Source organism: Psychrobacter sp. bablab_jr014, from assembly GCF_016464015.1.
Classification (GTDB): Bacteria; Pseudomonadota; Gammaproteobacteria; order Pseudomonadales; family Moraxellaceae; genus Psychrobacter.
The window spans coordinates 115,343-158,620 of record NZ_JACDXT010000001.1 but is presented as its reverse complement, the minus strand read 5'-3'; the positions used below and the strand labels follow the sequence as shown (position 1 = coordinate 158,620).

The window sequence follows — 43,278 nt, the reverse complement described above, 5'->3', positions numbered from 1 at the left end:
CTTTGCTGACGACAATAGCACGATGGAACCACCTGATCCCTTCCCGAACTCAGAAGTGAAACATCGTAGCGCCAATGGTAGTGTGGTTCGCCCATGTGAGAGTAGGTCATCGTCAGCTCCTTTTTCCTAAAAAGCCCCCAATCAAACGATTGGGGGCTTTTTTTTGCCTATAACTTTCTGTAAAATCCCCCTCCCTCTATATTCCTCTATATTTCTACTTTATTCAAAGTTTTACAGAAGCGAGCACATGAAAAAAATAAATGTAATTGGCACCAGTGGTAGTGGTAAGTCCACTTTTAGCCGTCTTTTGGCAAATAAATTAGGCTATCCTTATTTGGAAATGGATGCTATATTTTGGAAACCGAATTGGCAAGAATCTACTGATGACGAGTTTTTCTTAAAGCTGAAACGTTCTCTAGCGCAAGAAACTTGGGTGCTTGATGGCAATTATAGCAGGACGACTGAAATAAAGTGGTCAAATGTTGACCATGTGATTTGGATAGATTATTCGTTCTCTCGTACGATGTATCAAGCGATAAAGCGTGCCTTCATACGCTCGGCTACTAAAACCGAGCTGTGGGGTACAGGCAATACTGAGACGTTTGCTAAGTCATTTTTTAGTCGTGATTCAATTATCTTATGGACATTAAAAACGTATAAACGCAAGCGTGTTCGCTACTCGAAGATGCTTCATGATCCTAGATATCGTCATATAAAATTTATCAGACTCACAAGTCCGAAAATGGCAAAGAAATTTATAGAAGAGTTAAACCGATAGCAGTAAGTCCACTCGAACTCATCTCATATTTCATTCTACGGTTACTGCTTTTCATGTCAGTTTAATTTATTCGAAAAGGCGCTGCATGACCTCTAATTTCAAAGGATTAAATAATGCAAGGTGAATACCTTTGTGGCAACGTAAAATTTGAAATCAAAGAAGAGATACGCAATTTCTATCAATGTCACTGTTCTTTATGTCGCAAAGTGACGGGCTCTTCATCGAACACCGCAACTTTCGTCAATGCCAGCGCGTTTCGCTGGATTTCTGGTGAAAGTAATATCCGCTCTTACAATAAGCCTAGTGGCTATCAGAGTGACTTTTGTTCGGTGTGTGGAAGCTTGGTTCCCAATAGTTTAAGAGAAAGCGGAATAATGTGAATTCCTGCTGGTTCGCTTAACGAACCGCTCACTTCCAAAATATCGGTTCATTTGCATACCAAATCTGCTGCCACTTGGGAAAAGGATTCTGCTGAGTGTGTTCGATTGAGTGGTGGACCTGAGAGCTTAGAGTGGCTTAATAATCTGTTGTAGTTCGTTTAACCTAGTAGAAAGTAAGTGGGAAGAGGGATAGAAGCAGTTGAAGGGGATTAGGTAAAAAAATGGTGGTATTTACTATTAAATAACTGAGGTAAAGAAAATAAGTGAAAGCTAAATTCGCGGGTATTCAGTATCTAGGTGACAGCGGTGTCACATAAGCTTGCAAAGAGGCAGTCATAAAGCTTGTACATGCTGGTGAAGAAATAAATGACGTGAAAATACTTACTTTTGAAGAAACTCACTCAAGTGCTCATGCGCTATTGCTTACTCTCAGATATGATATTCAGGCGATCATAAAGGGTGGTTTTGCTTCTGGTTACAATGGAGAAGCCCCAAGAGGATATGCATTCGTCTTAAACTTATTACGTAACTATACAGACAGTATTAACGAATACATTATTTCAAAATCGATTTTTGAACGTATCTCCAATTCAAGTTTAACTATGAAAGATTTGGACTATATCAATAGTATCAATCCAGTGCGTCCTGCTAGATGGTATGAGTCTGTTTATCTTTATAAAGAGCGTGAGCGTAGTGTTTTTAGTGAGTTTCCACTTACTATTCCTATGGCATTGCTTGACCCTCGCTTGATAGAGCTAGCCTTGGATTTTGATAAGAATCCAGATAGTGCAATAATGGGTGCATACCGAAAGCTGGAATCTATCGTCAAAGCGCGTACAGACTTGAATAATGAAAGTGGCGTTAAGCTGTTTGCAAAAGCATTCCAAGGTGATGATTCAATCTTATATTGGGAAAACTTAGATTCAGGTGAATCTAAAGGTAGAGCATCGCTATTTACGAGTGTCTATATGGCTTATCGCAACAAGCGAGCACATCAAGAACCTCGTCATGATCTAGGTGATGATATTCGAGAGTTTATGTTAATTAATCAATTGTTTGTTTTAGAGAGTGGAACAATTGTAAGACAGTAGCAATTAAAGGATATCTTTAATATCCATACTATGTGGTAGGTAGTTCCCTAATGTTTAAAGTAGATAGTCTGATGTATATCAGCAGCTGATAGAGTGGAGTAAAAGCTTGAAAGTTCAATGGAAGAAAAATAAAAATTTGAAGCCTAGCGTTATTCTAAAAAAGATTGATAACGAAAAAAAATTAGAAAATGGCAGAGTTAGCTTCTCTGGGTTTGAGTTTCAAGACGCTATAGTTGCTATAGAAAGCATGATAAATTTCCCAATTATAGCCAATGATTTGGATAAACATACTCTTATACAAAAAACAGTTTGGCAGGCCGCTAAGAATACTAAAATTGAACCTGACAAATTTCTTAGCATACTCAAAGATAATATTAGCATAGAGCTTAATAAGAGAAATAATACTTACTATTTATTGACTTCTTTGTCTATGAGACTATCACATACAAGGAAAATAAGTTTTGAAAATTTTAATTTTAGATTTTATAAAGATAATTTCCCTAAGAAATTTAGAGGTCGAAAAAATCTAATAAGTGAAAATAGAGATAATATAGAGACTGAATCAGATGGTTATACTAAAGTTGTAGTAGAATTGGAAGCTAAATCTGAAACTATTGCTGCTAATAAAGCAGTGAAAGCGCTTGATATTTTACGTGGATTTTTTTGCATACAATGTAATAGTTTTTCAGAGATTATTGGTAACGAGTCTGAGTCAATTAATAAGATTCGTTTAGGAGAATTCCATACACTACACAATGCATCAGGGGAAGTTTTTGAACAATCATTTTGGTATGATCCTAGCTATTCTAAAGCCAAAGTATATCTGTTCAGAGATGAAAAAAATGTTGTTAAAAATATTAGAAGTATAATTAATATTTTTTCTAAATTTAATAAAAATTATAGAAACATCATGTCTGATAGCATATTAAGATTTGTACGCGCTTTCGATGAAAAAAATCAAAATATTGCTATTTTGAGAGCTTGGGGAGCATTGGAGGCTCTCGCAGCACCAAATGAGAGTAATTTTGATTCTGTAACTACTCGATGTGCATTTATTTTTGAAGATTATGAATATCATAGACAAATACTTGAGCACTTAAGAGAGTATCGAAATAGAAATGTCCATGCTGGACAGGAAAGTGCAATAGCTAAAACTTACAGCTTTCAAGTTCAAAGATATTTTAGAGAATTATTTTTATTTCATATTAGAAGACAAGGTGATTTTGAATCTATAGAAGAAGCGAATAGATTTTTAGATTTACCTGCAGATAAGGATAAGATTTTTTATTTAAAAAGCATGGTGGAAAAGTCTATTAGCTTTAGAGGATATACATAGGCTTATTTTATTTATAACAAGGGTAGGGACTTAGCAACCATTGGCATTAATAGAAGTTTAATCTCTATAACGTATGAACTCTCAAAATTCTCTTGATATATCCAGTACACCTACTATATCTTAATAAATAAAACCATAAAAAAGAGAACCCCCATGACCACATCAAAAGTAAGATACGAAGGGCAGTTGCGTACTGCCGCGGTACATGTCCAATCAGACAACCGCATCATCACCGACGCACCGACCGACAATCACGGCAAGGGCGAGGCGTTTTCGCCGACCGATTTGCTGGCGACCAGTTTGGCAAGTTGTATGCTGACCATCATGGGCATCAAAGCCGAGCAGATGGGCATTGACATCACAGGTACGAGCGCTGAAGTGACCAAGATTATGGCGGCTGACCCGCGCCGTGTGAGCGAAGTGCATGTAATTGTGACCTTCCCGCAGCCGCTAGATGACAAGACGCAGACTATTTTTTATAACACCGCATTGACGTGCCCTGTGGCAAAGAGCCTGGATCCAGACATCACGCAAAATGTGACCTTCCGTACCGCACATCATGACAGCTGAGTACAAAAAAGTATTGCTGATGGTGATTCATGCGCCATCAGCGAACACCAAGCGCTTGCAGCACGCTGCGTATCAAGTCGTAACCGATGCGGACATTGATATTGAGCTGGTGCTGAAATCACCGCAAGACACCCAGCCTGAAGACGTGTTGGCGGCAGATGGACTGCTACTCGGCACGACAGAAAATCTTGCCTATATGTCGGGGCTGACCAAAGATTTTTTTGACCGTTGTTACTATCCCATTTTAGAGCATACCCAAGGTTTGCCATGTGCGGTATATATCCGTGCGGGACACGATGGCACAGGTACGAAAAATGCTTTAATGACCATCGCAACAGGGCTGCGCTGGCAATGGGTGCAAGCGCCTTTGATATTGCGCGGTGAGTGGCAAGAAGGCTTTACTGATGAGGTAAGCGAGCTGTCATTGACCTTGGCGGCGGGACTGGAGGCAGGCATTTATTAGTGCTACCTGTCGTTTTTGACTGAAGAATAATAACTTATAAAAAATAAGGAGCGCCCATGTCTGATATGCCAAATGCTGCACGCGGTAACACAATCTCGACGCGTGCCGCACTGCCATTTTCGCAAGCGTGTGAAAACAACCGCGAGCCGATTTTAAGCGCTCTTCGTGAGTTATTGACGGACAGCAAATGCGTCTTAGAGATTGGCTCGGGGACGGGGCAGCACAGTGTCTATTTTGCCCCGCGTTTGCCGCATTTATCTTGGCAGACCAGCGATATACCCGCGAATCACGCCGCCATACACGCGTGGCAACAGCAGTATCCTGCGGACAATGTGCAGCCGCCTTTGGCGTTAGACTTAACCTCGCTTGATGATATTCGTGCGGTGACCGCGCAGCCTTATGATGCCGTATTTACAGCAAATACCTTGCACATTGTTTCGTGGGATTTGGTACTGCGGTTGCTGGGCGTGGCAGGCTCGGTGTTGCCTGCGGGTGGGTTATTTATTGCTTATGGTCCATTTAACGAACATGGCGACTACACCAGCGCGAGTAATCGCCAGTTTGATGCGGCGTTGCAAGCGCGAGGTGTGGGCAGCGCCATTCGGGATATTGAAGCGGTGACGGCAGCGGCGGAACAGATACAGCTTTATTTAATCGACCGCTACGCCATGCCCGCCAATAACCAACTGTTGGTGTTTCAGAAGCAGCCTGATACGCTGTAATTTACGTCTTAAACTCCTTCCTTTTTTCTTTGCTTTTATCTACCCGTATGCTTTGTCTTTCTTAAATTTTTTAAACATTAAGGCATTAGCATCATGTTGTTTGGATATTTTTCATCCAAAAATGCCATATAGCGCGCCCAAGAGCGTTTGTCAGCGCGGGCGTCATAACGCTCGCTACCCATGACACTAAAGGCGTGCGGTGCGCCGCTGTAAGTAATCATCTCGTGGGGGACATTGGCAGTCTCTAGCGTCTTGCCTAGATTGGCAAAATCATCCATCGATACCGATTCGTCTGCTGAGCCGTGAAGTACAAGGATTTTGCCTTGGGTTTTGCTATAGTCTTGACGCGGCGGGGTGTCTAAGCCGCCATGAAAGGAGACAAACGCGGTCTGCGGAAAACCTGCGCGTGCCAGCTCTAGCGCGACCGTACCGCCGAAGCAATAGCCCATGGTCACGCCTTGACGCACATCATTGCCTTCCTCACGTCCTGCATTTAGCGCTCCTGTCAGTAGGCGGCGCATCTTGTTGCGGTCATCATACAATGCGCCTGTCAGGCGTTTTTTATCGTCAGTGGTGGTCGGGCGCACACCTTTACCAAACATATCAGCAGCAAAAACATTGTAGCCACGCTCGGCGAGCATGTCGGCGCGCATACGCTCATAATCGGTCAGGCCGTCCCAATCATGAATCAATAGGATAAACGGCGCGTTTGGTTTGTCGGCCTTGGCATAGTAGCCTTCAAAAGTTTGGTTATCGACTTGGTAGTCGACGCTTTGAGTGGTGATGGCAGCGGCAGATTGGCTGAAAGTAAGCAGACCTGCAGTGGCAAGCGCACTAAGTGCAGGAGTAGTAATGCGAGCAGATGGCAACATAAAGACCTCATAAATAAAATGGCAAAAAGGGGAAAGGTTAGGTTTGATAAATGTCAGGCACATCCTGGATACTAGCATGTACGCTTGTACAGACACATAAATGCTACGCCTTGGATGCAAACTTTAACCAAAGGCGAACAAGGTTTGTCATAAAGGTGTCGCTGTTTAGGGCTAGTATGGGGAGTTGATATAAAAATGTTTAAATCGGTAAAATCTGTACGACTATCAGTCTGTTATACAAACGATGCGAGCAATAGGTTATCAGATAAGTAAGAACCGAAAATAACAGCCGTAAGATGGACACGATAACAAACGACTGAGATAACGATAAATAACCATAAGCTAGGAACTATTATGAACAAAAATATTGATCATACCGACCCCGCTAAAGATATGAACTCAAGCCGCGGTAATGGTGGCGAAACGCACCAACGCGTAGAAAGTGATGGTAAGATATTGACCACACAGCAAGGCGTGCCTATTGGTGACAATCAAAATTCACTCAAAGCAGGCCGCCGTGGCCCTACGCTATTAGAAGACTTTGTGCTGCGTGAAAAAATCAATCATTTTGACCATGAGCGTATTCCTGAGCGTATTGTTCACGCTCGCGGTAGCGCGGCGCATGGCTATTTTGAATTGACCGAGTCTTTAGAGGAATATACCACCGCAAAAATCTTAACAGAAACAGGCAAGCAAACGCCTTTATTTACCCGTTTCTCAACTGTGGCAGGTAGCAAGGGTTCAAAAGACACACCACGTGACGTGCGCGGCTTTGCGGTAAAAATCTATACTGAAGAGGGCAACTGGGACATCGTCGGCAATAATATGCCGATTTTCTTTATTCAGGATGCTATTAAATTCCCAGATTTAATCCATGCTGTAAAACCTGAGCCAGATCGCGGCTTTCCTCAAGCAGCATCGGCGCACGATACCTTTTGGGACTTTGTATCTTTAAGCCCTGAAACCATGCATAACTTGATTTGGCTGATGAGTGACCGTGCTTTGCCGCGCAGCTTGCGTATGATGGAAGGCTTTGGTATTCACAGCTATCGTTTATTAAACAAAGAGGGCAAGAGCACCTTTGTACGTTTCCATTGGAAGCCTGTGCTCGGCGTACAGTCCACCACGTGGGATGAAGCAGTAAAAATCTCAGGTGCAGATCCTGATTATCATCGCCGTGATTTGTTTGAAGCGATTAACAACGGCATGTACCCTGAGTGGGAATTTGGTGTGCAGCTATTTACTGAAGAAGAAGCGGCAGAATTTCCGTTTGATCACCTTGACGCGACCAAACTCATTCCAGAAGAGTTGGTGCCTGTAAAAACAGTCGGTAAGATGGTACTCAACCGTTATCCTGATAATTTCTTTGCCGAAACTGAGCAGGTTGCATTCTGTCCATCGCACGTGGTACCTGGTATCGACTACAGCAATGACCCATTGCTCCAAGGTCGTTTGTTCAGTTATCTAGATACCCAGCTGTCACGCTTAGGCTCGCCAAACTTTGCACAGATTCCAATCAATGCGCCAAAATGTCCGTTTGCCAACATGCAGCGTGATGGTCATATGCAAATGCAAGTGCCAAAAGGTCGTGTTGCCTATGAGCCGCAAAGTTTAGACCCTGATATGCCACGTGAAGGCGGCAAACAAGGCTATCAGTCATTTAACGAACAACTTGATGATGATGTCAAAGGTCGCATCCGCGCCGAGAGCTTTGCTGATCATTACAGCCAGCCACGTCTGTTCTATCGTAGCCAAACGCCGATTGAGCAAGCGCATATTGCTGCGGCTTACGCCTTTGAATTAGGTAAAGTCGACACCGCGCATGTACGCACTCGTGTTCTTAGCCATTTGCGTCACATCGATGAAGACTTGGCAAAAAATGTGGCAGATACCTTGGGTATGACATTACCAGAGCCAGCGGAAGCGGCTGCGCCTGTGCAGGATCTGGGTACATCAAAAGCCGTACAAACCATTGGCGTGACACCAGAGAGTCTGGAAGGGCGCTTGGTCGGTATCTTGGTGGCAGAAGGCTCAAACCACGAGCAGCTGGAGAAGTTTGAAGCCGCCGCAAAAGAGGCAGGTGCCAGTGTTAAAATTGTCGCGCCTACTAAGGAAGTGACGCTAGACAATGGTGAGCGTATTCAAACAGATGAGCGCTTGGCTGGCGCGCCTTCGGTCTTCTTTGATGCGGTTGTTAGTATCATCATGCCACCGCAAGCCAAAAAACTGGCGATGGACAGTGGCGCACTAAGCTGGTTTATTGATGCCTACGCGCATTGCAAAGCTATCGCCTATTGCGGCGCGACCGATGAATTTATCTTAAGCAAACTGCCGATTGAGAAAGACAGCTTCGTCACGCCTTTAGAAGACACCGAAGCCTTTATCAATAATGCGAAAACGCGCCTATGGGAGCGTGAAAAAAAGGCCGCTGATATATCATAAAAATAGGTCACAAACCTTTGATTAATAAAAGCTCCAACCACTGTGTTGGAGCTTTTTTGTTTTTTAGCGCAAGAACACCACATAACCTTGAAAGTGTGGATTGTCTTCTAAAAATGCAGCCCCTTGCCATTGACCACCTTCAATGATGCCCACTTTAAAATCAAAGGGCAGGTCTTTTAGCCGTATGAGGTGCTGCGCATAATTAGTCAAAGTGGTCGTGCCCTGGTAGGTTTGTACCACCAGCTCGTCAATGGCGTCACTGAGCTGAATAAACTGAGAGTCTTCGGCTTGGTTTGACCAGTCCAGCAGTCCTGTCACACTGAGTTGATACTGCGCGGGCAGCTGCTGACGAATCTGCTTAAGCAGAGCGGCGTATTCGCCCAATCGGTAGGTTGGCGCATCATAGTCTATCTGAATACCCATAACGTGATTGCCTGCGCGTTGCCATTGCTCTAAGCGCTTTATAAGCTGTGGCATGACGTTCTCAGACCACGTCTGACTGGTCGCACGGTAGACCAGCCACATTTTTTTACCGCGTAAAAGTCGCACACCTAGCCCCTGCGTTATCAATGTCGCTGGTAATGCCTGAGCATTATTGTCATGGGTATCGGGGCGATAGTAGGGCATATTGGGCGCACGTATCTCACCTTGTAATAGATACAACGTATGCGCTTGGCTGAGCTTGGTACTGTCTTTGGGCGCTGTCCACAGCCAAAACTGCTGGTAATCATTGGCTTGGATATTGGTAGTGTTCGTGGGCATGGTAATAGAGCCAATTTTACTGGCATCACTATCCTGTGATGGTATCTGCGTTATCTGCTTAGCTGGCGCAGATGAAAAACGGCTTGCACCTTGATAGTAAACCAAAGCGGCAAACATAATAATACTCAGACCCAGCAAGCCTAACAGCCATCGCTTAAACGTAAATCGCTGATACTTTTGTAGATGATTACTCAAACCAGTAGCCCGTCATATTTACCAGTAGTATTTTTGGTTTTTTGCCCAAGTGGTTTGGCTAAAGTCAGATTTTAGACGTTTAAACCATGCTTTGCGCACGGACAAATCAACCTGATCGCCGCCACACTGGTTGTTACCCGAGCTGGCAAAACAACCTATGGCACGATGCAGCGCGTAGGCGGACAGCTCGTCATCTTGACTGTCTGTAAATATGGCGCGGTAGATATCGAGTCTGTTGAGCGTTTGACCTGCGAAGCGACTGGGGACGTCACCTAAGTACGGATAGGGCTCGCTTGGATCATCGTCAACAATATAGCGAAACTCTTTGTCGTAGTCATCGAGGTAACTGGTCAAATCGGTATCATACATAAACTCGGTCAGACACAAGGTTTGTAGTCTGTCGTTAGGGCGTTTACTGAGGCGCGTCACCGTGGTTGTCAAGTTTTGACACTTGATATGAGGGCTGATGTGTTTACCTTGCCAGTTAAATTGACTAAAAGTAGGGAGGTGCTTTAAGGTCTTATCCTTACTGCTATAGCCCTGATATTTTTGGGCGTCCTTTGGCAAATAACGCTGTTGGTAGGTTAAATAATCATCGTAGCGTCCATGTATCAGGGATTTGGCGAGCAGCGCGTAACGCGCCTCAGCACCCAGTGCGCTTGTATTTGCATGGTTGTCTGCAATTTGCTTTAGCAAGGTAGGGTCGGCTGAATATTTGATGACGCGCATCTTTAAGGCTTGTGACTGTATGCTGGTATCAGTAAACAATAAACGGTAATCATTGGTCTTGTCAGCATGCAGTGCTAATGCCAGTTCAGTAACAGTGTTTTGAAACGGCTGCTTGGGCAAGGTATGTAGCTGCTGCCATAGGGTATTGGCTTCATCGGTGCGTCCGAGTTGCTGTAATGCTTTTGCTTTTAAAGCGTATTGGCTAAATTGAGTATAAGATAGCTTACCCGTGGGCGCAGCGGTGGGCAAATAGCTTAGGGCGCGTTTTGGATTATTTTCTTGCACAAAATAATAGGTCGCGATCAGATACTGATACAAGTCCATACTGCCTTTAAACTTGGGCTTTAGACGCTCAAGCGCTGCCAATGTTATGGGTTTGGTGTTCATGAAGTTGCTGGCAGGTCGTAGACGATATAAGGCAAAACTGGTCAGCAATATGGGGTCATTAAGCACATTGATATCGACTTGTTTATTCATATATGGAAAAAACAGCCTTTTTTCAATCTCTTCTGGCAAGCGGCGACTGTCTAGGTTAAAGGCCAATGATTTTGTATGCGCAATTTGCCATTCTATTTCATCAACCAATTGTTCTTGCTGCCCTGACAGCCAATAGAGTCGGCGCTGTAATCCGCGAGCGGATGCCGTATACTGCCCTTTTTTAAAGCGGCTGAGATAAGTATTGATGGCGCTTTGCGTGCTGGCAAACAGTCTTGGGTCAACCATTTTATGGTCATAAACATAATCTTGCGCGCCTTGCTGATAAATACGATTGATACCTGTGCGAATCAGCATATAGTTGACCGTATCGAGCAGCCAAGCGCGTCCTGCATTATCCCCCGCATCAAGCGTGGTCAACGCGCTATATAGGTTATGCGCGCTATCAAAGTCTGATTTTTTGCCCAAATAAAACAGTTGTGTCGCCATGATGTAGTCCGCGTAGGGTTGTGCGTGGACAGACCACTTTAACGGAAAAGTAGCAGCATCCTTGTCCACGACAGTCTCATCATTAAATGAATCGGCACACTCACTGCGAATGGCGTCACGAAATTGCATCAGTTGTGCGCGCTCTTTTGGGGTTAATGCCTGATCTAGTGTTAGCGCGTTTTCTAGCGCTGTTTTACCTGTATAAAAGCTATTACAGTACTCCGCATAATTGCTGGTTTCAGAAGGCTCTAAAAAAGACTGATTAGGATTTTGTACTTGATTTACTGCCGCGTGCTTTAATGTGCGTAAGTTAAGCGGAAAGTCATAATAATAACCGCTGGTATGTAGCGTGTCAGGCTCATCAAAGGTGATTAAGCCCTTATCGGCAAGTAATAAATACAAATTGGTTTGGGTGTCATTGCCAGTATCTAAGGTGGGAAAGTTAATCTGACAGGCATTGTAGTAGCGATTGTCTAACGAAAAGTTAGAGCCACAGTATTCGCCACCACCTGCTTGTGCAGATATACCAACGCTCATCAGACTGGCTGTCAACAAGCCTAAAATCAAACTTTTGGGAACAGAGTTTAAAAAAGCTGAGGGGTGTCGTTTTGTATTGTCTGCGGTAGATTTCATAGCCAACTCGTGAGCGCGTACTGGATTGGAGTCTGTAATCATAACAGAGTTTTATTTTATCAATGTGATTTTTTCCCCACAAAAATCAGTTTATATACCACAACGTGTCATCAACTAGTCCTAAGTCTGATACCTAAAATTTTAGCAAAACGCCTAAATGACGAATTGCAACGAGCAAACGGAGTACAAGCGTTCATTGAAAGTCGAGTCGTACATAAGCTCCTGTACTACAATCAAAACAAGGGGTGTCATCAGGTGCGTTTAAAGCGTCCATTGAGACAAGAAACCTCAAACTATCAAAACTTAGCAATAAGCAAACACTCAAGGATGACTTATGCGCTTAGATAAGATTGTGCGATTGGACGGTTATATTCAAAGTATTTATTTGGCGGTATATGCTAATAAGTTGCTGCTGCTTGACGGCTGCTGCCGTGCTGATGTGCCGATGGTACTGGCGTACATCACAGACACACTACAGCGCCCGATAAGCCAGCTCAAGGTAGTCATGGTGACACACATGCATCCTGATCACGCAGGCGGTGCAAATGCGCTTAAAAAAGCCACAGGCTGCCGTATCGTCTCAGCAGAAAAGTCACGGCAATGGTATGCAGGCATCGGCGGGCAAATGATGCATCTGGTTGATACAGGGCTGGCGTATTATGTGGCGCATCGCCAAAACCGCCCGCTAAAAAACCTATGGTATCCTGCGCACCTGCATCCTGATGTGACGGTCAGTGAGGGGGATAAAATTCCTCACTTTAGCGATTGGTTGGTACTTGAGACACCTGGGCATACCGACCGTGATTTGTCGTTATTTCATCTGCCCAGCCGCCAAGTATATACCGCTGACTTAATCATCAAACTGCGGCATAAATTTGTTGCGCCATTTCCGATTTACAGTCCGCCTGCGTATACTGCATCGCTACAAAAGATCAAAGACATGCAGCCGAGCAATGTGATGATGGCACATGGGCGTGAGCTGGCGATTGACGCGCCGACCTTTGATATGCTGATTGCCAATGCGCCCACAGAACGGCGCACCATAAAAGACACGCTAATACACAAGCTGCTATGGCGGGCAGGCAAGCGCCCGATATTTGGTTAAATGCTCTATAGCAGAATCTCAATACAATGGAAATCGCATGAAACACACGCTCGATGAAAGACTATGTTTCTTGCTTGCTGTGCCGTCGTCTTTTGACGCTGCAAAAAGTAGTCTTTAATCTCGCCATACCATGTTTGAATTCACTTGATTATATGACAGAGGTAGATAGCGCAAGAATCAGAAAAAAGAATAGACGAAAAAAAAGCCCAATCATTAATATGACTGGGCTTTCTTAAATATGGTGGGCCGACCGCGACTCGAACGCGGGACCAATTGATTAAAAGTCAACTGCTCTACCAACTGAGCTATCGGCCCTAAAAGGGTGTGAAAGAAAAAGTGGTGGGCCGACCGCGACTCGAACGCGGGACCAATTGATTAAAAGTCAACTGCTCTACCAACTGAGCTATCGGCCCTAACTTTTCTCTCTCGTTTAAGAAGTTCTGTATCCCTAAACGTGAGAGCATAGTATATAGATAATTTTGAGTAATGCAACCCTTAATTTAAGAAAAATGCCTTTTCTTGCAAAAAACTGCTTTTTTTCTTAGTTTACCGTGATTTTGAACATATTTACGTCCAATATTGCTTTAATCGCGCGACAAGGCATCGACAGGGTCGAGCTTGGCGGCGTTGCGCGCAGGTAAAAATCCAAAAACCACACCAATCAGGGTCGAGCAAATAAAGGCAGCAATAATAGAGGCGGATGAATAGATAACCTGAAAGCTGTCACCGCCCACACGATTAATCACCTCACCAATGGCAAAGGCCAGTCCGATACCCAGCAAGCCCCCCAATACGCATACCAAAATGGCCTCAATCAAAAACTGCTGCATAATGTCGCTTTGACGCGCGCCGACAGCCATACGCACCCCAATCTCATTGGTGCGCTCGGTGACAGATACCAGCATGATGTTCATGACGCCGATACCACCAACAATCAATGAAATGATAGCAATTGATGAAATCAATAGCGTCATGGTCGAGGTCGTGGACTCAATAGTCTGGCGAATAGAGTCAGAATTGCGGGTACGAAAATCGTCTGCGCCGTGCCGCTCTTCAATCAGCTGCGAGATGGCTGACTCTGCCGCTGACGATGAGATGCTTTCATCCACCAAGGCCACGAAATTCTCAATATAGGCACTGCCTTCAATACGCGACATGACAGTCGTGTAGGGCATGTAGATGGTCGGAGTATCAGAGCTTGGGCCAAAGCCACTGTCTTTGGGTTCAAGGACACCTATCACGCGCCCTGGTACTGCGCCAATTAGTAGAACCTCACCAATAGGGTTGTCATTATCCGCGAAAAAAGTATTTTTGGCATTGTCATCTAAGATGACGTCTTGTGTACGCCGCAAAATACTTTGTTCATCAAAGGCTTGTCCTTGTGCCAGCGTCTCGCCTGTGACATCCAGATAGTCTTTGCCCACACCACTGACGGTTGCTGATTCTTGGATACTGCGATAGCGAACGGTAGCGCTGCCATCTAACTGAGGACTGACGCTGACCACATAAGGCTGCGCAGCAACGGCATTGGCGTCATCAGGGGTTAAGTTGTCATCGTTGTAACTGCGCCTTGGATCCCCCCATGGATAGCCATCGGTGACAGTGATGGTATTGGTGCCAAGCGAGCTGATGTTGGTCAAAATTTGCTGCTGTGAGCCTTTACCCAAGCCCACGACTGAGACGACTGAAGCAATACCAATAATAATGCCCAGCATGGTCAGCAACGTGCGCATTTTGTGCGCGCGCATGGCCAGCAGCGACATTTTAAAGGCCTCAAGCAGGCGGTCAATAAAGCTACCGATGCGGCTTTTTTTGTGCTGTTCTAAGATGGCCTCAGGCTGCTGTGTGCTATGCTCATAATGGTCATTGTGATAGTCATCAATAATATAGCCGTCTTTGATTTCAATGACACGCTCAGCTTGCGCGGCGATGTTGGGGTCGTGCGTCACCATAATGATGGTGTGCCCTTGCTCGTTTAACGACTGCAAGATTTGCATCACGTCTTTGCCCGATTGACTATCGAGCGCGCCTGTCGGCTCATCGGCAAGGATAATCTCGCCCCCATTCATCAAGGCGCGTGCAATAGAGACACGCTGCTGCTGACCGCCTGATAGCTGACTGGGACGGTTGCCAACCTTGTCTGCCAGACCCAAATCACCGAGCAGGTGTGCGGCGCGTTCGCTACGTGCTTCTTTGTCCATACCTGCATAGACGGCAGGCACGGCAACATTGTCACGTGCGTTAATGTCGCCAAGCAAATGATAGCGCTGAAAAATAAAGCCAAAATGTTCACGGCGTAGGGTCGCCAGCTCATCGGCCTCAAGCTGGTTGACTGACTTGCCATAAATCTTATAGTCGCCTGCGCTGGCTTTGTCCAAGCAGCCCAGGATATTCATCAAGGTTGACTTGCCTGAGCCTGATTGCCCGATAATGGCGACCATCTCACCTTGATAGATGGTCAAGTCAATATCATGCAGTACCCGCATTATCTGTTCGCCTGCGCGAAACTCCCTAATGACGCCTGTCAGCTGCATTAATGGTGGCGCATCAGCCGTTTCAGCGTGCATTTTTTGGGTATTCATAACCAGCATCTACCTTTATCATCTCTTTTTAGTACGTCTTCATTGTTGACCTGTGTTGCCGTTAAAATGGTGGGCGACCACCGCCAGATTGGTTGCCTTTACTGCTACTATTGTCTTCGCTTAAGATGATATCGTCACCTGCTTTTAAGCCGCTAAGAATTTGCGCATTGACGCGGTTATTAATCCCAACCGTAACAGGCTGTTCTTTAACCGTGCCGTCTGCTTGTAGTACGCGTACGGTCGCCGTGGTCTTACCGCTAGTATCGGTCTTGCTGTTTTTAAGGGCGGTAGAGGGTATCAATAGGGCATCTTTGGCTTGGTCAATGACCACGTACACCTGCGCAGTCATATCAATACGAAAGCGGCGCTCAGGGTTGGGCACTTCTAAATAACCGATGTAGTAGATAGCGGTGTCAGTTGAGCTGGTATCGCTAATCTCTTCAGGAGCAGGTTCAATAGCTTTGAGCGTGGCATCAAATTTCTGCTCAGGATTACCAATGATGTTAAAGTACACTGGCATGCCTGCTTGTACATTAATCACATCTGCTTCGGAGATTTGCGCGTTAATACGCACGGTGGATAAGTCGGCTAAGGTAACGATGGTCGGTGCGGTTTGATTGGCATTAACGGTGCTGCCTTGCTCGGTAGTGATGGATACGACCGTACCCGAAATTGGCGCGCGGATGGTGGTATAGCCCAAATCTTGCTCGGCGGTATTGACGTTGGTTTGTGATTTTCTAAGCTCGGCTTGTTGGCTACTGATATCGGCATTGGCAGTCACGATAGCGGCCTTGGCAGTGTCAATCGCCGCGCGTGCATTGTCCACTGCCGCTTTAGCCGTTTGAACCGCTGTGGCTTGAGTGTCGTATTCTTGCTGACTGATGGCGTCAATTTCTACTAAAGACTTTAAGCGGGCAAAGTCAGATTGTGCCTGTTTAAGTTCAGATTGTTTGCTTGCCAAATCGGCATAAGCGCTTTTTAAGTTGGCACGTTTACTTAATACATCTGCCTGAGCGCTTTGTAGTGCTGCTGCGCTTTGCTCTAGTGTGGCTTGTTGATTGTCTAAGGCATTTCGTTGCGTGACTTGGTCAATCTGAGCAATCAAATCACCTTGCTGGACTTGGTCGCCAATATCGACATACAGCTTTTTGACTTCACCAGAAACCTGCGCGCCAACCTCAACCGTATTTAGCGCTTTGACCTTACCTGATGACATGACATTGTTTTCAATATCGCCGATTTCGGCTTTAGCGGTCAGATAATTGGGTTCAGCGGCTTTTGGTTTTAACTGTTGATACGCAAAAATCCCAAGTAACAGCACAACGATTGCGGCAACCCCCCATTTTATTGCCGTTTTTTTACTTACCTTTTGCATCACACTTGCCCCGTAACCTTGAATCAAATGCAGTTATAGTAAAGGGTTGCTTGTCAAAAGGGAATGAGAATTAGTTTGCGAAACGTTAAGCGCTGAGAGAAAGGCGTGACAATAACGCCAACGCGAAAAATACAATGCAGCGATGTGCTTAATTAGGGGTAGGGAACAAGGACACACCTGTCAGCGCCAAAGCTGCTTGTAACAATAGCTCCCACGCAGGTTGACGCAAGACGCCTTTGATAGCGGCGTCACAACAATAAATCAATGTCGACCATTCGGCGGTACTGGCTGGCGAGTGGCGGCGCATAGCATTCATATACAGCCCTTGCTTACTGCGCCAAATACCCAGCGCTTGTGGGTCTTTGCCGTCCTGTAGCGCCATAATATGACGCATGTCTTTGCTAATCGCCCACAGTATCAGCGTCGGCGGCTCATCAATGGATTTTAATTGCAAAAATATTTTGACCACTTGTTTGGCATCGCCTGCGAGCATGGCATCGGACAAATCAAAAACACTAAACTGCGCGTCACTGACCAAGGCAGCTTGCAAATCATCAATATCTAAAGGTACAACTGTCGAATGCGTGTCATGTGCGTGTGCCTCACCTGCGGCTTGTCTTTCTGCCAGTTTAGGGGCAAACAAATAAGACAGCCGCCAAAGGGTTTGATAGGCACTCAGCAAATTTTGCTCAGTATGTGACATTAGCAGTTGCCACGCGTCTTGCGATAAGCGCAGTCCAAAGCGCTCGGCTTGTAGCTGCAAAATCTGCTGGCGCGCTCGCTCGTCATAGACTTGGCAATCAATCACTTGACCATATTGAGTAAAGGGCGCAAACCAAGCGGCGCTTTGGGCGCGGCGGTCTAGCTTGGGCAGTAGCCACAGTAAGCTGTGACTTTGCTCACCGCTAGCGGCCGCTTGCGCAAAACGTACCAGCTCGGCCGTCGTTGTCTTATCAGGCTTATGATTGCCTGTGACAATCAGAGCGCTGGCATCGTCAAACAAAGATAAGCTACCAAGCTCAGCGAGCACATCCTGCCAGCTTTTGGGGGAGGTCAGCTCAATACGCGTAATACTGTAGTTTTGCTGCTGCCAATGCTGGCGTAGTGCGGCGATAAGCCACTGTTGCAATAACGGCTCATCGCCATGCGCCAGCCACAGCCCTGCAACCTGCACACCAGATTGTAGGAGCTTTGGATAACTATTAATAAAGGTCTGTGCCATAAAAAGACAGGGCTACACTTATGGCTTGGGCGCAACCACCACAGGGGCAGTCGTCGTCGAGGAGATGGCAGGCTGTGGCTGCTGTACCGAGGGCAGACCGATAGCGACATACTGATCAGTAATACGCTGTGCTAAGCTGTCATAGAGCCAGTCGCGAATCTGTTCGCCTTGTTGGTCTTCAGTACTGACTGAAGCCTCATTATACTGATAGCTGCGCGTGACTTGAATGGGGTTGGTTAAGGTTACAGGCTCGCCGTTTTGGATGGTGTTATAGGTTACATCCGCCGAGAGGACCAAGCGAATCTCAGTCAATACACCAACCAGCTCGTAACGCTTAAAACGTACATTTTTTACCGTAATGGTAGCGATGTCCTGATTGCTCAGTAGGCGCGTGGTGTCATTAGTGGAGACCCCGCTTTCAATAAGCGCTAAGCTATCGACCACGTCTACCCCTAAAGATTCAAGGCGACGAGTGAGTGGGCGCTTTAGCGGGAAGGAAGTGCGGTCGTCATCAATGACAATCGCCGTCTTAGCGGCTTCAAAGTACATCGGCGTTTGATAGCCTTGTAAATGAAAGCCGCAAGCGCTCAAGCTGCCCGCACCAACCACAACGGCGGTTAAGGGCAGGGCACTATAGAGCATCGCGCCGAGCAGACGCAGCACTGAGCGCGGCTGCGTGTGGGTGTGTTGTGACATACTCGCCTTCCTTTTATTGTTTTCGCGCAAGCCCTAGCCTGCGACCACGATATTCACCAGCTTATTGGGCACAACGATTTCTTTTTTGATATCGCCTGTGATGAATTTTGCCACACTCTCCAAACTGCGTGCCTGAACCTTGATGCTCTCGCTGTCACTATCAGGCGCGACTTCCATTTTGCCACGCATTTTGCCATTGACCTGTACGACCATGGTGATAGTGTCTTGTACCAAGGCGCTATCGTCAAGGGTAGGGTAGCTTAGGGCTTTGGTATCGAGTCCCAAGCGCTCAAGCAAATGCTCGCCCACGTGCGGCGCATAAGCGGTCAACATGGTCAACAGTGCGATAAGGGCTTCGTGCTGGACGTGTAGATCCTGCGGGCTTTGCTGCTTAAAGCCGCTAAGCTCGTTTGCCAATTCCATGAGGCTCGATACAGGCGTGTTCAGTGCCAAGCGCTCGCCTAAATCATTGTCAATCTTCGCAATGGTTTCGTGCGTTTTGCGGCGCAAGTCTTTAGCCGCTTTGCTCAGACCGTCCACACTAGGGGTCGCTGCGTTCAGACTGCTCACAGCCGCGCCTGCATTATCCAGCGCTGCCAAATGGTCGGTTGCGATACGCCAGACTTTTTTCACAAAGTTGTATGGCCCTTTTAGCGCGTCATCTGACCATTCTAGCGTTTGGTCAGCAGGGGCAGTAAATAGGGTGTACAGACGCACGGTGTCCGCGCCATATTGGTCAATGGTGGTTTGTGGATCGACGCCATTGTTCTTTGACTTTGACATTTTTTCGATTTTGCCGATGGTCACAGGCTGACCGTCGGCCTTTAGCGTGGCGTTAATCGGTTGCCCGCGTTCGCTATATTCGATGTCCACGTCATTGGCAAAGTAATAGGTGGTGCTGCCATCGTCATTACGGCGGTAGAACGTGCCCGCCAAGACCATGCCTTGGGTCAATAGATTGGCAAAGGGCTCATCGCCTGATACCAAGTTTTCATCGCGCATTAATTTGTGGAAGAAGCGCGCATAGAGCAAGTGCATGACCGCGTGCTCGACGCCGCCGACGTATTGGTCGACAGGCAGCCATTTGTTGGCGGCAGACTTGTTGACCATGTGCTCGGTATCGTTCGGGCTGGCAAAGCGCGCATAGTACCAGCTTGACTCGACAAAGGTATCAAAGGTATCGGTCTCGCGCTCAGCAGCGTTGCCACATTTTGGACAGGTGGTATCGACAAAGTCAGCGCGATTTTTTAGGGGGTTACCGCGTCCATCAGGCACGACGTCGGTCGGTAAGACGACAGGCAAGTCTTTTTCATCGACAGGCACGGTGCCGCAATGCTCACAGTTGACCATCGGAATAGGGCAGCCCCAATAACGCTGACGCGATACGCCCCAATCACGTAGACGGAACTGGATTTTTTTGCTGGCAAGATTTTGTGGCTCAAGTTTACCCAGCATCGCATCAAAGGCTTGATCAAAGTCCATGCCGTCAAAGTCGCCAGAGTTAACCAAAGTATTGCGCTCGGTGTAGGCTTTTGACGCGTCTTCGTCTGCATCGTCAAAGTAGCCATCAGGAATCTCGATGACTTGTTTGATGGGCAAGTTGTATTTGGTCGCAAACTCGTAGTCGCGCTCATCGTGCGCAGGCACTGCCATGACCGCGCCTGAGCCGTAGCTCATCAGCACATAGTTGGCAACCCACACAGGTACGGTTTCGCCCGTCAATGGATGTGTGACCGTCAAGCCTGTGTCCATACCGATTTTTTCGGCTTTGGCAAGATCAGCTTCGGCAACTGAGCCTTTTTTGCACAGCGCACAGAATTGGGCAATCACGTCATCGCGCTCGGCGGCGTATTGGGCAAGTGGGTGCTCAGCGGCGACCGCGACATACGTCACGCCCATCAAGGTATCAGGACGAGTGGTAAACACGTCTAGGGTGTTGCTTTCGCCCTCCATCTCATACGGGAAATGCACTTCCATACCTGCGCTGCGCCCAATCCAATTGCGCTGCATGGTGATGACTTCAGGTGGCCAGTGACCTTCTAGCTGGTCTAAATCGTCCAGCAACTCGTCCGCGTAATCGGTGATGTTAAAGTAATACATCGGGATGTCGCGCTTTTCGACAGGCGCGCCACTACGCCAGCCTTTACCATCGACGACCTGTTCGTTCGCAAGTACGGTATTGTCAACAGGGTCCCAGTTGACGGTTGAGAGCTTTTTATATACTAAGCCCTTTTTATACAGCTGTAAGAAGAGCCACTGCTCCCACTGATAATATTCAGGGCTACAGGTGGCAAACTCGCGCGACCAGTCGATAGACAGGCCGAGCAATTTTAGCTGCGCGCGCATGTTGTCAATATTGGCAAACGTCCATGCGGCAGGCGGCGTTTGGTTAGCGATGGCGGCGTTTTCGGCAGGCAAGCCAAACGCATCCCAGCCCATAGGCTGCATGACTTCAAACCCTTTTAGGCGATAGTAGCGGCTTAATACATCTGAGATGGTGTAGTTACGCACGTGCCCCATGTGCAGCTTACCGCTAGGGTACGGGAACATCGACAGCATATAGCGGGTTGGTTTGTCCGTTTGCGCGTTGTCTACTTCAAAACGCTTGTCGTCTTCCCATTTGGCTTGCTGCGCCGCTTCTATTGCTTGTGGGTCGTAATAACTGTTGTCGGTTTGATCTACTGTCACGGCATTGCTCATAGTTGGCTCGAAATTTAAGATTTTGAAGGGTAATAGGAGTTTATTTAGATGAAGTAGGATAGCGTAAATTTAGAAAAATTGCGATGGGAGCGCAGTAATAATAGCTGAGTAGAACGTGGTCAGTACAGCCGTAGTAAGATAAAATATTGACTTTGACAAACAAATGTTATTAACCATCAGTTTTCTCAATTGCATTATAAAATGGTTATAAGGCGAAATATGCAAAAATTAGAGGCGGGACAGGTGCTTAAGTACCCTGTCGAACTTTATTTATCAAAAAAAACCATAGTACTTGTTATTGCCCTAGGTTTGTCACTGTTTCCATTGTATTTTTACGGTCTGCCCTGGGCGCAAGAAGATAATGAGTGGTTTGTGATAGTATTCACATGGCTTATGATGGTTATGATTGTCATGGCTGTCCTTTCTATATTAATAGCTTTGATAAAAGGCGAACCTGTACTTCGTATTACAGATGAGGGTATAGATATGCTGCAAGTCTTGCGACGTCCGCAGCAGAAAAAACTCTTATGGCAAGACATTTCTTATATAGATATTGATCACCACGTTATCAAGCATAGTGAGATTTGGATGCTGGTTATTCAGCCCAAGCAAGGTAAGGTCATTCAATACCCCATCAGACCAATGCGGTATCAAAACTATATCTTAAATGAAATGGAAATTGTCAATACGGTACAGCTTGCCTTTGAGGGCAATGCAGCAATACGTTATGAACCAATAGAGTTAGACAGGATCAAATTGGTAACCAAAAAAACCAAATATTTGTTATTGATATTAATTGTGCTGCTGTTGGCAGTTTACTTGTTTGCAGTTTTTAAATAACGTGTCCATTATTTTAACCTTATTTTAAGGAGCATTTATGACCATCACCATCTACGGCATCAAATCATGCAGCACCATGAAAAAAGCATTTACCAAGCTCGATGAGCTGGATGTAAGTTATGACTTTCATGACTATAAAAAGCAAGGTATTGATAAAGCTTCAGTGCAACGCTGGGTCGCGGATTTAGGCATCGATAAAGTGCTTAATAAGCGCGGGACAACGTGGCGCAAACTTGATAACGAACAAAAAGCGGTAGCTGATGCAAGCGAAGATGCTGCCATTGACTTATTGGTGGACAACACCAGCATGATTAAACGCCCGATATGTGAAGGCCAGTACCAAGGGCAAGCGGTATTGTTATGTGGCTATGATGAAGCACAATATCAGGACGTATTTGGTAAATAATGGCTGTGTGAAATAATGGTGTATTGATAGATATTTGTTCAATAGAAGCCTATAATAATGCTAAAAATATGTTGGTTTTATCATTATATTCATTATTATATAAATTTACGTGAGGCGATTATGAACACAATATCTATTAAACGTATGGCAGCCGCTGCCTTAATCATGGCGTTTGGCAGTGTTAGCGCACAGGCTGCCGAAAGTAGCACTAAAATTACTTTTCCTAAAGACAGCTATTGCGGCAGTTTTGCAGGCGATATTCAAAACGGCAAAACCTTTCGCTTGTGGCTCAGCCCGCAGCAAAACTTGGTGGTCAGCAATATTGGTGATGATCAAGTCAGCGTGGCTTATGTTTCGGACGGTAAGGAGCGTCTAGAAGGCGACCGTTATGGTAATGAAACCAGCTTTTATACCAAGCGCAAAGGCAATCATTACATCAAGGTATACGGTACCAGCCATCATAGCGCCATTGATTTTTGTGTGTATTAAGCACTTTTTGATAAAGCGGTTATTTAACTTGTGATAAAAAAAGGTCGTTACTTGTCATGGATAACGACCTTTTTTATGGCTGTCCTTAGCGCTGAACGAACTCAGAATCAGCTCAGTGCTGAATCCACATCACGGCTGATGAGTGTACCCACGCCTTCATTGGTAAATATCTCGAGCAACGTCGCGTGCGGTACGCGCCCATCCACGATAACGGCGCTTTTTACGCCACCACGTACCGCATCGAGCGCGCACTGAATCTTAGGTATCATGCCGCCTGAAATGGTGCCGTCTTCAATTAAGTTATCAACTTTTTTGGGAGTCAAGCCAGTCACAACTTCACCGTCACGACCCAGTACCCCTTTGATATTGGTCAGTAGCATCAGTTTTTCAGCTTGCAAAAATTCAGCCACTTTTCCAGCGACCAGATCAGCATTGATGTTATACGTATTGCCTTCGTTATCGACACCAAGTGGCGCAATCACAGGGATAAAGTTTGAGCTAATTAGCATGTTGATAACGTCTTTATTGACACTGACCACATCACCCACGAAGCCAAGATCGATCGCTTGCGTGCTGCCATCTTCATGGATTTTTTGCATAAGCATTTTTTTGGCACGAATGAGATTGGCATCTTTACCTGTCAGACCGATAGCGCGCCCACCGTGCTTGTTAATCAGATTGACAATCGACTTGTTCACGCTGCCGCCCAGTACCATCTCGACCACGTCCATGGTGCTTTTGTCGGTCACACGCATGCCATCAATGCGGTCAGATTGACGTCCCAGCTCTTTGAGTAGGTTGTCCACTTGCGGGCCGCCGCCATGAACCACAACAGGATGCATGCCGACGGTTTTTAGGAGTACGATATCACGCGCAAAGGAGCTTTCTAGCTCAGGGTCGGTCATGGCATTGCCACCGTATTTGACCACAATCAATTTGTCCTCATAACGCTGAATATAAGGCAGCGCAGTGGTCAGTACTTCGGCGGTAATTTTGGCATCATCTAAATTAAGCGACATGATAAAAAGCTCCTCAAATGGTCAGTCGGTCATAGTAGCATAAGTTGGGTAATAGCATAAATGCAGGATAAGGGGTGGCGGTTACGCCGCCTCAATAGTGGCAATCTGTTCGGCCAAATGGCTATCAAAGGGCTGACAAAGGCGCACAAAACGCGCTTGAATAGCACGTAAGTCGTCCTCGCTATCGCCTGCAAAGCGCACCGTCAAACTGTGACTGGTATTGGATTGACGCAGCACCCCAAACCCATGGGCAAAGTCGAGTCGAACACCATCAATACAGCTGATACGCGTCCCTACGGGTATCAACTCAGCGGCGTCACTGTGCAAGTTGCTCTGTGCTTGGTGCATACAATCACAAGTGTCTGTACTGGGCGATAGGCACCGACAAGAGAGCGTGTCGATCTGAGCCTGTAAGTAGCAGCACAGACGCGTAATGTGCTCAATAATAGAGCAGCTGTCTTGACTCATGGTTGGCAGCGGCAGGTAGTGGTCAGCCGTACTGACCAGCCTTGGCAGATGCTGCGTAATATCGGTTAACTGGCGCTGATGCTTAATACGCGGTGCGCCCCAAACGTCCAGTGTAGGACGCGGCATATTGGCAATGGGATCGCAGGCTGGCGCGTAGGCAAGCCAGAATAACAGGCGCAAACTGGCATAAATGGCGTCATCATAGACCAAAAAATAGCCGTCATTAAAAATAAAATGTCCCGACAGCTCACCTGCAAAAATGGCTGTATCAGGCTCGTTTTGTAATTGATGGCGCATTAGGCTGCTACCTGTCTTGCTCATGACCGCTTCTGCACCTATTGCGGTGATAAGTGGTGCTAAGTGGTGTGCACATTTGACATCGAACAACACCTTTGGCGTGCTTTGATTATGGGTATAAACGGCGTCGCGCAAGCGGCTGGGGCGATCAATAATGGCAATGTGCGCAAGCAAATACAATAGGTGGTCAGGAGCAACCAGCTTGCCGCTGTTGTCAACAATCATTAAGCGATCGGCATCACCATCGAAAGCAAGGCCAATATCTGCGCGGTTTAAGATAACTTCGTGTTGCAGCTCAGCGAGGCGGTTTGGTTCGGCGGGGTCGGGATTGCCCAAAGGAAACTGCCCATCGGGGGCGTCATTGAGCAAGATTACCCGTTTACAAAAGCGGCGAAACAGCAGCGCGGCAATACGTCCACTAGCGCCATGCATACAGTCCACGACGACCGTCATGTTCAGCGGCTGTAGTGCGCCGCCTGTCTTTGGCACGTTGGGATATTGGCTGTTGCTTAAGGTAACAAACACATCAGAAATGGCATCGGCATAGCATCGCGCCACACAGTCAGCTGATAGCGACATACAGGTGCTGTGTTTATTATCAGTATTGATGCGGGCAGTATTGCGGTCATACAGCGAGGTATCCGCACTACCAAGCGACAGCACCGTATCACGGAAGGATAAAATGTCGTCACGGCTGGGGGACTGATGCGCGTGTATCCATTTGACACCCAAAATATCTTTGTGTGAATGGCTCGCAGTTACTATGATGCCGTGACCGTCGTAATGCGCTGCCCAAAGTGCCATCATCGGTGTGGTGACCAGCCCAAGGCAAATCACCTGTACGGAATGACACAACACTTCGCTAAGCTGTTCGGCAATTTCTTGACTGCCGCAGCGGGTATCGTAGCCAATAACCACACGCGGCATTTGCTTAGAAGAGGTTGTCTTTTGATTAGGACGAAGGGACGATGCATCGTCTAAATCAGATGCATCCGTGGCTTGGTACAAAACGCAAAAGGCTTGCGCTAATGCATGGACAAAAGAAGAGGTAAAATGCTGCCGCGCACCGCGAATATCATAAGCACGAAATAAAGAACGCTGCGCAGCAAATGATGGCATTGCCACCTCCTTAATTGGTAACTATTGGCGACCAGAATGCCCAAAGCCGCCCGCACCGCGTGCGCTCTGCTCGCTAAATTCCGTCACCACCTCAAATTCTGGACGCACGACAGGCACAATGACATATTGCGCCATACGCTCAGCAGGCTCTAGCACAAAGTCCGTATCGCTACGGTTCCAAATACTGACCATCAGCTCGCCTTGATAATCGGCGTCAATCAAACCTACCAAGTTACCAAGGACGATACCGTGCTTGTGTCCGAGTCCTGAGCGCGGCAAAATCATACCCGCATAATCAGGATTGTCGATATAAATCGCAAGCCCTGTGCCGACCAGATGCGTGCTGCCTGCTTTAATCGTCAAAGGCGCATCAATGCAGGCACGTAAATCAATACCCGCTGAACCGTCAGTCGCACGGGTTGGCATAGAGAATGCCGCGTCATTAATAATTTTTTGATTTAATACTTTTACTTGAACACTTTTCATAATACACCTAGAAAATAGTAAAACGGATCGAAATAAACAATTGATAAACACAAAAAAGTAGTCTGTTGACCGTCAATCGGACAAACAGACACAATAAGACAAAAAAGTCGTCGTATTTTAAAGGCTATAGTAGCAAGACGCTAGCCAGACCTAGGAAGGATAAGAAACCAACAATATCAGTCACAGTCGTCAAGATAACTGATGCAGACAGGGCAGGGTCAATATTCATGCGCTTGAGCATCAGCGGGATACCAATACCTGAGACGTTTGCGGCGGTCATATTGATGGCGATGGCGCAGGCAATAACTAAGCTGATTTTGGCATCTTGGAACCACAGCTGGGCAATTACGCCCATAATCACCGCCCACACCACACCGTTTATCGCGCCAACCCACATCTCTTTGTTAAACAGCCACCAACGGTTTGACCCCCCGATTTGACCCATTGCCAAACCGCGAATGACGACCGTAAGTGTCTGCGACCCTGCAATCCCGCCCATACTGGCGACCACAGGCATCAGCACCGCGAGCGCCACGACTTTTGCCAGTACCGCTTCAAACTGCCCAATCACCATTGCCGCGAGTAGTGCGGTTGCAAGGTTAATCCCCAGCCACACGCTACGGCTTTTGGCACTGGTCAAAATCGGCGCAAACAATTCTTCATCTTGGCTCACACCCGCCAAGCTTTTCATGGTGCTGTCGACATCATCTTGGATAATCTCCATGATGTCCTCGGCGTTAAGCTGCCCGACCAGTTCATTATGCATATTAATGATAGGCGCAAAGTGAATGTCTTCAGAACGAAAAATCGACGCCGCCTCTTGAATGTCCATACGGTCATTAATAGTAATCGCAGGGTCAATAAAATTTGCGACCAGCTGGCTCTGATCATGTTTAATCAAATCAACCAAGCTCAATAAGCCTAAGAGTTGCTGCGCATTATCCACGACCAGCAGTTCTTGGCTTTGGTCATCGAGCAAATCGTCATTGCCGCGTAGCCAATCTTGGACTTGTGCGAGGGTGATATCGTCCTGTACCTGAATGATATCGGGGTCCATGTAGCTGCCGACTTCCCAATCTTCGTAGGTATCGAGCTTATTGACCTGAATGCGCGTCTCTTCATCGAGGGTCGCCATCACCGAGCTGCGCACCGTGTCATCCACGGTATCGAGAATCTCAGAGATGTCTTGTGCGTCAAGGTCTTGGGTAAATAAAGAAATCTGCTTGGGGGAAATGTTCTCCATTAAAGGCTGGCGGGTATCGTAATCCAGCTCAGCCAGCACTTCACCTTTTAAGCCCTCAGGCACTTGCGCCCATATCAGTGCGCGGTCTTGGGTGGGGAACGACTCTAAAAGGTTGGCAATCTCGTATTTGGACTGTGCCGCCAAAAACTCAGTGATGGCGGCGTAGGCGTCTTCTGCCACCAGCCCTTGTAGATATATCAGCTTATATTCGGCGCTATATTCTAAAGGGTTGTAATCACCCTGTAGCGTGGTTGGGCGCTCAGGGGGTGTGGCAGTCGACATAGTCACTCCAAAAATTATCAATAAAATCAGTAATCACATCAAATGAGTAATGACGTTAAACGTACCCAAAAAATCACATCAACAAGTGGCGCATGTCGTGTGAAATAAAACGGTTTAACAGCACTTAGCGGTTGCCCAGCATAGCGCGGATATTGGCCAAATACTCGTCCGCCACCGCCGCAGGGTCTTTTTGTGCTTTGGCTTTTTTGGCTTTGGCGGGCCAATCGATATGGTCTTCGGGCAGCTCTTCTAAAAATCTTGACTCCGAGGTCACGCGCATCTGCCCACCGCCGCGACGCTGAGAGGCGAGGGTTAAGGTCAGCTCGCGCCGCGCACGGGTGATGCCCACATACATTAAGCGGCGTTCTTCTTCGATGGTTTCACTCAATATCGAGTTGCGGTGCGGCAGCAGCTCTTCTTCTAAGCCCATGATATAGACAAAATCAAACTCCAAGCCTTTTGCCGCGTGCAGGGTCATGAGGTTGACCTTGTTGGTGTTTTCTTCTTCTTGTTGCTGCTCAAGCATATCAAGGAGCACGAGTTTACGAATGATGGTATCAATCGTACGCTCGTCATCCTCATCAGCGCGATTAATCAGCGCTTGGATACTGCTGTAGAGCATCTCGATATTATCAAGGCGGTTTTTTTCTTGTTGCGGGGTTTTGGCATCACCGCGCACAAAGTCGATATAGCCTGTCTCGTCAATCATCTGGCGCACGATGGGCACAGGGTCGGGGTGCTGATCAAGCTCGCGGGTGTAATGCTCGATAAATTCGCCAAATTCTTTAAGCGTACTGTACGCTTTTATCGGCAGTACGTGCCCTAAGCCACCATGCGTACAGGCAGCCAGCAAAGACACGCTGTGTTCTTGCGCGAACAGACCAAGCTTTTCGAGGGTTGCAGGTCCCATGCCGCGCTTGGGCGTGTTAATAATACGCAAAAAGGCACTGTCATCTTCGGGGTTTAAAATCAAGCGCAGATAGCCCATGACGTCTTTGATTTCGCTACGCGCAAAGAACGACTGGCCGCCCGATAGCTTATAGGGCACTTGCATTTGGCGCAGCTGCGCCTCTAGCATACGCGCCTGAAAGTTACTGCGATAAAGGACGGCATATTGCTCCCACTCATTACCAAAGCGCAATTTGTGGGTAACGATTTCTTTTGCCACGCGCTCAGCTTCGTCATCATCGTTACGGCAGTTAATGATGCGGATTTTTTCGCCGTGCCCTTTGTCTGACCACAGCTTTTTTTCAAAGATGTGTTCGTTATTGACAATCACTGCGTTGGCAGCGGTCAAAATGCGGCTGGTCGAGCGATAATTTTGCTCAAGCTTAACGACTTTTAACTTAGGAAAGTCTTCTTTGAGCAGCGCCATATTTTCAGGCTTTGCGCCGCGCCATGCGTAAATCGATTGGTCATCGTCACCAACTACAGTAAATCGCCCTTGCGGACCGACCAAGTATTTAATCATTTCGTACTGCGCGGTGTTGGTATCTTGGTACTCATCGACGAGCAAATAGCGGATACGGTTTTGCCATTTGTCGCGCAGCTCTTTATTTTCGCGCAAGATTTTGGTCGGTAAGACAATCAAATCATCAAAATCCACCGCATTATACGCGCGCAAATTACGCTCGTATAAGGCATACAGCGTGGCAAAAATCATGTCCTCAGGGTCTTCTAAGGTATCAGCGGCTTTTTCTGGCTCGACCAAGTCGTTTTTCCAATCAGAGATAAACTTGATAGCTTTGCCCACCAGTTCGCGACTCTCTGCGCCACTTAAGTTGTCGCGCATCATCAGCTCCATCAAGAGGCGTTTGCTGTCGTCGCTGTCCATGATCGAAAAGTTGCCTTTTAGCGGCGTGTGCATTAGCTCATAGCGCAAAAACTGCAAGCCAAATTGGTGAAAGGTCGAGACCGTCAGCCCGCGCGTTTTTTCACTGGGCAATAGTTTGCCGACACGCGCTTTCATCTCGCGCGCGGCCTTATTAGTAAAGGTTACGGCAGTGATGCGCTCGGCAGGCATGTTGCAATCTTCAATCAGATAGGCGATTTTGCGAGTAATCACGGAGGTTTTGCCCGAGCCTGCGCCCGCCAGTACAAGCAGCGGTCCTGACACATAGAGCATGGCCTCTTGTTGTTTGGGATTGAGTTGACTCATAAATAAACCTACAGCATCAGCAAAAAAACGAAAACCGCCCCGTCAAAGACTGCCAATCGGCAGTAACAACGCAGAACAATCCATAAGGCAATCGGTCGCATACGGCGCGCCTATTATAAAGCAAAATCAAAGACTTTTGGGCGCGGATGCAGGCTTGTTGGCGGCGTTTATTGACGCGGCAGGCACAAAAAAACGGCTGGGAAATCAGGCATTGATGTCCCAGCCGTTTTAAGGGTTCTTAGCTTACTTAAGCGCTTTTGCTTAGCAACGGTATTTACGCATTGTTAAGCTGGCGCGCAGCCTCTAGCGCAAAATAGGTCAAGATGCCGTCTGCGCCTGCACGGCGAAAACCGATTAACGATTCTAAAATCACCGCATCACTGAGCCAGCCGTTTTGAATCGCTGCCATGTGCATCGCGTATTCGCCTGAGACTTGATACGCAAAGGTTGGCACGCCAAAGGTGTTTTTGACTTCACGAATCAAATCGAGGTACGGCTGACCTGGCTTAATCATCACCATGTCTGCGCCTTCGTTGATGTCCATCGCCACTTCGTGCAGCGCCTCGGCACGGTTGCCAAAGTCCATTTGGTATTGTTTTTTGTGCCCGCCTTTGAGGTTGCCAGCGCTGCCAACCGCATCGCGAAAAGGACCATAGTAGGCGGAGGCGTATTTTGCGGAATACGCCATGATGGCAGTATTGGTAAAGCCTTCGGCTTCAAAGGCATCACGCATGGCACGGATACGCCCATCCATCATATCGCTCGGTGAGATAATATCAGCGCCAGCGCGGGCGTGAACGAGCGCTTGCTTAACGAGTACTTCTACCGTTGCATCATTGACCACGTAGCCTTCGTCATCGAGCAGGCCATCTTGACCGTGCGAGGTGTAGGGGTCGAGTGCCACATCAGTCATCACCACCATTTCGGGCACGGCGTCTTTGAGCGCGCTGACGGCACGTGCAGCAAGTCCATTGGCATCATACGCCGCTTCGCCATTGGCGGTTTTTAGGCTGCCATCAATGACGGGGAAGATGTCGATGGTGGTCACGCCTTCGGCAAGCAGTTCTTTAGCGTAATTAATTAACAGGTCAATCGATAAACGCTCAACACCTGGCATGCTTTTGATGGCTTTGCGTTGATTGCTGCCTTCTAAGACAAACACAGGCGCGATAAAGTGCTTGGGATGCAGCTCGACTTCACGAATCATGGCGCGCACATTGTCGTTATAACGCAAGCGGCGCAGGCGGGTTTGCGGAAACTGACGGTTAAAGGTATAGCTCATAAATCAATCCTTATAAGGCTTTTATAAAAGTTGTGATAAATACAAATAAGCACGCATATCATAGACCCAATTGTATGCCAATAGGGCGCTGATAACCAAAAATGCACAAAGCCCCACCCATAGGTGAGGCTTTATAAAAGACCTGTGGTAAGCGTTTGCCTTACGGCTGCGTCGTGGTTTTGGTCAATGTGCCGACAGCTGCATCAGCATTGCCGTCGTTATTGATATCGACCGCATTATCAGGATCAAATGACACTTCGGTCACTGGTGTCTCTGACTTAATCGCAACGGCTTCAGGTACGGTAGCGACACGTGCTGAGCTTGCTGCTTTCACAGCCTCAGTAGCTTTGGTCTTGTCGCTAGTGGCCACGCTGGCAATGTTCGCCAAATTGGTATATTGCGGTGTTGGAATGACCGTCGGTACATCTAGATTCGCCCCACCGCCTAACACTTGATACAGCTCAATTTGACTGATCAGTTTTTGTAGCTCTAAATCTAAGATACCTTGCTGCGTAGAGAACAATGAACGCTGCGCGTCGAGCACGTCTAAGTAGCTATCTAAGCCCGCTTTAAAGCGCGCATTGGCGATATTATACGTTTGCTCATAGTTGTCTTGTAAGCGGTACTGAGCTTTGAGTTTTTCGCCCAATGTTGCACGTGTAGCAAGCACATCGGAGACTTCTTTAAATGCTGTCTGAATAGACAACTCGTAGCTGCTTAGCGCTTGCTTTTGCTCAATCTGTGCGACGTCATAGTTAGCGTCCAACTGACCTGCATCGAAAATGGGCACATTGATACTGGGGCCAAACGACCAGCTGGTAGCACTGCTGCTAACGAGGTCACTTAGACTGCTGCTACTCACCCCAATACTACTCGCAAGACTGATGGTCGGATAATACGCTGCACGTGCTGCCTCAATGTTTGCGCCCGCTGCTTTTAGTGTGTATTCCGCTTGTAAGATATCAGGACGATAGCGCAATAGCTCGCTTGGCAAGCCTGCATTAAATATCGTCTCACTGGTCAGGTTAGTGACCTGTGGTTGGGGTATCAGCGCTTGTGGAATCGGCGCGCCAATCAGATACTGCAATGCGTTACGCGCAGTCAACAAGCTGCTTTGGGCTGTCAGTACAGACAGCTTTGCATTGTCAAGTGCTGCACTGGCTTGCAGTGACGGCAGTTTGGCATCGACACCTGCTGCAAAACGGGCGTTAGTAATACGCAATGACTGCTCGCGACTCTCTACGGTGGCTTGAGCCAGTTGTAGCTGTGCGGCACTATAGCTTAGATTGGCATAGCTTTGTGCGATATTGCTGATTAAGCTGATTTGCGTGGCGTCTTTGGCGGCGCTCGTCGCTAAGAAATTTTGCAAGGCTTGATCTTTTAAGCTAGCAATACGTCCCCAAAAGTCCAATTCGTAACTTGCCAAGCCTAGATTGACATTGTAGCTGCTGCTACTGTTTGAATTTTGGCCTTGACGGGTATAACCTGCCGAGCCATTGATAGTGGGTAAGTCTTCAATATCGGTAATTTGATATTGCGCGCGTGCCTTTTCAATAGCAAGACGCGCACTTTCAAAGTCTTTATTGTTTTCTAGACCCATGGCGATAAGCGCTTTTAGGCGCTCATCGGTATAAAAACTCTGCCAGCGAGTAGCCGCAATACTGGGCTGATTGGCATCGCTGGTGGTTTCTGCATCAAAATTTTCATACGCCTCATTCACAGGAATGTTTGGTTCGGCCAGTACAGGCGTATGGTTGGCTTTAGGAATGGTGTTACAAGCACTGATGCTCATTGCCAATACCGATAGCGCTAAGATACGGCTTGGGCGCACTTTAGAAATACGTGTGCCTGCTACCGTAGCATCGAAGCGTGCAAAGCTCGGACGCGGCTGAATAAAAGAACGAAAACTCATCGTGTATTGTCTCCAAAACTGGCGGGCTGATAAGCGTCATCATCTTCAGGCGGCTTATCATAGTGGTGCGGGAAGATACCCCGCACCCAAATATAGAACATTGGGATAAAGAAAATACCAAGCAAGGTGGCACTAATCACCCCACCAAGCACACTGGTACCAATGGCATTTTGACTGCCTGAGCCTGCACCATTCGCCAAGAATAATGGCACAACACCAATACCAAAGGCAAGTGAGGTCATGATAATAGGACGCAAGCGCTGACGTGCTGCCGTCATGACGGCCTCTTTGAGACTATAACCTTCCTCTTGGTGGTCTTTGGCAAACTCAATAATCAAAATCGCGTTTTTGGCGGACAGACCAACGACCGTCAATAGACCAACCTGTAAGTAAATGTCGTTGGCAAAGTCGCGCATCCACGTAAATAATGCAGCGCCCAAGACCCCAAGCGGGACAACGAGTAGCACAGAGAAGGGGATAGACCAACTCTCATACAGTGCTGCCAAACATAAAAAGACCACAAGAATCGAGATGGCATACAAGATTGGGGCTTGTGCGCCTGATTTTTGTTCTTCTAATGACAGGCCTGTCCATTCATAGCCCACACCTTCTGGCAGCTTGGCAATCATATCTTCCATGGCGCTCATCGCTTCACCACTACTCAAACCTGGCGCGGCTTCACCTTGCAAGTTCATAGAAGAAAAGCTGTTGTAACGGGTGAGGCGCGGTGACGCCATTTCCCACTCGCTGTTTGAGAAGGCATCAAATGAAATCATATCGCCCACATCGTTACGCACATACCACTTGCCTAAGTCTTCTGGATTGGTACGGCTGCTTGGCTCGCCTTGAACATAAACGCGTTTAATACGGCCACGATCAATAAAGTCGTTGATATAGCCTGAGCCCCAAGCGGTTGAAATCACGCCGTTAATATTAGCAAGTGATAAGCCATAAGCAGCAGCTTGCTCTTGGTTCACATTAACTTTGAGCTGGGGGGCATCTTCTTGGCCATTGGGGCGCACTTGGGTCACTTGATCACTTTGCGCTGCCATGCCAAGTAGCATGTTACGCGCTTCTAGTAGGCCATCGTGCCCGATGTTACCCACGTCTTGAAGCATTAAATCAAAGCCACTGGCATTGCCCAGCTCCGTAATGGCAGGCGGTACAAGGGCGAAGACTTGAGCTTCATTAAGCTGGGTGGTAAAGAATCCCATCGCGCGCCCTGCAATGGCTTGCGCTGTGTTTTCATCGCCTGTACGGTTTTCCCAATCGTTTAAGCGTATGAATGCCAAGCCCATATTTTGTCCCTGACCTGCAAAGCTAAAGCCTGCAATGGTAAAGACGGAGGCAACATTATCGGCTTCTTGTTCACTATAATACGTTTCAATCTTATCAAGTACTTCTTGAGTGTCATTGATAGGCGCACCTGCAGGTAGCTGCACGATAGTCAGCATGATGCCTTGGTCTTCTTCAGGCAAGAACGAGCCAGGAATGCGCAAGAACACCAGTGCCATCACCGCGATAATAGCGGCATAGCCGATCAGATACAGCCACTTAAAGCGAAAGCTCTTACCGACAAAACCTTCGTACTTACTACTGGCCTTATTAAAGCTGCGGTTAAACCAACCAAAGAACCCTTTTTGATTATCAAGATTGTTCTTATCATGGCTTTTACTGCGCTTGAGCAAAGTTGCACATAGGGCAGGGGTAAAAATAAGCGCAACGGCGGCTGAGAGCACCATACTGGTAATCAGGGTGATTGAAAACTGACGATAAATAACCCCTGTTGAGCCCCCAAAGAATGCCATCGGTACGAATACCGCTGATAGAATCAAAGCAATACCGATAACAACTTTGCTAATCTCGCCCATCGACTGAATGGTCGCATCTTTAATCGAGATATGCGGGTCTTCTTCTAAGATACGCTCGACGTTCTCGACCACGACAATAGCATCATCGACCAAAAGACCGATGGAGAGTACCATCGCAAACATGGTCAAGACGTTGATACTAAAGCCTGCAACATACAAGACGGCAAACGTACCGAGCAATACTACAGGTACGGCAAGCGTAGGAATAATGGTCGCACGCCAGTTCTGTAAGAACAAGAACATCACCACAAATACCAGCGCGATCGCTTCAAGTAAGGTGTGTACCACTTGCTCAATAGACAGCTTAACGAATGGCGTCGTGTCATAAGGTACCACTGAGGTTAGGCCTGCTGGGAAGTTTTGCTCCAGCTCCGCCATGCGCGCTTCAACAGCTTCACGCGTGTCTAGGGCGTTTGCTCCCGCCGCCAAGCTGATACCCATACCTGCTGCTTGTTTGCCGTTGTATAGCGAGACAACGCCATAGTTTTCACTACCAATCTCGACATCAGCGACATCTCCCAAGCGGACTTGTGCGCCTGAATTGTCTGTTTTTAAGAGGATGTTTCTAAATTCATCAGGTGTCTGCATATAACTTTGGAGCGTCACTGTCGCACTGATAACCTGACGATCGGTGTCCGCAGGTGCTTGTCCGAGCTGACCTGCTGATACCTGCGCATTCTGCGCCGATACTGCACTGACAATGTCTGAGGGCATGAGGCTATAACTGCGTAAGCGCTCAGGGTCGAGCCAAATACGCATGGCATAGGCCGAACCAAACACCTGTACATTACCCACACCTTCTACTCGACTGATTTGATCAACCACATTAGAGTTGACGTAATCGGCGATGTCGTTACGATCAAGGCTGCCATCAGAGATGAAAGCCTGTACCATCAAAAAGCTGCTGGATGATTTATTGACGTTGACCCCTTGACGCTGTACAGATTCAGGCAGTGAGGACATTGCTGCTTGTAGCTTATTTTGCACCTGTACTTGTGCCGTATCGGGGTCTGTACCGTTTTCAAAGGTCAGCGTCGTTGAAGCGCCACCGTTTGAGGAGCTGGATGAGGACATATACATCAGACCATCAAGCCCTTTCATACGCTGCTCGATAATCTGGACAACTGAGTTTTCGACGGTCTGCGCGTTCGCACCAGGATAGGTCGCACTAACCGTAATCGTCGGCGGTGCAATACGCGGATACTGCTCAATCGGTAAGTTTAATACCGATATCACCCCGAGGAGCATGACCAAAATGGCCATAACCCACGCGAAAATAGGGCGATTAATAAAAAAACGTGACATGGTAAATCCCTAAGTCTTTACTATCTTTTGGATAAGGTTAGTTCGCGCCTGCATTGTTTTGCTTTTCTTTTTCTTGCATCTCTCTTGCCGCTTGTACTGGCGTCTGTGAGCGAGGTGCATTAGCAGCAGTGGCTGGTTGCGCGCCTTCCTCTACATAAGGTTCAGTTTTGACTTGTTGTTCAGGTTTGACTTTTGAGCCACCAACAATGACGACCTTATCTCCTGCAGCCAGACCGTCAGTGACGACCCACTTGCCTTCATGCGTACCATTCACGGTTACTGGGCGTACTTGGATGGTGTTGTTACTATCCACGATATACACTTGCGTTTCGCTCTTTGGTGAGCGTGTAATAGCGCTTTGTGGCAACAGTACAGCATTGGTTAAGACGCTTTGTGTCAAGCGTGCAGTGACATACATGCCTGGCAGTAGAATGTTTTTTTCGTTAGGGAATACCGCCCGTAGCGTGACAGCACCTGTTGATTCGTCAACCTTGGCTTCAGAGAGTGCCAACTGACCACGTATTGGATAAACACTGCCGTCTTCTAATACCAATTCAACGCTATTCATACCCGCCTGCGCATTACCACTTGAGAGTTGCTGACGCAGCTTGAGTAGGTCTGAAGATGATTGACTGATGTCAACATAGATAGGGTCAAGTCGTGAGACAGTTACCAATGGATTGGTTTGGCTGGCACTGACGAGTGCACCTGCGGTCACATCTGAGCGACCTGTACGTCCTGAAATGGGCGCACGTACGATGGTACGACTCAAATCTAGTGAGCTGGCGTTTAAGGTGGATTCCGCGGTTTGAATACCTGCCTTCGCGCTTTCGATACCTGCTTGCGCTTGGGCTGCTGCTGCGCGCGCACTATCTATCGCGGCTTGAGCCGTGCGTACCGCGGTTTTGGCCTGCTCGTACTGCTGAGCACTGATGGCGTCGATAGCAACCAGTTTTTCCAATCGGCTCAAATCATCTCGTGCCTGCGCCAATTGCGCCTGTTGACTGACGATTTCGGATTGAGCACTGGCGCGGTTGGCCAATGCCGTTTGATAATTGGCGCGAGCTTGTTGTACCGCAGCCTCACCACTCGCGATAGACGATGTATAGTTGTCAGGGTTAATGCGATAGAGTGGCTGATTCTTTTTCACCACACTGCCTTCGCGGAACAACACTTCATCGATAATGCCGTTGACTTGTGGGCGTACGTCCGCGGTTTGATAAGCAGCAGTACGTCCTGAAAAGGTTTGAACTTGAGGTACCGTTTCAAAGCTGACAGTTTGGACGTTGACGACAGGCGGCGGCATTTGCTGTGCGGCAGCAGCCTCGACGTCGTCATCTTTACTGCTACAGCCGACCAGTACCGCGCTAGAAAGTACAGATGCTATTACAAGCGCAAGATAAGAGTGCTTCATCAATGTCCTCGATAATCTTTTAAAATAAATAAGGGTGGTCTGTTCAATCTGTAGTTAGAAATGACATTTTGAGCGAGTTGTTTATGAGTAAGCATTAAAAAAGTGCTAAATACAGCAACGTATGGACAACGCTTGACACCCATACCCAACAAAAATGCATCAAAGAAGAGAAACTATTATAAACTATAGGGTATACCCAACAGTCAACCCTAAACAGTCTATAGAAAAAGGCGCAAAAAAGCATATAAAAACCTTTTTACCCACGGTTTTGGCTAGAAAGCACCGAAATACAAGACTTACCCCTAATACCTACTGATAACAGGGTTAAGCACAGCTTCATTTATAGATTGTTACTTTTTGTTATGTATTAAATATTTCGCGCAAATTATTCTGAAATGATTGTAAAAATTTGCTTTGTACACAGACTGTAGCCCCTTGTAAAGTTAAGATAAGTTAAGCTTTTACTGTGTAAAGTAACGTATATAGACGTGTGTAAGGTAGGAAGTGTGTGAGTGGCAAACAATAAGCCGCCAGTAAAAAGATATCGTGATGACTGCTTACTAATAAATAAGAAAAAACAGACTATTGTGAATTAATTACAGTGCTATTGCAAGCGTTATACCTTGCCATGCCATGTATTATTATTTTTAAAATATAGAAACTCATGAAAGAGTATAAAAAATGCCGCTTATTTCAATTTAAACGGCATTATCACAATCTAGCTTTGTAACAAACATAGTGCGCTATACCAAGCGTGCGCTGGCAAGCTCGGTCAGTTGATACAAGCCTTGACGATAGCGATTATCAGGCAGTGTCTCTAGCGCCTGTTGTGCCAATGCTGTCTCTTCAAGTGCCCGTTTGCGGCAATATTCTAATGCACCTGATTCGCGCACTAACGCAATCAGCGCCTCAGCATTGTCGGTTTTGCCCGTTTGTACTGCGATACGCAGCTTATCAAAACCTGCTTTATCATTGTCTTTGAGCAGTGCTAGCGCCTGAATCGTTGGCAAAGTCGGCTTGCCTTCTGCCAAGTCATCGCCCAAGTTTTTGCCCATCACTTCGCTGTCGCCGCTGTAATCGAGCACATCATCAATGATTTGAAATGCATTGCCAAAATGCTGCCCAAAGTCTGCCAGCGCCTGCAAATGCTCGGTTTTGTTTTGCAAAATTGCCGCCCCTTGCGTCGCCATCATAAACAGGCGTGAGGTCTTACCGTCAATAATGGCAAGATAATCTGCCTCGGTTGCGCTCGGGTTGTGCTGATGCTGGAGCTGCAATACCTCACCCTCAGCAATGTCGCACGTACCGTCTGAAAACAGCTGTAACAGCGGTAGGCTTTGAAAGCCGACCAGCAAATTAAACGCGCGCGCAATCAGATAATCACCAACCAAAACGGCGGTGGCATTGTCCCACGTCGCATTGGCGGTCGGTTTGCCGCGGCGCTGACCCGACTCATCAATCACATCATCGTGTACCAGTGTTGCGGTGTGCAGCATCTCGGTGATGGCTGCCAGATGCATCGCCTCTTTGGATGGTGCATCGTTTAGCATACGCGCGCAGAGCAGGGTAATCAGTGGGCGCATCCGCTTGCCGCCCGCATTAATCACATGCTGTGAGACACTCATCACCAGCTGTACTTTAGAATTAAGACTGCCAAATACTTGCTTGTCCATAATCTCAAAATCATCAGCGACGATGCTTTGGATATCGGCGTAGCTTAAAGATGTTGGCGCGGTCGATGGGCGAGATAATGAAGTATCGGTCATAAAAATATCGTCACAATCAAAAAGGGCAAAAGAAAATTATCATAATAATAAAGGCGTTTAGAAAAGCGCACAGCCAAGCACGCGCCAGTCTAACAGGCGCTCATAATAGCATAGCCCTTATGTAAACAAAGGGCGAATCGTGCAGGCACCTACAAAATAGCGATAAACCAGCACAATACTAAGACAGTCATTCATGCACTGCGCAATTTTTAGCAAAAAGTCTTTGCTTTACTTGATTTTATCGTGAAAAAAACGTAAAATTTTGCCTTTAATTTTTCCCTGTCGTGTTCGTTGATGAAGCGCTGGTATCAAATCAGCCACGGCACACGGGTTAAGCGGAGTCATATCATGTACGCAGTAATCAAAAGTGGTGGTAAGCAGCACCGTGTTGTTGTTGACGAATTGCTAAAAGTTGAGCTACTAAAAGCTGAAGCTGGCGACACTGTTAAAGTTGAAGACGTATTGATGGTTGTAGACGGTGATGACGTAAAAATCGGTCAGCCAGTCGTTGAAGGCGCAAGCGTTGAAGCAGAAGTAGTGAAGCACGGTCGCGGCGAAAAAGTTCGCATCATCAAGCATAACCGTCGTAAGCACTACCACAAAGAGCAAGGTCACCGCCAATGGTACACCTTGTTAAAAATCAAAGCCATCAACGCTTAATATTAAGTACTACTGTATTTTAAAAGTTTTTTAAAACTATTGTATGCTGATATAAGTCTTTAGGCTTTAACGATATCGCACCGCGATACTCACATTAACAAGGAGATTTTCTCATGGCACATAAAAAAGCTGCCGGCTCGACTCGTAACGGTCGTGATTCAAACCCAAAAATGTTGGGCGTAAAAGTATTCGGCGACCAAGCTGTTGTTGCTGGTAACATCATCGTACGTCAGCGTGGCACTGAATTTCACGCAGGTGAAGGCGTAGGCATGGGTCGTGACCACACGCTATTCGCTTTAAATGACGGTGTTGTTAAATTTGCGACTAAAGGCAAATTCAACCGCCGCTATGTTAGCGTTGAGAGTGCATAAGCACTGATATTATAAATGTACCGCTACTTTGAGTAGTCGCGCATTTATATAAAGAGCCTTCATGACTTAGGTTGTGAAGGTTTTTTTATATCTAAGCTGTTTTTAACCAACAAAAGTAGGCATAAATACCGGTAGATTAAAGGATAGAGTGCCGTTACAAGGCTGTAGCAGGCGTGTAGTATTGATTGCAATTGAAGACTAGGCGCGTAATAAAAAAGCTGGCACACTGTGCTTATCGATTGGTAACAGGCTGATTGGCTGACTTTGTTTAATCAATATTTATTGATTAATGGCCTATTTATCATGGATTTAGGACGCGTGATTAAACGCCATAATCGAGGTTAGACACAGCGTGGTTTAGATGTGTAAGTCTGCTACCAACAACAAGTAAACCGCAGTTAACTTGCTGCCTTTTAGACAATGATAATTTGCATATTTATTTTTTATTATGAGAGGACAAACCATGACGGTATCAACCCACAGCACAGTAAAACAAAAAATTATGAGTGGTGCATTAGCAGGTGCATTGTTGACGACGATTGGGGTCGCCGCACCGATGGCAGCGATGACCCAAAGCGCCAATGCAGCAGCAGCTGATAATCTAGTCGCGGCAAAACGCTTAAACGATTTACTTAGCAACACCAAAAGTATGACTGCAAACTTTACGCAAACCACCAAAGGCGCAAAAAATGGCACGTTTAGTGGTTCAATGAATGTGCAACGTCCGAACCGCTTTCGCTGGGAAACCAAATCACCATCAGAACAGTTGATTGTAGCGAACGGCAATGCGCTATGGGTCTATGATAAAGACTTAGAGCAAGTGACCAAGCAAAAGGTCGACAATCAAGTGGGTAACACACCAGCGCTATTGTTGTCAGGCGATCCTGATAAAATTGATAAAAACTTTAAAATCACGCAGCCGTACAACAGCAAGAACTACTATGTGCTATATCCAAAGTCAAGTGATGCCAACTTCAAAAACTTATCCGTGAGCTTTAGCGGCGGTAAACCTGTAATGATGGTGCTTAATGATTCGCTCGGTCAAACGACCTCAATCAAGTTTAGTAATATCAAGCTTAATTCAAGCATCAGCAGCAGTCAGTTTAACTTTACGCCACCAAAAGGCGTGGACGTGATTAATCAGTAAATACGTACGCACGCGCATTATGATAGAAAAGCAGGCCGTTGGGTCTGCTTTTTTTGTATGTGTTTGTCCTTCTATCGTGTCGAGATAGGTGAGTGCGTGCTAAGATGTGAAGCGGCTAAAAATGCCAATGACTAGTAGAACAATTTTTATGATGGATAAGGATAAGAGCATGAGCGAGCAAACCAGCGCTAACAATTACGATAACGATAACATCATTGCCAAAATTATTCGTGGTGAGATTCCCTGTCATAAGGTTTATGAAGACGACAAAACATTGGCATTTATGGACATCATGCCGCAAGCAACAGGACACGTCTTGGTCGTACCAAAAGCGGCCGCAGTTGAGCTAAGCGACTTGGCGCTCGAAGACGCCACTGCGGTCATCAGTACTGCTAAAAAAGTCATGCAGGCGCAGCGCGAGGTTTTTAATCGTCAAGGTATCGTACAGATGCAGCTGAATCATGCCGAAGCAGGGCAGTCTATTTTTCATTATCATATGCATCTGATTCCAACCAGCATCCATGAGCTTGGCAAGCACGCCAATCAAAATGCTGACCATAGCGAATTGGCTCAGCTCGCTACCCAATTGGCAGCTGCTATTGACGCATAAGTTTTATCGTTCGTGTAGACCATTGGTTCTATCCTTCATTCCGCCAATATCGTTGTAGCCGTGTTATGATGCGCGGCTATCTTTTCGCTCAGTCATGCGCGCGCATCACTGGTTTTATTCTTTTAGCGCAGCAACAGCGCCTCATACAGTCAGCTTTCTTGTGAAAAATACTGCTATACCCAACTCCCGCGCCGAGACAGTGCCTGCGCCCGATCCGTCTTGGCTTGTTAAACTTACCATCGGCATGATTGGCATGTTTGCCTTTTTGCAGGTCTATTCTATTCAAGCGATTTTGCCCGTGTTAATGGTGGATTTTTTAGCGACCGAAGTGCAGGTCGGTATGATGGTGGGCGCAACGGTAATGGCGATTGCGCTGATGTCCCCCTTTTTGGGGATGCTCTCAGACGCCATAGGGCGCAAGTCCTTTATCGTTGGTGCGCTCTTGTTCTTAGCCATTCCTACGGCGCTGATTGCATTAAGTCCAAGTATCGGTTGGCTCGGCGTGTTGCGCTTTTTACAAGGGTTGTCCGTCCCAGGCATTACGGTCGTAACGATT

35 protein-coding genes, 2 tRNA genes and 1 rRNA gene (1 of these 38 running past the window's edge) are annotated in these 43,278 nt (G+C 46.9%); 18 read left to right on the top strand and 20 right to left on the bottom strand.

What is annotated here, in order from left to right:
* Positions 1–4 precede the first annotated feature (4 nt).
* The 8 genes from rrf (at position 5) to JIE71_RS00575 (ending at position 5,340) form a co-directional block, all read left to right on the top strand.
* Positions 5–118: ribosomal RNA gene (rrf, locus tag JIE71_RS00610) — 5S ribosomal RNA — on the top strand.
* 129 nt (positions 119–247) lie between these two features.
* A complete protein-coding gene (locus tag JIE71_RS00605; protein ID WP_199506780.1) occupies positions 248–778 on the top strand; it encodes a shikimate kinase in 531 nt (176 codons plus the stop codon).
* Positions 779–891: 113 nt separating this feature from the next.
* Positions 892–1,158, top strand: coding sequence for a GFA family protein (locus JIE71_RS12540; protein WP_199506779.1), 267 nt, complete (start codon positions 892–894; stop codon positions 1,156–1,158).
* Positions 1,159–1,529: 371 nt separating this feature from the next.
* Positions 1,530–2,249, top strand: coding sequence for a TIGR02391 family protein (locus tag JIE71_RS12520; protein ID WP_199506778.1), 720 nt, complete (start codon positions 1,530–1,532; stop codon positions 2,247–2,249).
* A gap of 106 nt (positions 2,250–2,355) precedes the next feature.
* Positions 2,356–3,585, top strand: coding sequence for a hypothetical protein (locus JIE71_RS00590; RefSeq protein ID WP_199506777.1), 1,230 nt, complete (start codon positions 2,356–2,358; stop codon positions 3,583–3,585).
* Between the two features lie 153 nt (positions 3,586–3,738).
* Complete coding sequence (locus tag JIE71_RS00585) at positions 3,739–4,155, top strand: OsmC family protein (protein ID WP_199506776.1); 417 nt, start codon at positions 3,739–3,741, stop codon at positions 4,153–4,155.
* Positions 4,145–4,618 (top strand): flavodoxin family protein, encoded by a 474-nt coding sequence (locus JIE71_RS00580; protein WP_199506775.1) that lies wholly within the window; start codon positions 4,145–4,147, stop codon positions 4,616–4,618. The genes JIE71_RS00585 and JIE71_RS00580 overlap by 11 nt, the downstream gene beginning before the upstream one ends.
* 56 nt (positions 4,619–4,674) lie before the next feature.
* On the top strand, positions 4,675–5,340 hold the full coding sequence (locus tag JIE71_RS00575) for a DUF938 domain-containing protein (protein WP_228284477.1): 666 nt from the start codon (positions 4,675–4,677) through the stop codon (positions 5,338–5,340).
* Positions 5,341–5,417: 77 nt separating this feature from the next.
* Here the strand turns inward: JIE71_RS00575 and JIE71_RS00570 are convergent, their stop codons facing one another.
* Entirely contained in the window at positions 5,418–6,212 is a 795-nt protein-coding gene (locus tag JIE71_RS00570; protein WP_199506774.1) for a dienelactone hydrolase family protein, read from the bottom strand.
* A gap of 354 nt (positions 6,213–6,566) precedes the next feature.
* Between JIE71_RS00570 and JIE71_RS00565 the strand changes: the two genes are divergently transcribed.
* Positions 6,567–8,654 carry a catalase gene (locus JIE71_RS00565; protein ID WP_199506773.1) on the top strand — a complete coding sequence of 696 codons (2,088 nt, stop codon included), beginning with the start codon at positions 6,567–6,569 and terminating at the stop codon, positions 8,652–8,654.
* 63 nt (positions 8,655–8,717) lie between these two features.
* Here JIE71_RS00565 and JIE71_RS00560 read toward each other — a convergent pair whose 3' ends face one another.
* Both JIE71_RS00560 and JIE71_RS00555 read right to left on the bottom strand, forming a co-directional pair.
* Positions 8,718–9,611 (bottom strand): DUF3142 domain-containing protein, encoded by an 894-nt coding sequence (locus JIE71_RS00560; RefSeq protein WP_199506772.1) that lies wholly within the window; start codon positions 9,609–9,611, stop codon positions 8,718–8,720.
* A gap of 18 nt (positions 9,612–9,629) precedes the next feature.
* A complete protein-coding gene (locus JIE71_RS00555) occupies positions 9,630–11,897 on the bottom strand; it encodes a hypothetical protein (RefSeq protein WP_199506771.1) in 2,268 nt (755 codons plus the stop codon).
* Between the two features lie 334 nt (positions 11,898–12,231).
* Here JIE71_RS00555 and JIE71_RS00550 point away from each other — a divergent pair, with 334 nt between their 5' ends.
* The gene (locus JIE71_RS00550; RefSeq protein ID WP_199506770.1) at positions 12,232–13,002 is read left to right on the top strand and encodes an MBL fold metallo-hydrolase; all 771 of its coding nucleotides are present in this window, start codon (positions 12,232–12,234) and stop codon (positions 13,000–13,002) included.
* A 239-nt stretch (positions 13,003–13,241) separates the two neighbouring features.
* On the opposite strand, the gene JIE71_RS00545 is transcribed toward JIE71_RS00550, so the two are convergent.
* The 7 genes from JIE71_RS00545 to leuS all read right to left on the bottom strand — a co-directional run bounded on the left by JIE71_RS00545 (position 13,242) and on the right by leuS (position 21,577).
* Positions 13,242–13,317 (bottom strand) — tRNA-Lys (locus tag JIE71_RS00545).
* A gap of 22 nt (positions 13,318–13,339) precedes the next feature.
* Positions 13,340–13,415: transfer RNA gene (locus tag JIE71_RS00540), tRNA-Lys, on the bottom strand.
* A 171-nt stretch (positions 13,416–13,586) separates the two neighbouring features.
* Positions 13,587–15,584, bottom strand: a complete 1,998-nt coding sequence (locus JIE71_RS00535; RefSeq protein WP_199506769.1) for a MacB family efflux pump subunit — start codon at positions 15,582–15,584, stop codon at positions 13,587–13,589.
* 61 nt (positions 15,585–15,645) lie between these two features.
* On the bottom strand, positions 15,646–16,959 hold the full coding sequence (locus tag JIE71_RS00530) for an efflux RND transporter periplasmic adaptor subunit (protein WP_199506795.1): 1,314 nt from the start codon (positions 16,957–16,959) through the stop codon (positions 15,646–15,648).
* A 148-nt stretch (positions 16,960–17,107) separates the two neighbouring features.
* On the bottom strand, positions 17,108–18,181 hold the full coding sequence (gene holA / locus JIE71_RS00525) for a DNA polymerase III subunit delta (RefSeq protein WP_199506768.1): 1,074 nt from the start codon (positions 18,179–18,181) through the stop codon (positions 17,108–17,110).
* Positions 18,182–18,199: 18 nt separating this feature from the next.
* On the bottom strand, positions 18,200–18,877 hold the full coding sequence (gene lptE, locus JIE71_RS00520; RefSeq protein WP_228284476.1) for an LPS assembly lipoprotein LptE: 678 nt from the start codon (positions 18,875–18,877) through the stop codon (positions 18,200–18,202).
* A gap of 33 nt (positions 18,878–18,910) precedes the next feature.
* Positions 18,911–21,577: a leucine--tRNA ligase gene (leuS, locus tag JIE71_RS00515; RefSeq protein WP_199506767.1), complete on the bottom strand. Its 2,667-nt coding sequence runs from the start codon at positions 21,575–21,577 to the stop codon at positions 18,911–18,913.
* 219 nt (positions 21,578–21,796) lie between these two features.
* Here leuS and JIE71_RS00510 point away from each other — a divergent pair, with 219 nt between their 5' ends.
* The 3 genes from JIE71_RS00510 to JIE71_RS00500 all read left to right on the top strand — a co-directional run bounded on the left by JIE71_RS00510 (position 21,797) and on the right by JIE71_RS00500 (position 23,312).
* On the top strand, positions 21,797–22,417 hold the full coding sequence (locus JIE71_RS00510) for an STM3941 family protein (RefSeq protein ID WP_199506766.1): 621 nt from the start codon (positions 21,797–21,799) through the stop codon (positions 22,415–22,417).
* 37 nt (positions 22,418–22,454) lie between these two features.
* Entirely contained in the window at positions 22,455–22,823 is a 369-nt protein-coding gene (locus tag JIE71_RS00505) for a Spx/MgsR family RNA polymerase-binding regulatory protein (RefSeq protein WP_199506765.1), read from the top strand.
* 120 nt (positions 22,824–22,943) lie between these two features.
* Positions 22,944–23,312, top strand: coding sequence for a hypothetical protein (locus JIE71_RS00500; RefSeq protein WP_228284475.1), 369 nt, complete (start codon positions 22,944–22,946; stop codon positions 23,310–23,312).
* 107 nt (positions 23,313–23,419) lie between these two features.
* On the opposite strand, the gene argB is transcribed toward JIE71_RS00500, so the two are convergent.
* The 10 genes from argB to JIE71_RS00450 form a co-directional block, all read right to left on the bottom strand.
* Positions 23,420–24,331 (bottom strand): acetylglutamate kinase, encoded by a 912-nt coding sequence (gene argB, locus JIE71_RS00495; RefSeq protein WP_199506764.1) that lies wholly within the window; start codon positions 24,329–24,331, stop codon positions 23,420–23,422.
* A gap of 81 nt (positions 24,332–24,412) precedes the next feature.
* Positions 24,413–26,215, bottom strand: a complete 1,803-nt coding sequence (locus JIE71_RS00490) for a phosphomannomutase (RefSeq protein ID WP_199506763.1) — start codon at positions 26,213–26,215, stop codon at positions 24,413–24,415.
* 21 nt (positions 26,216–26,236) lie between these two features.
* Entirely contained in the window at positions 26,237–26,701 is a 465-nt protein-coding gene (gene dut, locus JIE71_RS00485; protein ID WP_199506762.1) for a dUTP diphosphatase, read from the bottom strand.
* 124 nt (positions 26,702–26,825) lie between these two features.
* Entirely contained in the window at positions 26,826–28,226 is a 1,401-nt protein-coding gene (mgtE, locus tag JIE71_RS00480) for a magnesium transporter (protein ID WP_199506761.1), read from the bottom strand.
* Positions 28,227–28,350: 124 nt separating this feature from the next.
* Complete coding sequence (locus tag JIE71_RS00475) at positions 28,351–30,384, bottom strand: UvrD-helicase domain-containing protein (protein WP_199506760.1); 2,034 nt, start codon at positions 30,382–30,384, stop codon at positions 28,351–28,353.
* Between the two features lie 274 nt (positions 30,385–30,658).
* On the bottom strand, positions 30,659–31,666 hold the full coding sequence (gene hemB / locus JIE71_RS00470; RefSeq protein WP_199506759.1) for a porphobilinogen synthase: 1,008 nt from the start codon (positions 31,664–31,666) through the stop codon (positions 30,659–30,661).
* Positions 31,667–31,826: 160 nt separating this feature from the next.
* Complete coding sequence (locus tag JIE71_RS00465; RefSeq protein WP_199506758.1) at positions 31,827–33,578, bottom strand: efflux transporter outer membrane subunit; 1,752 nt, start codon at positions 33,576–33,578, stop codon at positions 31,827–31,829.
* Positions 33,575–36,754 (bottom strand): efflux RND transporter permease subunit, encoded by a 3,180-nt coding sequence (locus tag JIE71_RS00460; RefSeq protein ID WP_199506757.1) that lies wholly within the window; start codon positions 36,752–36,754, stop codon positions 33,575–33,577. The genes JIE71_RS00465 and JIE71_RS00460 overlap by 4 nt, the downstream gene beginning before the upstream one ends.
* A gap of 37 nt (positions 36,755–36,791) precedes the next feature.
* On the bottom strand, positions 36,792–38,168 hold the full coding sequence (locus JIE71_RS00455) for an efflux RND transporter periplasmic adaptor subunit (protein ID WP_199506756.1): 1,377 nt from the start codon (positions 38,166–38,168) through the stop codon (positions 36,792–36,794).
* Positions 38,169–38,911: 743 nt separating this feature from the next.
* A complete protein-coding gene (locus JIE71_RS00450) occupies positions 38,912–39,934 on the bottom strand; it encodes a polyprenyl synthetase family protein (RefSeq protein ID WP_199506755.1) in 1,023 nt (340 codons plus the stop codon).
* A gap of 348 nt (positions 39,935–40,282) precedes the next feature.
* On the opposite strand from JIE71_RS00450, the gene rplU reads away from it, so the two are divergent.
* The 5 genes from rplU to JIE71_RS00425 form a co-directional block, all read left to right on the top strand.
* Entirely contained in the window at positions 40,283–40,594 is a 312-nt protein-coding gene (rplU, locus tag JIE71_RS00445) for a 50S ribosomal protein L21 (RefSeq protein WP_199506754.1), read from the top strand.
* A 113-nt stretch (positions 40,595–40,707) separates the two neighbouring features.
* Positions 40,708–40,965 (top strand): 50S ribosomal protein L27, encoded by a 258-nt coding sequence (gene rpmA, locus JIE71_RS00440; protein ID WP_199506753.1) that lies wholly within the window; start codon positions 40,708–40,710, stop codon positions 40,963–40,965.
* 463 nt (positions 40,966–41,428) lie between these two features.
* A complete protein-coding gene (gene lolA / locus JIE71_RS00435; protein ID WP_199506752.1) occupies positions 41,429–42,112 on the top strand; it encodes an outer membrane lipoprotein chaperone LolA in 684 nt (227 codons plus the stop codon).
* Positions 42,113–42,281: 169 nt separating this feature from the next.
* The gene (locus tag JIE71_RS00430) at positions 42,282–42,722 is read left to right on the top strand and encodes an HIT family protein (protein ID WP_199506751.1); all 441 of its coding nucleotides are present in this window, start codon (positions 42,282–42,284) and stop codon (positions 42,720–42,722) included.
* A 244-nt stretch (positions 42,723–42,966) separates the two neighbouring features.
* A protein-coding gene (locus JIE71_RS00425) for an MFS transporter (RefSeq protein ID WP_266095938.1) crosses the window boundary here: on the top strand, positions 42,967–43,278 show its beginning. 819 nt of this gene lie beyond the right edge of the window; 312 of the gene's 1,131 nt are visible here — the first part of the coding sequence; its start codon is at positions 42,967–42,969; its stop codon lies beyond the right edge, outside the window.

Coding starts and splice junctions, on each gene's coding strand:
- lptE (WP_228284476.1), bottom strand. CDS start 18,877: ATGTCACAACACACCCACACGCAGCCGCGCTCAGTGCTGCGTCTGCTC.
- JIE71_RS00605 (WP_199506780.1), top strand. CDS start 248: ATGAAAAAAATAAATGTAATTGGCACCAGTGGTAGTGGTAAGTCCACT.
- JIE71_RS00530 (WP_199506795.1), bottom strand. CDS start 16,959: ATGCAAAAGGTAAGTAAAAAAACGGCAATAAAATGGGGGGTTGCCGCA.
- JIE71_RS00460 (WP_199506757.1), bottom strand. CDS start 36,754: ATGTCACGTTTTTTTATTAATCGCCCTATTTTCGCGTGGGTTATGGCC.
- dut (WP_199506762.1), bottom strand. CDS start 26,701: ATGAAAAGTGTTCAAGTAAAAGTATTAAATCAAAAAATTATTAATGAC.
- JIE71_RS00580 (WP_199506775.1), top strand. CDS start 4,145: ATGACAGCTGAGTACAAAAAAGTATTGCTGATGGTGATTCATGCGCCA.
- JIE71_RS00475 (WP_199506760.1), bottom strand. CDS start 30,384: ATGAGTCAACTCAATCCCAAACAACAAGAGGCCATGCTCTATGTGTCA.
- rplU (WP_199506754.1), top strand. CDS start 40,283: ATGTACGCAGTAATCAAAAGTGGTGGTAAGCAGCACCGTGTTGTTGTT.
- JIE71_RS00455 (WP_199506756.1), bottom strand. CDS start 38,168: ATGAAGCACTCTTATCTTGCGCTTGTAATAGCATCTGTACTTTCTAGC.
- hemB (WP_199506759.1), bottom strand. CDS start 31,666: ATGAGCTATACCTTTAACCGTCAGTTTCCGCAAACCCGCCTGCGCCGC.
- JIE71_RS00505 (WP_199506765.1), top strand. CDS start 22,455: ATGACCATCACCATCTACGGCATCAAATCATGCAGCACCATGAAAAAA.
- JIE71_RS00430 (WP_199506751.1), top strand. CDS start 42,282: ATGAGCGAGCAAACCAGCGCTAACAATTACGATAACGATAACATCATT.
- JIE71_RS00500 (WP_228284475.1), top strand. CDS start 22,944: ATGAACACAATATCTATTAAACGTATGGCAGCCGCTGCCTTAATCATG.
- holA (WP_199506768.1), bottom strand. CDS start 18,181: ATGGCACAGACCTTTATTAATAGTTATCCAAAGCTCCTACAATCTGGT.
- mgtE (WP_199506761.1), bottom strand. CDS start 28,226: ATGTCGACTGCCACACCCCCTGAGCGCCCAACCACGCTACAGGGTGAT.
- argB (WP_199506764.1), bottom strand. CDS start 24,331: ATGTCGCTTAATTTAGATGATGCCAAAATTACCGCCGAAGTACTGACC.
- JIE71_RS00450 (WP_199506755.1), bottom strand. CDS start 39,934: ATGACCGATACTTCATTATCTCGCCCATCGACCGCGCCAACATCTTTA.
- JIE71_RS00570 (WP_199506774.1), bottom strand. CDS start 6,212: ATGTTGCCATCTGCTCGCATTACTACTCCTGCACTTAGTGCGCTTGCC.
- leuS (WP_199506767.1), bottom strand. CDS start 21,577: ATGAGCAATGCCGTGACAGTAGATCAAACCGACAACAGTTATTACGAC.
- JIE71_RS00585 (WP_199506776.1), top strand. CDS start 3,739: ATGACCACATCAAAAGTAAGATACGAAGGGCAGTTGCGTACTGCCGCG.
- JIE71_RS00565 (WP_199506773.1), top strand. CDS start 6,567: ATGAACAAAAATATTGATCATACCGACCCCGCTAAAGATATGAACTCA.
- lolA (WP_199506752.1), top strand. CDS start 41,429: ATGACGGTATCAACCCACAGCACAGTAAAACAAAAAATTATGAGTGGT.
- rpmA (WP_199506753.1), top strand. CDS start 40,708: ATGGCACATAAAAAAGCTGCCGGCTCGACTCGTAACGGTCGTGATTCA.
- JIE71_RS00555 (WP_199506771.1), bottom strand. CDS start 11,897: ATGAAATCTACCGCAGACAATACAAAACGACACCCCTCAGCTTTTTTA.
- JIE71_RS00575 (WP_228284477.1), top strand. CDS start 4,675: ATGTCTGATATGCCAAATGCTGCACGCGGTAACACAATCTCGACGCGT.
- JIE71_RS12540 (WP_199506779.1), top strand. CDS start 892: ATGCAAGGTGAATACCTTTGTGGCAACGTAAAATTTGAAATCAAAGAA.
- JIE71_RS00535 (WP_199506769.1), bottom strand. CDS start 15,584: ATGAATACCCAAAAAATGCACGCTGAAACGGCTGATGCGCCACCATTA.
- JIE71_RS00510 (WP_199506766.1), top strand. CDS start 21,797: ATGCAAAAATTAGAGGCGGGACAGGTGCTTAAGTACCCTGTCGAACTT.
- JIE71_RS00490 (WP_199506763.1), bottom strand. CDS start 26,215: ATGCCATCATTTGCTGCGCAGCGTTCTTTATTTCGTGCTTATGATATT.
- JIE71_RS00465 (WP_199506758.1), bottom strand. CDS start 33,578: ATGAGTTTTCGTTCTTTTATTCAGCCGCGTCCGAGCTTTGCACGCTTC.
- JIE71_RS00550 (WP_199506770.1), top strand. CDS start 12,232: ATGCGCTTAGATAAGATTGTGCGATTGGACGGTTATATTCAAAGTATT.